Source organism: Niabella sp. (genome assembly GCF_030150205.1).
In the GTDB taxonomy this organism is placed as follows: Bacteria; Bacteroidota; Bacteroidia; order Chitinophagales; family Chitinophagaceae; genus Niabella.
The window spans coordinates 1-57671 of record NZ_JASLGT010000004.1 but is presented as its reverse complement, the minus strand read 5'-3'; the positions used below and the strand labels follow the sequence as shown (position 1 = coordinate 57671).

Here is a 57671-nt window from a genome sequence, read left to right as displayed (position 1 = left end):
AAAGAACAACCCATTACCGGTAGCGTTTGCCGTATTGATCGCCTTATTGGCAAAAACACCCGTCAGCAACATACCAACCATTCCACCCACACCATGACAGGGGAATACATCCAATGTATCGTCGATTCCGGTTTTTGTTCTCCATTCCACCATCATATTGCTGATAATGGCGGCCACCACTCCTATTACCAGTGCATGGGGTAAACTTACAAAGCCCGCAGCAGGGGTAATGGCAACCAATCCTACAACGGCACCGATGCTGGTACCCATTGCGGAAGGCTTTTTGCCCCGCAGTGCATCAAAAATGACCCAGGCAAACGCCGCAGCACCGGAGGCCACTGCTGTAGTCGCCAATGCAGAGGCGGCCAGCGCGTTGGCGGCCATTGCAGATCCACCGTTGAATCCAAACCAGCCGAACCAAAGTAAACCAGTACCTAATAATACATACGTGATCCGGGCGGGTTTGTTCTCACCGGTATCCGTCCGTTTTTTTAAATAAATGGCGCCTGCCAATGCAGCCAGACCTGCGCTCATATGCACCACAGTGCCCCCGGCAAAATCAAGTACGCCCAGCTTAGCCAGGAATCCGTCCGGGTGCCAGGTGGCATGCGCCAGCGGGCAATAAATAAAAATAATAAACAGGCAGATAAAGAAAATATAGGAAGTAAACCGGATGCGCTCCGAGAATGCGCCGGTTACCAATGCCGGTGTAATGATGGCAAATTTCAACTGGAAAAACGCAAACACCACCAGCGGTACCGTGGGAGCCAGTGCCCAGGGCTTATGTTCCAGCACCCCGTTCATCAGGAAAAAAGTACCCGGGTTGCCAATAAAACCACCGATAGAATCGCCAAAGGCCAGGCTAAATCCGAAAACCACCCAGATAATGGAAACAATCGCCATGCAGATAAAACTCTGCAACATGGTTGAAATCACATTTTTCTTTTTCACCATTCCGCCGTAGAAAAAAGCCAGGCCGGGCGTCATGATCAGTACCAGGGCTGCCGAGGTCAGCATCCACGCCGTATCGCCGGAATTGATTTCAGCGAATTGCTTTATTTCGGTCGGATTATGACCAAACGCTAAACTGAGGATTACAATCAGGATCAACAATGCAAAAGGGATAATAGCTAGTTTTCGAGTCATTGACATGTTATATATATTTAATATTTCAAATTATCAAGTAAAAAATACGAATAAAATAATAAACAGACTGTTTGTTCACCAAAAATATGAACGAAAAATCAAAATAATTACAAAAACTAAATATTTTATTTATATAATTTATTTTATAATATAAATAATCGGCGTTTTTCTGCCTTTTATGAGACATTTATCACGAAAGCAAATACATTATATTTTTTACAAATACCTATAACCGACGCGCGCTTTGACGCTGTACTATATAAAAAAAGCCCTGTTGACCAGGGCTTGAAATTTTTTATTTGGGAGATGCCATCTTAGCGTTTACCAGGATATTCTTTTAAAGCCTGTTCCAGGCAATCCATTGCAGCATCGATGGCATCCGTATTTAATACGTACGCCAGTCTTACTTCATTGCCCCCCAATCCCGGAGTTGCATAAAAGCCGGTTGCAGGCGCCAGCATCAGCGTTTGATTGTTATGGCTAAACGACTCGAGCAGCCATTGGCAGAACCGGTCACAATCATCAATCGGTAAACGGGCCATTGCATAAAAGGCACCGCCCGGGTTGGGACAAAACACGCCCTCCATGGCATTTAGCCGGCGCACGAGCAAATCGCGGCGGCGTTCATATTCTTCTTTGGTAGCGTCAAAATAGTTTTCGGGAAGATCCACGGCGGCTTCCCCCATTACCTGCGCCAATCCGGGAGGGCTCAGTCGTGCCTGTGCAAACTTCAGTGCAGTATTATACACGGCTGCATTTCGGGTTACCAGTGCGCCAATCCGTGCCCCACAGGCACTATAACGCTTGCTGATGGTATCCATCAGGACCACATTTTCATCCAGTCCTTCCAGCTGCAATGCGCTGATATATTCCGTATCGGCATAACGAAATTCTCTGTAAGCTTCGTCTGAAAAAAGGTATAACTGGTATTTTTGACAAATGGCACCCAATGCTTCCACTTCCTGCCGGCTATAAAGATAGCCCGTAGGATTATTGGGATTACAGATCAGGATCGCCCGGGTTCTGTCCGTAATCACCTGCTCAAATGCCGCAGCCGGGGGCAGCGCAAACCCCGTATCAATCGAAGAAGGAATGGGCACCACCTTAATACCCGCCGTGCAGGCAAATCCATTGTAATTGGCATAAAAAGGTTCGGGAATAATGACTTCGTCTCCCGGGTTCAGGCAACCGAAAAAAGCAAACAATATCGCCTCACTTCCCCCGGTGGTTACCATGATCTGCTCATGGGTAACCTGGATGCCGATCCGCTTGTAATATTCAACCAGCTTGCGACGGTAACTTTCGTTCCCGGCGCTGTGGCTATATTCCAGTACCGGCATTTTTACATCCCTCACCGCCTGCATGATGGCCGGAGGTGTTTCGATATCGGGCTGGCCGATATTCAGATGGTAAACCGTCATCCCCCTTCGTTTTGCCGCTTCGGCATACGGAACCAGCTTCCGGATGGGTGAAGCCGGCATATCTACTCCTCTTTGAGAAATTCTAAGCATACTGAAAAATAAGAGGGCAAAAATAAAAAAATTCCATCTTTGCAGATGGAATAAGTTGAAACTGTTCAATAAAACTAAAAAAAACTAAACTCTTTAGATGATCTCACCGGTAAAATACACCGTTTTTGGCTGAGCTCCCTTTATTTTAATGGTTACATCTTTTTTAAACGAACTACCAGCAGCAGCGGTGGCATCATACCCCACCTTAATTTTTCCAACCTTTCCCGGCATAATGGGCGCCGATGGCTTTTCTGCTACGGTACAGCCGCAACCTACCACTACATTTTCTACAATCACCGGCTTCTTGCTGATATTGGTAAACTCCATAAAAAAAGTAGTACCCTCTTTAAATTTCAATTTACCCAACTGATATTCTTCTTTTGCCATTTTAATCACCTGATCCGCAGGTACCGCTTCCTGCGCCTGGGACACTACTGCAAAACCCGCTAAAAACAAAATCGCCAAAAGGTAAAATTTCTTCATAATGCTATTTTTTGTGATGACTGATGTAAAAACAACAAAATTACGATATAGATGTTCAACAGTTTCCAAAAGTTGCATGCTTCTTTGAAAAATTATTCAGCAATGAGTATATTGTGATATCCCTATTTTTGCCAATATGGAGAATCAAACTTCCAACCTTACTACCCCGGGTGAAATGCTTTCTTTTGATCGGTTCAAAGATGGCGTTCTTCATGACTATTATATTGCCTGCCTGAGTCGTGAAACCAGCTTGCTTGGACGGAGAGAAGTGCTGACCGGCAAAGCGAAATTTGGAATTTTTGGAGATGGAAAGGAAGTGGCCCAGGTGGCAATGGCTAAATTTTTTAAGCCGGGCGACTGGCGCAGCGGGTATTACCGCGACCAGACGTTTATGTTTGCCATTGGAGTAGGAACCCCACAGCAATATTTTGCCCAGCTGTATGCAGACCCTGATCCGCATAATGAACCGTTCAGCATGGGGCGGCAGATGAACAGCCATTACACCAGCCGGAATGTGGATGCAGAAGGCAACTGGCTGAACCTTACCGAGATCAAAAACACGGCTACAGATATGGCGCCCACGGCAGCACAGATGCCGCGGTCTTTTGGCCTGGCGTATGCCTCTAAAAGTTTCCGGGAAATTCCGGAACTGCAGCAATTTAAAAATTTATCCAATAACGGGAACGAGGTTTGCTTTTGTACCATTGGCGATGCATCTACCAGCGAAGGGCATTTTTGGGAAACCGTAAATGCAGCCGGGGTGGCCCAGGTGCCGCTTGTTATTTTTGTGTGGGATGACGGATATGGAATTTCGGTGCCAAGGGAAATGCAAACGACAAAGGGATCCATTTCGGCCGCACTGAAAGGATTTGAAAAAGAAGAAGGCACCAACGGTTTTTATATCTCTAAAGTGCAGGGCTGGGATTATATGGGAATGATCGAAGCCTTTGATGAGGGGATCGCTCTTGCACGGGAAACCCATACGCCGGTACTGTTTCATGTAGATGAGCTTACACAGCCGCAGGGGCATAGTACTTCCGGGAGCCATGAACGGTACAAGTCTACCGAACGCCTGGAATGGGAACGGGAACGGGATTGCCTGAAAAAGCTGAAAGAATGGATCCTGAAAAACGGCCTGGCGGACGAAGCAACACTTGAAAAAATAGAGACCGATGCCCGGAAGAATGTAAAAGAAGGCCGTGACAATGCCTGGAGAGCTTATCTGAAACCCATTAAGGAACAGGTAGACCAAACCAAAAACCTGTTGAACCAGCTGATCCTTGACGTTCCGGAAAAAGCTGCTGAGTTAAAAAAACTGATCCCGGACCTGGTTACCAACCGGGAACCGCTCCGGAAAAATGTATTACAAACCTTATACAGGGCCATCCTGATCTGCGGCGATAAGGCCGGCAGCGTACAGGCGTATTATGATACACTGTGCAGGGAAAATGCCATTATTTATAATTCGAACCTCTACAATGAGGGCGCCAAAAGTGCCTTAAAAGTACCTCCCATAGCCCCGGTGATCACCGAAAGTTCGCCCGTAATGAATGGGTATGAGATCCTGAACCATTATTTTGATCAGCTCTTTGCCAACAACCCGAAGGTGCTGGCCTTTGGAGAAGACCTGGGGCAGATCGGCGATGTAAACCAGGGATTTGCCGGCCTGCAAAAAAAACACGGTGTCGAACGGATTTCAGACACCGGTATTCATGAGCTCAGCATTATGGGGCGGGGTATCGGGCTTGCATTACGGGGCCTGAGGCCGATTGCCGAAATCCAGTACCTCGATTACCTGGTATATGGATTACAGCCATTAACCGACGACGTGGCCTCGCTGCAATACCGCACCGGCGGACAGCAGTTTTGCCCGATCATTATCCGCAGCAGGGGACACCGCCTGGAAGGTATCTGGCACAGCGGATCGCCCATGGGTATGATCATCAACTCCCTGAGAGGCATACATATTTGTGTGCCCCGCAATATGGTGCAGGCTGCAGGCATGTATAATACCTTGCTGCAAAGCAACGACCCCGGACTGATCGTTGAAAGTTTGAACGGCTACCGGCTGAAAGAACGGCTTCCGGAAAACCTGGACACGATGACCGTAGCGCTGGGCGTACCGGAGATCTTGCAGGAGGGTAAAGATATTACCATTGTAAGCTATGGCTCTACCCTGCGCATCATACAGGATGCCCTTCAGAAAATTGCATCACGGGGCATCAGCTGCGAACTGATTGACGTACAGACCCTGTTGCCATTTGACATTCATCATCGTATTTTAGACTCGCTGAAAAAAACCAACCGCATTATTTTTATTGACGAGGATGTACCGGGAGGCGCGGCGGCCTATATGTTTAATAAAGTAATGGAAGAGCAAGGTGGCTACCGTTACCTGGATGTGGCTCCACGCACCATCACGGCTAAGGAGCACCGCCCCGGTTATGGAAGCGACGGTGATTATTTCAGTAAGCCCAATGCAGAAGAGATTGCTGCAGTGCTGATTGATATGATGCGGGAGTAATTTTTCGTTTCAGGTTTAACGTTCCAGGTTCGGCCATTAACGGGCTTTCGTATTTTAGTAAGTTTGTCAGAAATCAGAAAATGGAAACATTAAATAGATATTGCCTTGCCCTGGATTTAAAGAACGATCCGGTACTCATTGCTGAATATGAAGCGTATCATCAGGCCGTATGGCCTGAAATCCTGCAAAGCATCCGGGATTCGGGCATCCGTCATATGGAAATTTTCAGGGTGGAGAACCGCTTATTTATGATTATTGAAGCCGGGCCGGAATTTTCATTTGAAAAAAAGCAGGCCGCCGATGCGCAAAATGCAAAGGTTCAGGAATGGGAGGAACTGATGTGGAACTATCAGCAGGCCCTGCCCTCTGCGAACCCCGGTGAAAAATGGATCCTTACGCAATCTGTTTTTAAGATCTGATTGATCCTGATTAACTAATACAGCTTTATTTCCCCTTTGCTGCCCTTTTTAACAGCTTGCACCGAACCTTTCTTTGAAGTGTACCGTCTATCCCTCAAAATTTGGCATTTCAATTGCATAAAGCATAAAAACATTGATTATGAAAAGAATTTCACAAATCGTCCTGCTTCTGATTACCGTTTCTGTTATAGGCACTGCCTGCTCCAATAGTAAAAAAAGCGCTTCCACAACCGTTCCGCGCCAGGATTTTAAAGGTACCTGGGTGGTAACCGGCACCAGTGTTGAAGGTACAGATACAAAGAATCTTAAAGTTGAAGCCTTTGATGATGTAGCGCTTAAATGTTTTGAAGGCAGCGTTTGGACCTTTCCCAACAACGGCTACGGAAGCTATACGATCAACGGACAGGATTGTTCCGCAGGCCCCCGCCAGATCTTATGGTCGACCCGCAACAGCAATGGCGTTACAAACCTCAATTTCAAACGAGTAGATGGATTGAAAAAGAACCAATCCAAGAACGTTGCAGAAGGATACTCAATGGAAGTTACTTCTTCCGGAAAAGATCACTTTATTGCGCAGTCCCCTATTTCCTTTGAGGGAAAAACCATTTACATTGTTTACAATTTCCAAAGACAATAGACCACAACCATTAACCTTCCAAATAAAAAAACCGTTTCTGCTTGGAAACGGTTTTTTTATGTTTCTTTTTCTCTTTCTTACGGCTCGTTTCGTAAAAAGAATGATATAAATCTGGTACGGGCGGTTACTGGCATATGACTTGCAATACTAAAAACATGCTCAAAAAAAACAAACTCCGTGAATGGGTGCCCTGGGAGCAGCGAAGGATCAATCCCGATATTTTTTATTTCAGGGAAGACCGTTTGATCCCTAATAGTCCGCATCCGCTACTGGTGTACAGAAACTTTTTCGATAAAGAATATGAGGCCTGCGAAAGCTGGCTAAAAAAAAAGTTCGTCACCAACAAATGGTTCCCGTTTTCTGGTTTACAATTCTTTGATGTGGCCTACTATTATATTAACACCCATATTGTGCTGGGTGTTTGTTCCGGAGAAGCCAAATGGCAATTGGGTGGAACATTAGGTCTTACGATGATTATTGAAAAAGGCGATGTGTTGGTCATTCCAGCGGGCGTAGCCCTCCGGCATCTTGAGTCAAGCACCGATTTTAAGATTACCGGTGCATCCTCACTCGATGTAACGCCCAGGATCCGAAAAGAAACCTCCGGTAATTCAAAAGATGCTGAGCAGATCGCAGGCATTGCGCTTCCGGATACAGATCCGGTGCTTGGTACAGACGACGGATTGCTGGCCATTTGGTTGCAGGCCGATGCACATTCCCGGTAGCCCTGTTCCCCTAAACCGAAAGCCATACTTTAAACCATCGCCGCCCGTTTTGTTCCCGTATTTTCTGATACGCCCTTGTTACAGGTATGTACCCATTTCTTCCTGGTATTGTGTTGCGATGGTTGCAGCTGCGCTGGCAAAATCTTCCTGCGCCGAAGCATAAATCACTGCCCGGCTTGCGTTTACCAAAAGTCCGCAGTCTTTATTCATGGCTTTTTCGGAGATCTGCTCCAAACTTCCTCCCTGGGCTCCTACTCCCGGCACCAGGAGAAAGTGATCGGGAATCAATTCCCGGATCCGGGTAAAGGCTTCCGCCTGCGTGGCTCCTACTACAAACATCAGGTTTTGATCTGTGCCCCAGGAAGAAACAGTTTTTAATACTTTCTCATACAGCAATTCGCTACCGCTTGCCTGCAACTCAAAGTCCTGTGCACCTTTATTCGAGGTAAGTCCCAATACGATTGCCCATTTACCTTCGTATTCCAGGAAGGGCCTTACGCTGTCTTCGCCCATATAAGGGGCTACCGTTACGGCGTCAAAGGGAAGTGTTTCAAAAAAGGCTTTGGCATACTGATCACTGGTATTGCCGATATCTCCCCGCTTGGCATCGGCGATCTTAAAATGATCCGCGCCAATATAATGCACCGTCCGTTCCATGGCATCCCATCCCTTTGTACCCAATGCTTCATAAAAAGCGGTATTGATCTTATAGGCAACACAGGTTTCGCGCGTAGCATCAATGATGGCTTTATTAAAAAGGAACAGCGCATCGGGGTTCCCTGCAAAATGTGCAGGAATCTTTGCCAGATCGGTATCTAATCCTACACACAAATAAGACTTTTTATTATAGATCTGTGCAACTAATTGTTCGCGGGTCATGTTTATATCCGTTTATTAAATCTTCTAAAATTATAAAGGCACTGTAGCCCTGAATATGCGGGTAGGAGCACCGGCCAGCATTTTTATAACCGCTCCCGGAAAGGCTGCTGCAGCGATGGTCCCTGCCTTTAAAACAATGCGGGTATCATCGGCCGACAGTTCTGCCTCGCCATCCGTTAACAGGAAAAGTTCAGCGGTGGCCGGCTCCAGCACCAGTTCATCGCCCGTCTTCAGGTCATACGAATGCAATTCAAAATCCGGCACCGGTGCCGGGTATACTTTCTCTTTTTTATCGGCCCGCGCCGGAATGATCTGCGGGTGGGTTGCTTCACATTTGGTATGTTTCAGCAGTTCGGCCGTATCAATATGCTTGGAAGTAAGTCCGCCCCGCAGCACATTATCAGAGCTGGCCATGATCTCTACATTGTATCCTTCCAGGTAGGCATGCGGTACGCCCGCATCCTGAAAGATAGCCTCCCCTGTTTTCAGGTGCAGGATATTAAAAAAATAGATCGAAAAAATACCCCGGTCGATGGAACCTGGCTGTAAAAAGGTTTGCGCCGCACGGGCCGCCCAAAAATCTTCGGAGGACTTGTCTAGCTTTTCCTGGAGGTACAATGGAATGGTGCGGTTGATCAGCGGCTGCAGCAGCTCATTCACCTCCTCTTGCGGCAACTCCATCGCCATTTTATACAGTCCTTTGTAACCTTCGGTTTTAAATACCGGTATAAAAACATGCAGCTCCGGCACAGCTTCCAGCGTTTGCAGTAATAGCGCTTCCGGTTTAAAACCATGTAACAGGTAAAAACCGCTTAACGCTACCATCAGCTCCGGCTTATGATTGGCATCTTTATAATTGCGGTTGGGTGCATTTAACGGAGTTCCTTTACGGTTCTCTGCTTCAAAATCCTGTGCGGCCTGTTTTTTAGACGGATGCACCTGGATGGAAAGCATATCTTTTACATCCAGTACCTTTAACAGATAGGGCATCTGGCCAAAGGCGGCTTTTACAGCGTGCCCCAGCAATTCCTCCGGGTTGATCCGGATATAATCCCGCAGCAATACTTCCTTTCCGTCGTTCAGCACCAGCGTGCAATTTGCTCCGGGATGCACCCCCATCCAGTATTCCGCAAAGGGTTTCATCTGCGGGTTTTCTACCTGGAGCAGGGCGGGAATAAACGACACGCCTCCCCAGTCGTAATGCTTTACATCTCCTTTGAGTAATGCCAGCTTTTGCATATTAAAAATTGGATTAACTTGGGGGTAAAGATAACTGAATGGCAACACATAATCAATTAGGAAAACACGGGGAAAACCTTGCTGCTGCCTACCTCGTGCAAAGGGATTATACCATCCTGTTTCAAAACTGGCGCTATTCGCACTATGAAATTGACATTATTGCAACCAAAAATAACAAGTTGCACTTTGTAGAGGTAAAAACCCGCAGCGGTAACCACTTCGGTTATCCCGAAGAAAGCGTCACCAAAAAGAAATTCCGTTATTTACAACAGGCGGCAGATGAGTTCCTTTATCAGCATCCGGGGCACTACCGCATTCAGTATGATATTTTATCCATTACCATTGGAGCAGGCCAGCCTCCGGAATATTTCCTGATTGAGGATGTGTTTTTGTAAATGCCGACCGCCTGTCCCAGGGCTGCTTTCGTTTTATCCCTGCCGATCGACTGAAGAACACTGACAACTGAAGACTGATAACTAAAAACTAATGACTGATAACTGGTGGCTGAAGGCCGACCACGGAAATCTGGCCAGTAAATAGCTGCCAACTCATGGTTAATTTGTAAATTAGCGATCTGCATTTATTTTATAACGATCTAAACAACAAGGAATGAAATTAAAATCCCTTTCACTAAGTGCCGTTGCGCTGGCTACACTGCTTGCCTCCTGTGGTGGTGGCGCTGAAGGAACAACCGAAACAACGTCTTCTTCTTTCTGCACCGACTCTGCCTGTATTAAAGATCCGCTGCGGCTGGGCAGCGCTACACCGGACAAGCCTTCCGTAACCGTAAGTTTTAAAGACTGTCAGATCGACTCGATTCTTTTTGACAACGGAAAGGCGGGAAATGCCAAGATCGGCTTTGCGGAGTTTTTTGCGGGACGTACCGTAAAACCCAGCAAATCGCTTTTTGGATATGAAGTTGGCGAAGGACAGGGCGCCTGGTTAAAATTCAACGATTGTGCCACAGGGCGCGGTTACCTGATTAAAGTGCCGGTAGCAAAGGGCGGAAGTCCGATGAAATATTTCAGCGCGGTGAACAGTTTTGATCCCAAATTCAGGGTTTCAGACGGCCTGGTGTCTTATTATGACAATACCTTCCTGTATGTGGAAGATGTGCAAACCGGTAAGGTTGCCAAAACCCTGCTGACCGATTCGGGTGTAAAAGGCGTGGATCATGACAATGTGCATTCATTCCTGGATTCTGTAAATATCAGTAAAGACCATCTGTATGCTAAGATCAAATATGAGGGCAAAGACATTGTTCATGATGTGCCCCTTTCTTTTAAGTAACTAAACAAAACCGTAAAGGGGGCTGTATCAAAAATCGTTATGGTCATGCAGCATCAGGTTCAGTATGATCCGGTATTCTGAACGCGTTTTTGATACAGCTTCCTTTTATTTTTATGTGGGAATCGTATAAAAAAAGTTTCCAGGCCTATTTAAAACTGGAGAAATCGCTTTCCGGCAACTCCACAGAGGCCTATATGAGAGACGTAGATAAACTGGCGGAGTACCTGCAGTTACAGTCACTGGCACTGGCTCCTGCAGACATTACGTTAAAACACCTGCAGGCCTTTCTGGCCTGGATTGCCGCACTGGGCATGCAACCAACCAGCCAGGCAAGGGTTATTTCAGGAATCCGTGCCTTTTACCGGTTCTGCCTGCTGGAAAACATTGTACAGCAGGATCCCACCCTGTTGGTAGAAGCCCCCAAAACCCGGCGCACACTTCCGGATGTACTAAGCTTTGAAGAAATTGAACAAATTCTTTTAGCCATTGATCTCAGTAAACCTGAGGGCACCCGTAACAAAGCCATTATAGAAACCATGTATAGCTGCGGTTTGCGTGTAAGCGAAGTGGTACAGTTACGGATCTCGCAGCTTTACCCCGATGTGGGCTATATCCGGGTAATCGGAAAGGGCGATAAAGAACGGCTGGTACCGATCGGTGATACAGCCATCAAACATCTGAAAATATACCTGCAGGAGATCCGCCCGCAACTGACCGTTAAACCGGGTAATGAAGATATTGTTTTTTTAAACAAGCGGGGAACGCTGCTTAGCCGCGTAATGATCTTCCTGGTTATAAAAGACCTGGCAGCAAAAGCCGGCATTCAGAAAACCATTTCGCCGCATACCTTCCGGCATTCCTTTGCCACACACCTGATTGAAGGCGGTGCCAACCTGCGCGCCGTACAGGAAATGCTGGGACATGAAAGCATCACCACTACCGAAATCTACACCCATCTGGACCGGGAGTTCCTACGCAAAACGCTCGATCAGTTTCACCCGCTGTTCAACAAAGCATCCTGAGTTTTACACAACAGGACGCTCTTAAACGATCCCTGGGAAATAAGCGGCAGGGAATTATAATATTGTTCTATTTTCGCGGGTACCAAAAACAATCATCAATGAAACGTATCTTTTTATCAGTTCTTTTAGCAGGAGCCCTGTTTTCAATCCAGGCCCAGGTAAAGGTTCCCGCGGCCAGTCCGGCACAAACCATTAAACAGGATTTTGGCCTTGGTACCCTTGAATGGTCGTATAGCCGTCCCAGCCTAAAGGGCCGTCAGTTGTACACGGACCTTGCCCCGGAAGGTAAACTCTGGCGTACTGGAGCCAACGGGGCTACTACACTAACCATCAGCGACGAAATCATCATCGGAGGAAAAACCATCGGCGCCGGTAAATATGGATTGCTCACCATTCCCGGCCGGAAATCCTGGACCGTGATCCTTACAAAGCAAACCGATGTAACCAGCGATCCTACGGCCTATAAAGCATCGGATGATGTTGTACGGATACAGGTAACCCCGGTAACTACAAAAACGAATACGGAGACCTTTACCATTCAGCTGGCGAATATTACGCCTACCACTGCCGAACTGCAGCTCGCCTGGGGTAATATATTGGTTCCGGTTCCTGTTAAAACGGAAGTTGATGCCCGGATCATGGCATCTATTGACGCTTCTATACAGTCTGACAAACCAGCGTATTTCCAGGCAGCAACCTACTACCTGGAAAATAATAAGGACCTGAATAAGGCGATCGACTGGTTTTCTAAAGCCGCAGCGGCCCAGCCAAAGGCCTACTGGATCCAGTATCAGTATGCAAAGGCCCTGGCAAAAGCCGGACGGAAGAAAGAAGCCCGGAGTGCAGCAGAAGCATCCATGCAGCTGGCTAAAGAAAACCACAACGATGATTACGTGCGTAACAATCAAAAGCTGATCGCTACCCTGTAATAATAACAAAACATCATGATGAAAACAATCGCCCTGGGATTGGTCTGTATGGTCACCTCAGCAATTTCCATACTGCATGCACAAACGGTTACCCTGAAGTTCAACCCGGCCAATGGCAGCCGGTATGATGTAAGCAGTACCAATAACTTCAGTATTAAGCAAACAGTGATGGGCCAGCAGATCGACATGAAGTTTGCGAATACGGTGAATATGCGGTATGACATTACAGATGCCGGTGCCAACAAGAACCTGAACCTGTCCTATGACTCTGCTAAAATGAGCTTTCAGTTCATGGGCCAGGAAACAGTCATCAACAGCGAAAGTGCTGATACGGCTAATGCAGCCAACAAAATGTTCCGGTCGATCCACGGTAAAAAAGTAAACGTGCTGATTGCTCCGGATGGAACAGTGAAACAAGCTGAGGGTTTTGATGCATTGACAAAGGGCATGGCCACCGCCGGTGGGGAAACGCAGAAAATGGCCGACGAACTATTTTCAGAAGCAACCGTTAAAAGCCTGCTGGAACAAAGTTTTAAAATGTATCCCGAAGGCCCGGTATCACCGGGAAGTACCTGGGCGTCCGATATCCAGATCGAAAAGCCTTACAAACTGATCCTGCGGAATAACTATACGTTAAAAAAGATCGCTGGCGGTAAAAGCCTGATAAGTGTAGCCGGTAAAATAGACACTCAGGGCTTTACGAAGATGCAACAGCAGGGCATGGAAATGGAAATAAACATGACCGGAACGGTAACGGGTACTATAACAATGGATAATGCATCCGGCATAACAGACGTTTCCGAACTGCGTCAGCAAGTTAACGGAACCGTAAAAATACAGGGAATGGAAGTGCCCATGGAAGCAACGGTAGAAACCATTACCGATATGAGGAAACGGTAAAAAGCTGTGCGTTTTATCTAAAACCCCATATATAAAACGGTCCGCATTTACCCGGACCGTTTTTTTATTTTTCCTTACTGCATATTAATCTTATAGTCTTTGGGAGGCTGCGCACCCAGCAGGTATTCTACAAAATAATCCCATCTCCGGCGCATCATATAATAGGAATCGGCCCCATATCCATGGCGCGCGTTCGGAATCACCACCAGGTCGAAGGACTTATTGGCTTTAATAAGCGCATCGGCTACCAGGTAGGTGTTATAAGGCGGTACATTGTCATCCATTCCTCCGGTTACCAGCATTAATTTTCCCTGCAGGTTTTTTGCATAAAGCTGGTTAGCCTGCTGTTCATAATTATCGCCCTTTAATAAACCGATATACCGCTCGCCCCAATCATCCTCATAATTCCGGTTGTCATGATTGCCGGATTCTGCGATACCTACTTTAAAGATCTCCGGGTATTTAAACATCGCTGATGCCGTTGCAAAACCACCACCGGAATGTCCCCAGATCCCTACACGATCCAGGTCCATAAAATTGTTTTTTGCCGCCAGTTGCCGCAGACCGGCGATCTGGTCGGGTAATGTATTTTCGCCCATATGTCCATAACAGGCATCATGAAATGCTTTGGAACGGTTGGGGTTGCAACTGCCTTCTAACCGCACTACAATAAATCCCAGTTCTGCCAATGCCTGAAAATCGCCACTGGTGGCAGTAAACGACCAGTTACCAACACTGCCCCCCTGTGGTCCGGGATAGATATACACCACTACCGGGTATTTCTTTAATGGATCCAGGTTACCGGGTTTATATAACAACCCATAAAGATCGAATTGTTGATTGGCCGATTTTACGCTAAACATTTCCGGAGCCAGCCAGCCGGCCTCTTTCAGTTTTGCCATATCCACCGCGCCTAATTCCCGGACGGTCTTGCCAGACAGGTCTTTCAGTGTTGTTACGGGTGCCGCAACAGGCGTAGAATATTTATCGATGAAATATTGTTTGTCCGGCGAGAGGGTCATTGAATGATTTCCCCGCTCCGGCGTAAGCGCCACAACCGTTTTGCCGTCAAAACCGGTTTTGTAGAAATGACTGAAATAAGGGTTTTCGCCCGGCTCTCTTCCTTTCGCTTCAAACAGGATCTGCCGTTTTTTAGCATCAACCATCAGCATCCGGGTTACCACAAAATCCCCCCTGGTTATTTGCTGTTTTACGCTGCCGGTTGCCAGGTCATAGAGGTACAGATGCCCCCATCCGCTCCGTTCCGAATACCAGATGGCTTCATTGGTTTCCGGCAGGAATTTCCAGTTGGCCATGCCCTGCCCGGATTCGTATTGTGTGGGAACATTTTCTTCAAACACGGTACGTATCGCTCCGGAAGCGATATCCGCAATGCGGAATTGTGTTATTTTATGATCCCTGCTTACCGATACAAAGGCCAGTTGTTTGCCATCGGCGCTCCACTCATTGTCGCCAAAACTGCCATCGCAGGCAATATCATCGCAAAGCGTTCCCCTGCGGTCATCCGGCTGCATTTTAAAGCGGGTGATGGTGACTGTTTCTACATCAATCACCAGCCGGTGTATTTTTATAATGGCGCTATCACCCGGCAGGGGGTACTTCCACTGCTCCAGCTCCGGCGCCCCAACCTTTGTGCGTACCAGGTACATATCCTTTACATGACGCTGATCCTGCTGAAACGTGGCTATTTTCTTACTATCCGGCGACCATAAAACAATCGCCCGGTCCGAATGCGTCCAACCCGCATTATCCGTGGCATAGCCAAAATCTTTTACACCATCCGTTGTTAAGGGTTGTTCTTTCCCGGATGCAAGATCTTTAACCCAAAGATTCCAGTTTTTTATATACACTTCTTTTTTCCCATCGGGCGACACAACGCCTGCAACGCCGGACCTTCTGCCTGCTGCCGGTTTACCTGTTTCCGGTGCCCGGTCGGCAACTACCTGTCCGCCTTTCTTTACAGCAGGATCGATGATGATATATTGTTTGGTCGATGGATCCTGGTACCAGCATTTACCATTATTCAGCCACTGGGGATTTACCGCCAGGCTATTGTACGCCCGGGCAGCGCTGCCGCCGCTCATTACACTTACCGCCCGGTCATAATCAGTAACGGTAACTACTTTTTTTTCCTGGGCTATTAATCCCATTCCCATATACAGCAACCCTACCAGTAATAAACATTTCTTCATAAACAACGCCATTAAATATGCTTCGAAAATTTCCGGCCAAATTAGTTCAATTTTTTGGAAATTTGTACCAGGCAGCAGGTTATCCGGTTTCAGGCATCCGGACGCTGCCCGGCGACTAAAAAAGTTCTTTATTTTTTTAAGCCCTTTCCATTAAATGTCCTGGATTCCGATGGGACACTGTTTTTTCTCCGGCGGCCGTTAGGGGGCTTTTAACAAAACATTGGAGGTCCCGAATAAAAAGCCTGCTTAATTTTAATATACATGCAGCTTAGAATCTTTATACTATCACTCGCACTGCTTACCCTTCCCACGATGGGATTTTGCCAGACTTACCTGCGGGGAAATATTTTCATGTATACCAATGACACACCGGTTCCGGGAGCATCGGTTACCAACCTTACTACCGGTAAAACCATACTCGCTACCCCTGCCGGTACTTATGTAATTGAGGCCCGGAATAAAGATGTGGTGGTGTTTTCTTTTACAGGTCTTACGAGTGATACGGTGAAAGTAGAAGAACAACTTTTAAAGACGGGCTATGATGTTGGACTTAAAGAAGATCCGCACACCCTGAAGAATGTAACCATCACCAGCAATTACCAGCTGGATTCGTTAAGACGCAGAGAGCAATACAGCCGGTATTTTGAAAAAGGGCCGGGCATTACCGGGGGGAATCGTCCTCCGGACGGGTTTGGGATCTCTGTAAGCCCCATCACTCATTTTTCTAAAAAGTCCCGCGAACAGCGAAAGTTCAGAAAGCAGCTCCTCAAAAACGAGGAAGAGGCTTATATTGATTATGTATTTTCCCCGGTTTGGGTAAGCAAGCTGACCGGTTTAAAAAATGATTCGCTACGTCAGTTTATGTACCGGTACCGTCCATCTTATACACTTGCCCGGACACTGGACCATGCCGATATGATTGCCTATATCAACGACCATTATAAGGAGTTTATACGCCCTAAACGGTAACTGCATTCCAAAAAAACGTTTAAATGTAAAAAGCGATTCGTCGCAGTTTGCACTATTGCACGATCCGGACCTCACCTTTCAAACCCGCTGGCAGTAAGGTTTTCTCCTGTAAACGAATGGGCGCCGTGGTCCAGGTCTCCCGCTTTTCTTCCGGTAATTGCTGATCACCTGCCAGCCGGTTTGCCCAGGTATTCGTTACGGCTATTTCCAGTGTGTTCATTCCTTTTTTAACTGCTTTTGAAATATCCAGCCGGTAAGGAGGTGTCCAGATCGTACCACAATCGATTCCATTGACCGTTACAGACGCCAGGTTGTACAGGCTATCCAGTTCCAGCCATACCGGTCTGCCTGGAGAAGTGTTTTCCCATTCAAATTGATTTTTGTATACGGCGGTGCCGGAATAATATTTAACAGCCGGCTCATCAAAAGTATCCCAGCTTTTTAATACACGCATGGGCACTGCTGTTTGCAAACCACCAAACGCCGGATCAAATGTAAGGTTCCAGCTTCCGGTTATCGCCATCCGTTTTTTTATCATGGCGTTTTTTTGTACGGATACCTGGTGCCTGGGTTGTTGAAAATACACAAACACCGATGCATTCGGTTCCAGCGTAATGGTTACAACCGTACGTGCAGCTTCTCTTCGCCATTCAGTAGCAGCTGTAATGGTACCGGTTACCGCATCCAGCAGTTGCGGTTCCAGGTCTTTTACACGGAATGCGATCTCAAGCCTGCGCTTACGTTCAAAGGGATTTGACAGAAAATAAAGTTCTCCGCTGGTAAGACGCCGATGCGTCCAGGCGATGGTATCGCCCCCTTGCAATACATCCACGTCCTTTGCTACACCCAGCGTTTTAAGATCCGGTTGCAGGAAGGGTGCGGTGATCAATGTCCCCTTAAAAGTGCTTTTACTGTATAAGTCCGTCAATATGTCTTTTAAAGCAGCCGTATTTTCTTTAAATCCAGGGGGCGCATAAAATCCTTTGTCCATGATCACGGTTGCCCCTTCCTGTACCAGTGCTTTTATCTTCTTTGCAGCAGCAACGGAAAGCAAATGGCCATTAGGATTCATTGCCTGCTTACCCGGAATGACCAGTACAGCGTAGGAAGCACCGCCCGGAGTTATAACCCGCCCGTTCTCTACACGCATCTGTAACAATACATCCGGGTTAAAGCAATCGTATTTATAACCATGCAGCGCATTCACATAATCAGCGGGGTTTGCGATATTGGCAGCATGCAATACACCAGAAGGCTGGGTAGTCATCGGCTGCCCCTCGTTTTCCATGCGTTTTTTTTCAAAAGCAACGGCAGCCGCTCCAAAAAGACCGGGAAGCGTTGTGGCCAGCCGGTCGGGCAATACCGATCGCCGGGGCAACTCTTCGCCCGTAAATACAGCAATATCCGTTACAGGTTCCCCTAACTGCAGCAACGCGGAAGTTCTTGCCAGGTAATCGATCCAGGCCTTACCGGGCTTCATCCATGTCTGGTCTCTTTGAAAATATAAACCAACCCTGTCCAGCGTTACACCCGGTTTTTTATCCAGGAACGGATTATGGGCAAACACATGTAATACCATTTTATTGATGCCCATGGCAAAATTGCGGTCGCCCAATACTTTGATATTACCCGGATGCTCACTCCAGTCCATCCGCAGTGTGGTAAAGGCCTCCGCCTGTATAATATTTTTGCCATAAATATGCGCACCACTGATGGCATCCAGCATATCATTGGGTTTATCATGTGTAGGACTGTTCAACCAAAATTCCCCCATCGGGATATCGACAGACTGATAATGCAACAACCCATCACTAACCATGGTGGGGGCTACACTTTCTGCACTAAAAGCCGTACCTTTTTCATGTGCCCGCTTTTTTAGCGTTGCATAAAATACCTCCTGAATCATTCCCGCTATCGTAGCACGTACATCATGCAGAACCCGTTCCGAAGTGGCCGCGTTTTCCAGGGGCACACCGGTCATCACCAGCAGCCAGGGCCGCAGGTCATAACCACATCGTTTTCGAAATTCCGAAAGAAAGTTACGGCTCCAGTTTTGGCTGCCGCATTCCCAACTGTCCACATGAAAAATTTTCAACACTTCCGCTGCCAGTCCGGGATCCGTTTTTTCAAAAGCCTTTGCAAACCAGTTATCAAATTGCAGCGTTATCGCTTCCGGATCAAATTTATCGCACTCCAATCCTTTTCCCGCTCCGCCGGTAGCGTTTACATGCCCGGTACTGGTATGGCCGATGCGAACGATCACCCAATTACCCGCGGGAGGTATCCAGCGCAACGTTCCGTCCTGTTCCATTTTCCCGGTAAGATCAATAACCCGCTTTAGCGGCACGGCGTCCCTGTCCGGTACCTGCGCTGCTGTTGTATTTGCGGCCACCCGCCATATGCTGCCATTCTTCGCTTCATATTGATGAATGACCGGTTCTTCACCCAGATAAATACCCATTACCTTCAATGAAGGTTTCCACTTTGCCGCATCCAGGTCTTCTGCCCCAGGTTCAGTGCCTTTTTTATCATAAACGAACCGGAAATATTTGGCTGTAGTGGCTGGTATTGAAAAGGTATAATCTTCATCCGTATCCTGCCAGCCGTTCCGGGGCGGTGCCAACCGGGTAACCGTTTTAAAGTGTGCCCCATCATTGCTGCTTTGCAGGATCAGGCGAAGGGCCTGGTAGTTGTTGCCACCAATATGAATGCGTACAGATCTAGCTGTAAAAGACCCGGGATATTGATACCGGATCCATGCAGCCGAATCGGTTTTAAAACTTTGTTTATTACCAGGATCCGGTAAGGCCAAAAAAGCTGCAGCAATGCCCGTGCTGGTTGTAACGATTGGCCTGATTTTTTTGCCTGTAAACGCAGTAACGTTTTTTGCAGGATAGGCAAATACCGCCACATCCTGATAGTAGCCTTCATTTGATTGCGGCTGATCCAGCTTTATGGCCCCCTTCATTCCTGGTTTCACATACCGTTTACTCCAGGTTAATTTTTGCATGGATTGTTCCGGTCTGATCCAGGGTCCGCCTCCCAGTGCAAAGCCATCGCTAAAGTGCATGGCCAGTTTTAAATGAAGCCGTTTTGCCTCCTTCATAGCATGATTGACCATCGCCCACCATTCGGGTGTCAATTGCCGCACCGGACGATCAAACGGCAGCTTCACGGATGTATCGCCAATGGGCATCAGGTAGGCGCCGCCAATCCCGGCATTTTTCATCGACTCAAGATCCGCGGTGATACCCTCTTTGGAAACTGCGGCATGCATCCAGTACCAGAACACCCAGGGACGTGCCTGTTCCGGAGGCGTTGTAAAAACAGCCTTTACATCCGCATCGGTATGTTGGGCCCATAACACCTGACCGCAGCTCAAAAGTACCCACCCTAAAATCAATTGCCGCATCATCCATATTTTCAATTGCGTTTTTTTCATTCCAGATATGCTTCTTAAAACCGGTTAAAGATGCTCAGCGCACCAAAGGCAACCACACACGCATGTCAGACAATCCCCGGTTTGCCCAGGCGTAATAAGGAATCAGTTTTACCGTTACAGCCCGCTGTTCTTTTTTTACCTCCTGGTAAAGTATATGATTCCAGTTTTCCTGAGCTGCTGCTTTTGCCGTTCCCGTTAACGCCATAAATGCCGCACGACCCAGGGTGGCCGGTACAGGGTTTAGCTTTATATCCGCAGGGATCATTACGTCTGTTATTTTGTTTCCTTTATAGTCGGGAGATTCCAAACAATATACCACGGGGCCTCTTTTCACCGCTACCTGGTTACGGGTTTCTTCAACCAGGGGATTGCTTTCCATCAGCTGCACCGGCATTTCCATGATCAGTTCTATTTTATCGCCCGGCCGCCAGCTCTTATCCAGCCGTATATATTGTCCGCCTTTTACATGTTGCGTGGTTCCTTTACATGTTATCGTAGCCGTTTTACACCATCCGGGAATACGCAGATGCACAGGCATTGCTGCCGGTGCTTTTTGAATCGTGATCAGCACCTGCCCCTGCCAGGGATAATTACTTTGTTGTGTTAACTGTACATCATTACCATCCGGCCATTTTGTTTTCAGCTGGTTGCTGCTGTAGGTGTTAATATATAATCCATCCTTTCCCACGCCATACATATAATCGCCTACTTCTGCAAGGGTACGTACCAGGTTTGGCGGACAGCAATTAGACAAGCTGATATAGGGTTTTCGTCCGCCGTTCCAGCGCAACTGGTAGGGATAGTTTTTTGTTGCCGCAAGCGGATTGGTATAAAAATAATTCCTCCCATCCAGGCTTACCCCGCTTAGCACACTGTTATACAATGCCAGTTCCACAATGTTCATATAACGTTCATCCCCGGTTAATAAAAACATACGCCAGTTCCAGAGCACATTACCGATATTGGCACAGGTTTCATTATGCGCACTAAAGTTCGGCAACTGGTAATCCCGGCCATAGGACTGATGCACTTTCTGAACGGTGTCTGGATTGTAAGAGGTTCCGTCTACCGAAACGCCATCATACAAGGCGCCGCAGCCGCCGGTAATATACATTTTTGTATTGATCACATTGTTCCACAACTGATCTAAGGTATGCATTAACGTCTGGTCGCCATTTTCTGCATACAGGTCGGCAACACCCGCCATCAGGTAGTTGGCTCTTACGGCATGGCCAACAATTTTTTTCATTTCGCGAACGGGTGCCCGGTCGCTGTTATCATCCGTACCTTCCGTTGCGCCCCGGATATCAATCAATTTTACCAGCAGGTCAAGATATTTTTGCTGGTGGGTGGTGCGGTACAACTCCGCCAGTCCCATGTAGTGCGAAGGGCAGATCGCATTGCGTGCCTGTTCCGGCGTTGCGGTATGGTAGAATCCAATCAGGAAATCCGCAGCCCTGGAGGCAATCTCCAGCAGGTTATTTTTGCCGGTCGCCCGGTAATGTACGCATGCTGCGGTCATCAGGTGCCCAAAGTTATAAGCCTCAAAGCTGAGCTTATCATCGAACATTTTTTGTGCCCCGGTATGTTGCTGACCAATAATATTCTTTGTATAAAGATACCCATCTGCCCGCTGCGCTTTGGCGATTACTTCAATTGCCGTTTCCATCCATCGATTCAGCTGCGGATCTTTTGTAACGGCATACATTGCCGCCAGCGCCTCCAGGGTTTTATAAAAATCACCATCATGAAAAGAAGGCCCCCGGAAACTTCCGGTATCCAGCCCGGCCGCGATCCTGAAATTCTGAAATGCATAACAGACTGTATCGCTCGTATAGGTCTTCCAAAGCGTGGGCACCATTTCATCCCTGCAAACCGCGAAACGCTCCGCCCAGAATCCATTGGTAAAATGTACATCTCCTAAACCTACGGTTGATAGGGCCGCGTAGGGGCTTTTAGCCGTGTTGACCAGGCCCTGCTGACCATAAACAGCCATGTTTGTAATGCTCAGTATAAGAAGCGCAATTAAAAAAGAGCTTTTCATTTTGAATGGTGCGTGCAGACACCCACCATGGCGGTGGATCCCGGAACAAGCCCGGGATGACATTTTCAGGGTAACGTCTTTAAACGGTGTCATCGCTTCATTGATTTTGTGCTTAGAAATGGCACACCCAGCATAACAAAAGGAACTGCCACACTGGGTCTACACGGCCTGGTACCGGACATTGTATTTTTTATCCTTTTCGATTGTTAATTCATATACATTATTCCCTTTGCTCATTACTTCACCCTCTTTACATACCGGCTTAGTTTTACTGGTAATGGTCAGCTTCCCCGTACCCACCGGAGAAGTGAGCCTTATTTCTTTATCACTGCAATACAGTTCAATGTTCCCCGCCGGAGTGGGCACTTTTCCTTCCATCCATTTCAAACCACCCAATGCTGGTTTTATTTCATACTGTGTGTAGCCCGGAGCCGTTGGACTTACGCCCAGGTAATACCTGCCCAATAAATACAGGGGGCTGGCACCCCAGGCATGACAAAGACTTTTGCCGTACTTTCGTCCATACATAGCATAGTGCTCCGCTCCATTTTTAGATGGATCATATTCCTCCCAGAAAGAAGTGGCTCCCAGTTTTAACATGCCGCCCCAGTAATTTTTCATTTCCTGTAAAACATATTTTTGTTCGCCCAGGGCACAAAGCGCCTCCAGTTCATAAAAACGCATATACGGCGTTGTGATCTCCGGTACTTTGTTATTCAGCAATACGGAGGTTTTTACCACCTGTTTTTGTTCTTCGTTAAAGTAATTGAAGAAGATCGCAAACATATTCGCATAACGGGTTACATGATCGGTAGGCTGCCCGTTCACCCTGCTGTGCACCAGCGCCTTTGCTTTATCACTCCAGTATATGGAAAATAATTTTTGTTTTAGTTCGGCTGCTGCGGCCTTGTATTGTGCAGCATCCTGCCGTCGACCAGCCAGCTCTGCACAAAGCGCCATTGTTTCCAGTCCGCGCGCAAAAAGCAATTGCTCAAAACTCACTTCTCCGTCCTTGCTGAGTCCGGTTGCCCAGTCGATAAAAATCCAGTCGCCCGGCAGCCCTTCCAGCAATCCATTCTTATTCCGCCGGTTCCAAACGAAGTCCATCAGCGATTTCATCCGCCCGTAATTCTGTACCAGGAAGTCCTTGTCACCGCTATACAGGTAATAATCATAAACCCCCATAAACCAATAGAAGGTATAATCCATGATGGTATTCACATGACCGGTTACCGGTTCCTTCCCACGTAGTGCATAGGTGGTTCGCTTTACCGTTTCATTGTCATTCATCAGGTAATAGTTCATCAGGTAGCTTTGATACGCATCCCCGCTCCAGATCCAGCGGTCGCGCTTAATGCCATCGATAAAAAATTCACGGGTACTCAGGTGTAACGTGTATTTCGATACATCATAGATCTGGTTGAGTTCCGCATCATTGCAACGAAACGCGCCTTTATCTTCTAATGGAGCATATTCATACAACAGGGACGCCCGATCGAGTTGTATATTTCCATCCGTAACAATATATACATACCGCAGCGCTTTTGAGTTGGGGTTGATGGTATCGGCAGCATTTAATTGATCTACATTCATGCGATCAAAGGTTTCTGAAGCCGCGGTATCCAGCGCCTCTTCCCTGCTTTCACCATAGTAGAGCGAGACGGTTCCCCTGCCCTTTACCCCATGCAGCTTTACAAAGCCAAAAGTCTCTTTGCCGAAATCGACCAAAAGTCCCTTGCTTACTTTTTCTGCAGATATAGCTGCTACCGGCGTTACCGGCAATTTATAGGCCGATGGAACAGTGGCTGCATCATTGAAATTCCAGCTGCCGGCATGTTTAAAAACGGTGGCCGACAGATCCGATGCTTTCCCTGTTTCATCAATCCATTCCTTGTCTTCAAAGGTCACCTGCCAGCTGCTATCAGACACAATTGTTCTTCCCTTTACAAACACCACAGGTGGCGTAGCCTGGTTAAATACTTTAATATTGATTTTGTGCTTACCGGCCGGCACCTCAATAGCCTGCGGCGTGCCGGGAAATGCCCGGCCATCGAGTTTTACGCTGTACCTTCCTTCCGCATGGATCGTTACGGTTTCCGGTTGGACCAGATCAAATTCCTTATGAAAATCCACCAACGGATAATGACTGTCTGTCTTCCAGAACACCGGGTAAAAAGTTCCCCGCTCTGTGCGACGGTTCTGCATTTCGTTGGACAACCATATTTCATAGTCGCCGGGATACCAGATCCAGGTCTGTGCGGATGCGGTGCACCACAAAGAAATGAAGGCACAAAGAAACACTAAGGGTTTGAAAAGCCGGTACCTGCACTGCTGTACAAATGTGCGACGCAAGTAAAGCACCATAGAAGCACCGCCGCCGGGCTCATTATTTTTTTTCATCATATGCTAACCAAATATTAAATACAAAACAATCATTACCGTACACAAAGCGCCCCAAACGAGCTTCACCTTCCGGGAAGGTTTTGCCAGTTCCTGTGTTGCAACAGCAGTCCGTACCGGGTGTGGGTCTGTAACAGAAATCAGCACCGCAATAACAACGAGCAACAGGAAGATAAAAAAAGACAGCAATAAATAGTGCGGCCAGAACGAATATTCTTTCGCCGGCAACACCCATAAATAAACAATTCCAATACCCAGGCTGATGGCGGATCCCCAGGAAAGTGTAAAGCTTACCGCCCGGCGCGTGGTCCTTTTCCAGAAAACCGCCAGCAGGAATACAGCCGATAAAGGTGGGGCAATAAAACCCAGCACCGCCTGGAACACGTCGAACAAATTAAGGCCTTTGATACTGTCAATGGCAATGGCCATTAATATCGCAAACCCGCAACCGGCCAGTACAGTCAGCCGTCCTGTTTTTATGATCTGCCGGTTTGTTGCGCCGGGATTTATTTTCTTTACATAAATATCCGTTGTAAATACTGTGCTTAGGGCATTTAAAGAAGAGCCGATCGTCCCCACCAGCACGGCGATCAATACCACAATCACCAGGCCATTCAGTCCGGCCGGAAACAGGTTGGTGACCATCGTCATGTAGGCTTCATCCGGGCTTGCCAGTTGCGGATACAGTACGGAACAGGCAATGCCCGGAATAATGAATAACGGGATCGATAGAATTTTTAACCAGCCAATAAAGCTAACCCCCAGTTGTCCCTGTTCCAGGTTGCGCGCGCCAAGCACCGATTGCACCATGGCCTGATCGGTACAAAAGAATGCAACAGCCGATACGGGGTAGCCTAATAAAATGGCCGGCCAGGGATAACCGGGATCAGACGCGGGTTTAATAAGACTCCAGTAAGATGCCGGTGTTTTTGTAAACAAAGCAGCAAGGCCACCCACTTTCTGAACACCCAGCACACAAAGGATGCAGGACACGATGATCAGAAGGATCATCTGGAATACATTCACACGAGCGATCGCTTTTAAACCGCCTGCCATTGCGAACAATGCGGCAAATAACACCAGCACGATCACCGATTGCCACATCGGGATTCCAAGGATTTGCCGTACCAGGAAGCCGCCTGCAAACAAGCCAAGCGATAACCAGGAGATCAGCATCTTTATGAGTGCATACCAGGCCAATATATTCCGCGTACCTTCACCATAACGCTGCCCCATGAACTCCGGCATCGTTGTTACATTACTGGCCAGGTACCGCGGGGCAAACACCATGGCCAGCAACATGAGGAAAACAAAAGCATACCATTCAAAATTGCCGGCCACAATACCTGTGGCATAACCGATACTGGCAAAGGCCAGCAGCATCGACGGGCCCACATTGGTGCCCCACATATTAAATCCGATACTATACCAGTTCAACGATTTACCGGCCAGGAACAGCGTTTCATCCTTTTTCTTCTTTTTGCCAAAGCTGGCGCGGTAACCAATCATCAACAAGATGACCAGGTATACCACCACAATGGCATAATCGATTGGTTGTAATTTTGAAATCAGATGATTCATCAATTCGTTATTCTTTATTTTTTTTTACCGGCTGTTGTGCTTCTATCGTCTTCCTTGCCACGCTCGCTTGTGCGGTTGGGCTATTACCGGCTACAAATGTTGCGTTCCTACGGAACTGCACCAGCTGTGGACCCAACGTTCTCTATTTATTCCTCGCTATTGACCATTGACTATTCACTTCTCACCATTCACAACAATTTTCCTAACCCATACTCCTTCAGCAAGGTCTTTACCCCAACAGGCTGCCGCGTTTTTAAACTTCGATCCATGGCCTGCAGGAGTGCCACGGTTCCAATTCCCTCCCGCATATCCGGATAAGCCGTTGTATCGTTATTGATACTATCTGCGAAATATTCCAGGTAATTCTGGTACTCACCGGCATGATGGCTCTGGCCTTCAAAGCGAAAATAATGATTCAATTGCGGATCGCCCCATGTAATCAGCTGCTGCTCCCCTTTTTTATTGGTAACGGCGTAGCGCAACTCATGATAATCGGCCTGGCTGGCGCCTTCTGTACCGCGCAGGATACAACTCATCTCGCTTTCGCGGTACGTAGGCTGCACCGGCCCGGTATAGGCACCGCTCACCCGGGCCACGCGCCCGTCTTTGTTCCGGAAAATAAAATGCATGGTATCCTCATTTTTCAAACCGGCTTTTTTGCCATTGGCACTGATCATGCCATAGCCCATTACTTCTTCAATGTCTGGCAGGTACCAGCGGATAAAATCAACGGGATGGCTCAAGCCACCATACAGCCATTTAAACGATCTTTCCAGGGCCCATTTCTTGTTTAAAAACCAGCGATGGTCTGCATTATAATGGCTCTCTACTGTAATGAGTTCACCGATCAATCCTTTTTCAAAATCAGCCCGCTGCCGCTTATAGGGTTCAAAAAAACGGGAGCTCTGTCCCACAAACACTTTTTTGCCGGTCTTCTGCTGGAGTTTCAATAATTCCTTTGCGTCTGCCAGATCATCGATAAAGGGTTTGGTACATACCACATGTTTGCCATGCTGCAATGCCAGCTTTACATGCTGCGCATGTAAATGATCCGGTGTATAAATGGCTACAATATCGATATCCGGGTTATTTAACAATTCCTCATAACGCGTGGTATATGGTTCAAACCGGAATTCGGTACTACGTTGTTTACATAACGCTTCGTTTGCATCGCAGATCATTTTCAATTGCAATTTTTTGCTCTGCAATGCGGCCGACATGGTACTGCGGCCTTCGCCCAATCCGACAATTCCTATATTCAACATTCGTTTATTTTTTATTTCTACAAATGGGCAGCTCCTACGGAGCTGGAATATTAATTTATCCCGTCTACCAACAGATCGCTCCTACGGAGCGCATTGCTATTGTGGCGATCCGTTTACAAACGGGCAGCTCCTACGGAGCCGGAATATTAATTTATTCTGTCTATCAACAGATCGCTCCTACGGAGCACATTGCTATTGTGGCGATCCGTTTACAAACGGGCAGCTCCTACGGAGCCGGAATATTAATTTATTCTGTCTATCAACAGATCGCTCCTACGGAGCGGGGGTTATCAATATAGCCGTTGCATATTCCACTAGCTGCTTACTGTTTCCCATTCACCATTGACTATTCACTTTTTCCCTAACTCTACCCAGGTCACTCCCTTCCCTGTTCCTTCTATCCCCTCCTGGTAGCCACTCATTATTTTATTCCAGTCATTCACACGCGGATTATTCTCTGTTGTTTTTGGGTTTAATTCGTCCAGCGTTTTTCCTTTGGGAATGCTGATCACCAGCATGAGCTGTCTCCCGTTTTTGAATACCCGCAATTGCTGAAAGCCGGCTTTACAAAATCCGTTGGCGACCTCCGGCCATTTTTCAAATTGAGTAGCATGATAATCGAGATACGCCTGCTGTTTCTTTGGATCATTCACCAAATTGGTGGTCATAATGATATCCGTCCATTCTTTTGCAACATCCGCAGCGGTACAGCGGGAGGCCCGGTCAAATTCGTATACCATATCGTGGTATACCTTAATGATTATACCCGGGAATGCTTTTTGCAATTGTCCGCGCAATACGTTCACATCGGTTACCAGACCGTAAAGCACGGTATGCTTGTGCCATTGCCCGATGGTTTCCTGCTGTACTCCTTTTTCATGAAGCAAGGTCTTTAGCTTCTTTATATCGATGGGATGTCCTTCATTGCTGATCAGTTCAATCAGTTCCTTCCGCTGGCGGTTAATCTCCTGGTGTACGGTCCCGGATGTCTTCTCCTTCAGTAATGCATGGTACCTGGTTTCCAAACCAGCATTCGCTTTTATGGCGACCGGAACTTCCGGACCGTTGTTACTCCATTGGTTACCCGGGCCATTGTTGTTCTGCAAATATTTCTGTGCGGGCGTCCAGTTATTCCGCACAGTGATCCCCGAAGAGCCCTCGTCCGTATACAGGTAAAACCAATGCGTGGGCAGATGTGCATAGGGCGCTTTAAAAATACTGTCGATATAATTCGCTTCAATAACCGTCCCCGGCTGTGCGCTCAGCGTATAGATACCGGCACAATCATAATTGGTACGACCATAATGATGGATTTTGTTCAGCCGGATACGGTTGCCCTCCATAACATTTTTAACAGGCGTCCAACCCCATCCCATACTGATACCGGAATAGGGTATATTTTCAATCTCATTCCGTTCGATGGTATTGTATCTTGAAAACCCGATCCCGATACCCACACAACCCCAGTCTTCGTTTCCCACATCCGTAATCAAATTATTAGCGATGGTGGTACGTTCACAGATCACCCGTGGATCTGCCGGGTTATAGGGTTTATGTATCTCCTGCCCGTCATCTCCAAAATAGCCGCCCAGGATACCCGTTCCTCCAATGTCTTTAAAAAGGCTTCCTCTAACAATCAAAGACTTTACGCCGATCTTAAAATCCAACCCCGTTGCGGCCAGGTGTTCAAAGCGATTGTTTTCAAAACGGATATTGTTTGCATAAGACAGGGTCACTGCTGCTTCCGGCCGGCCTACCCAGGCCTGGTTATCCAGCGATGGCTTTTGTGAAGTACCTGCAGGCCTGAGTTTATAGGCATCTGTCATGTAAAGTCCCGCCTGGTGCGGCACATGCCCCTGTAATGAAGGACGATGCCAGGCACTGTATTGAAACCGAAGTCCTCTTATCACTATGTTTTCGACCGGCTGATCAGGCGTTCCATTAACCACAAAAATATTTTCTAAAACGGGAAGCACTGTTTCTGCAACGGCCATATCTTCTCCCGGCTGCGGATAGTAATAGACCTTTCTCAATGCCGCATCATAATACCATTCTCCTGGTTCATCCAAAAATGACCGTGCATTGCCCAGGTAAAAAGCGGAGTTGCCGGTTTCTGACGAAAGCCAGGGCGCCGGCCAGGGATGCTCATTCTGAATACGGCTTTCCGGCTCATAAAAATAAACCCGGCAGCTATCGCCGGCCTTCTCCAGCTTGCGGATACGCAGGCTGGCCACTTCCCACCATTGATGTATAAAAAATTCCAAGCCCGGTGTCACTTCAAGATTTTCAAAGGGGTGCAACGGGATGATTGCCGTAGCTGTTTTTTTATCCCAGTTCAGGATGCGCTGCATGCCGTTAGCAGACGTACTTTTAGCCCTGACCGCTTTTTTATCATTCACCCAAAGCTGGCGGAATGGTATATTACCCGCTTCTGCGGGCACATCGGCGATCCAGACATGACCTTGTGCCGCCTCCGGTAATCCCTCCACGCGCTCCGCTGGTTTTTTCCAGTCTTTGATCCATATGCCACCGCTCAACACCGGCTTGGTTCCCGGTGCAGCGGCTATCACCAGCGGAACAGCAGGTATGCCGCTGTCTTCAGGCCGTATAAAAACCGGTTCAGTTAAATGATAACTACCTCCTTTCAGCAGGATGCTGCTTTCGCCTCCCTGTTTCAGGCGCCGCTGTTCCCGTACCTGGCGGATGGCCGCGTTCAGCGTAGCTTTGGGCGCATCCACCGTCCCCGGATTCACATCGTTCCCATCAGGCGCAACATATACCTGTGCGCCGCTGGCCAACGAAGTAAAAACCCCTGTAATTAAAGCAATGCAGAACCGTTTCACAATGGCATTATTTTACCGTTTTTTATATACCAATACAAGAAGATAAATGTACTGGAAACCCTGGCAAAGCAGATGCGTGTAATCACTAATGTACTGGAAAATTTTACTAAAGGGCGCCGCCCGCTTGTTTACCGGCAGGTTTTCCGGCTTTACCGATGCGTACTGGCCTTCGGGTTACAAAATGACCATCTTTGTATCTGTAATTAAAAACAAACATGATGAAAATAATCTGTGTTTTATTTGCCCTTATAGCGAGCATACTGGCTGTTGTGGCCTTTATCCCCTTGCTGGGCTGGCTGTACTGGGTTGTTATTCCCATCGGTATTCTTTCATTGATCTTTTCTGTTATCGGCGGCTCCTCCACCGGTAAAACACTTAGCATCATTGTGATCCTGGTGGGCATTTTCCGGCTGATGCTCGGTGGTGGTGTTTTATAAAAATGAGCCGGCCGATCACGTTTCCGTCGTTTATCATGCGCGGCGAACTGCGTTCGCCACAGATCATTGATCAAGATGATGCAGCCTGCATTTGACCAGGAAAAGCCCCCGGCCTAATGTTGCTGTTATTCCGGCATTGATCCCTGAGAAAAAACATCCTGTTGAAATACCACATTGAAGCAACAATCATTTATGCGGCTGTATGTACTGCAGCACAAGTGAGTGATCCCACCTTCAGCGGAACAGGCTCAAGGAAGCCGATAGCAGCAATGCAGCCGGTAACAAAATCACCACCCATCATCTTATTGGTCCGTTTATGCAGCGCTCAAAAAACATTAACTAACAATTGTTAGTTAATGTGTGGTATTTTCCGTTACTTCGCATAACTTTAAAAGAAAAAGAGCCTGTGTACCGGATTCAATCTGCAGCAGATACGCACACTGCCGCGTTCAACGAGAACAAGCATGCCTATAGGCAATTGCTGGAGGAGTATTACCAACGAATGAAAATGGTGCTGCACGATGAGACCCAGCCCGCTGTACAAAAGCATAAAAATAGAGGAAAGCTATTGGCACGCGAACGGATCGATAACCTGCTGGACCCGAATACACCATTCCTGGAATTGTCGCCACTTGCAGCCTTTGATATGTATGACAATCAATTTCCTTCAGCAGGGATCATCACCGGCATTGGTACCGTGCACGGACGCATGGTTGTGCTCATTGCCAATGACGCCACTGTAAAAGGCGGCACGTATATGGAACTGACCATAAAGAAACACGTGCGGGCACAAGAGATTGCACTGGAGAACCAGCTTCCCTGTATTTATATGGTGGACTCCGGCGGGGCCTTTCTGCCAGAGCAGGATAAGGTGTTTCCAGACCGTCATGACTTTGGCCGTTTTTTTTATAACCAGGCCCGGATGTCGGCTGCCGGCATACCACAGATCGCTATTGTGATGGGTTCCTGCACCGCAGGCGGAGCCTATGTGCCGGCTATGAGTGATGAAACCATCATTGTACGGAACCAGGGTACTATTTTCATCGGCGGACCGCCGTTGGTAAAAGCCGCTACAGGGGAAGAGGTAACCGCAGAAGAACTGGGTGGTGCGGTGGTGCACACCTCTATTTCGGGGGTAGCGGATCATATTGCGGAGAATGATCAGCACGCATTGGTCATTTGCAGAAATATCATCCAAACCTTTCAGCAACCGGAACCACAGCGCCTGGAGCGGATATCGGCCGAAGAGCCGTTTTATGACCCGCAGGAATTGTACGGGTTAATACAAACGGACCTGAAAAAATCCGTAGATGCCAAGGAGATCATTGCGCGACTGGTGGATGGCAGCCGCTTCCATGAATTTAAGGCAGCCTATGCCCCTACGCTGGTCACTGGCTTTGCACATATCATGGGCTACCCGGTGGGCATTATCGCCAATAATGGGGTATTATTTGGCGAGTCTGCTTTAAAAGGCGCGCACTTTGTAGAACTATGTACTGCCCGGAATACGCCCATTTTATTTTTGCAGAATATCACCGGCTTTATTGTGGGTAAAGAATATGAGCACAAAGGCATCGCGCGCGATGGCGCCAAAATGGTGCATGCCGTGGCCAATGCCAATGTGCCCAAATTCACGGTGGTGTTTGGCGGCTCTTTTGGGGCAGGTAACTATGCCATGTGCGGCAGGGCTTATGATCCCCGTTTTTTATTTATGTGGCCGCATTCTAAAATATCTGTGATGGGCGGCGAGCAGGCCGCAGGTGTACTCACTACGGTAAAAGAAGAACAGCTAAAGGCCGCGGGTAAGGAATTTCCGGAAGCAGAAAAAGAAGCCTTACGCCAGTCGATCTTAAAAAAATATGAAACAGAAGGGTCCGCGTATTACAGTACGGCCCGGTTATGGGATGATGGCATTATCGACCCGGTCGAAACCCGTAAGATCATTGCCTTAGGCATCGCCGTTTCTTTAAATAAGAAATGGGAGGAGACGAAGAATGGAGTGTTCAGGATGTAAGAACGGTTGACAGGCAATACGTGCGGGTAGCCATTTTTTTATAAACCGGGCTGTAGTGCAGCTGGCAGCCTCGTTGCGTCGCACTCTTATGCTGAGGAATATAAATCAGCCCGCAGATGCCAGGGATTAAAGGCAGATCAACGAAGAAATCTGCGAAAGTCGGCGGGATCTGCGGGAACCTGAATAGAGGTTTGCGGACAACTAAAAAGATATAGGGTCTATCCCGTAGGGATCAACTCCGGGTAGACCAAATATAGATTTTAACATCCAGCCCCGTAGGGGCGGCATATAAAATAATATATGGCCAACACATACACACAAATACATTTACAATTGGTATTTGCAGTCAAATACAGGATGGCCCTTATTGCCCCGGCATGGAAAGAGGAATTGTACCGGTACATTACCGCTATTATCCAAAATAAAACGCACAAATTACTCGCCATAAACGGGATGCCTGATCACCTGCATATTTTCATAGGCATGCGTCCGGTACAATCGTTATCCGAATTGATGCAACATATAAAAGGGGACTCTTCCAAATGGATCAACGAGCAAGGATTTACAAAACAAAAATTTGCATGGCAGGAAGGATATGGTGCCTTTTCCTATAGCCGGTCGCAGGTGCCGGATGTCATCGCGTACATCCGCAACCAGGAGCAACACCACAGCAGAAAAACATTCGCAGAAGAATATATTGACTTTTTAAAAAAATTTGAAATTGAATATGATGAGCAATTTATTTTTAAAGAGCCCGTTTAACAGGTCGCCCTTACAGGGCTTGGGCCATCATTGATTCCCTGGCTACTACTACCGATAGCAAGGCCCCTACCGGGTCAAAAAAGGTAGGCCAAAGACGCAGACAACCCCGGGATTGGAACCGGCATTTTATCTTAAATATCAAACAACAATTATAAATTTTAAGAAATGGAACGAACGCTCTTTTACAACAGATCCCTACGGGATCAACTCCCGGTAGACCAACAATAAATTTTGAACCCAGCCCCTTAGGGGCGGCATATAAAATAAGAATCGTGTACACAACCATCGAAACAGAACAGCATTACCACATCGCCACCATCTGGCTCAACCGGCCGGAAGTGCGGAACGCATTCAACGATATCATGATTGCGGAATTGATCCATGCGTTTGAAACCCTGACTAGTGATGAAGCCGTGCGCGTGATCACCCTACGGGGACGGGGAAAAGTATTTTGTGCAGGCGCCGACCTGAAATGGATGAAGGCCAACGCCACATCCGGATACGAGGAAAGCCTGGGAGAGAACCGGCAACTGGCGCAGTGTTTTCAAACCGTCTATCATACGCCAAAGCCCACCATCGCCGTGGTACATGGAGCGGCAATGGGGGGCGCCAATGGTCTAATTGCCGCCTGTGACTTTGCCTATGCCGGTAATGATACCCTGTTTGCATTCTCGGAGGTACGCCTGGGCCTGGTTCCCGCCACGATCGCTCCCTATATCTTAAAAAAAATGGGCGAGGCAAAAGCTAAAGAGCTTATTCTTACAGGCCGGCAATTTCATGCAAAAGAAGCGGCTCATGCAGGGCTCATTAACCAGGTATTGCAGGAGATAGAACTGGAAAGCAAGGTAGCAGAACTGATACAGGAACTGTTGCAGGCCGGACCGGGATCCCTTGCAGCATCTAAGCAACTCTTACATCATATAGCAGCAAAGGAACTGGAGACAGCCATTCCATACACCGTTGAAGCCATCGCCCGGGCCCGCAGCTCCGCCGAGGGACAGGAAGGCATGCAGGCCTTTTTTGAAAAACGAAAACCCAATTGGAGACTATAACATCCTCCTGCACACTGCACACTCCTCACTATAAAACATCTTACCTGTTACTCAATGAACAAGATCCTTATAGCAAACCGTGGCGAAATTGCCTTACGTATTATCCGGACAGCCAAAAAAATGCGGATCAGCACCGTATTGGTCTATGCCCCCCAGGATGCCGGTGCCGCTTATCTTCGTGAAGCAGACGAAACTGTATTGCTGAAAGGACAATCGCTTGGAGAAACCTACCTGAGCAGCAGTAATATCATCGCCGCAGCTAAAGCTGTGCATGCGGATGCCATCCACCCAGGATATGGCTTTCTTTCCGAAAATGCAGCATTTGCGGATGCCTGCAGAAAGGCCGGTATTCTATTTATTGGCCCCACACCGGAAGCCATGGAGGCCATGGGGAATAAAATAGCTGCACGCAAAACCGCCCTGGCCGCGGGTGTGCCAGTCACGCCGGGCATCACCGGCACCGTACCGGAGTTATTGACTCAGTATGCTTCCGTTGGTTTTCCGTTGCTGATAAAAGCTGCTGCCGGCGGAGGGGGCAAGGGCATGCGCGTGGTACTGCGGGAAAGCGAATTAAAAGATGCGCTTGAGGCAACCGCACGGGAAGCAAAAAACTATTTTGGCGACGATACGGTTTATATTGAAAAATATATTGAGGCTCCAAGGCATGTGGAAGTACAGGTACTGGGCGATCAGCAGGGGCATATCATTCACCTGTTTGAGCGGGAATGCTCCCTGCAGCGGCGTCATCAGAAGATCATTGAAGAAGCCCCATCTCCTACGTTGACGCCGGCGGTACGGGAGCAGATCTGCAGTGCGGCGGTACAGCTGGCTGCAGCGATCGGTTATCAAAGTGCAGGAACCCTTGAATTTTTAGTGGGCCCTGACCTTAGTTTCTACTTTCTTGAAATGAATACCCGTATACAGGTGGAACACCCGGTTACAGAACTCACTACTGGTGTAGACATTGTAGAACAGCAGATCCGTATTGCCCGGGGAGAAGTACTGGAACTTCAACAAAAGGACATCCGGCAAAAGGGCCATGCCATTGAATGCCGCATTTATGCAGAAGATCCGGAACAACAATTTTTACCAGCCCCCGGAACGATATACTTTTACAAAGAACCTTATGGCGAACACATCCGCATCGATGGCATGCACCTGCAACACGGTGCTTCCGTAACGGGGGATTTTGACCCAATGATTGCCAAACTCATTACCTGGGGAGCAGATCGCGAGGCCGCGCGCAAAAAGATGATTGAAGCGCTGCAACAGTATTTCATCTATGGCATTAAAAACAATATCGCCTTCCTGCTGGGCCTACTCCATCATCCGGATTTTATAGGAAACAGGGTCTCAACAAAATATATCGACATTCATCTGGCCAACCTGTTACAACAGTTTGAAGACCGTAAAAAAAGGGAGGATATACGGGTTCCATTGGCCGCCGCACTGGTATTCAGCCTGCTTCATAAAGAGAGCAATGCCTCATCCATCTGGAAAGCCATCGGTTACTGGCGGCTGGTTCGGCAGCTCACACTGAATGTGGATGGTCAGGAAATTGTGATAATGATCCACCGGCAAACTCTTGCTTCAATCGATTTTGAATGCCAGACGATACTCAGCAATGCTACGCTTACAAAAGTGGGAGCACAACAGTTCAATCTTGTACTGGATCAGCAATCCTATCCTGTACACATTTTTGAAATAGCACCAGGTATATTTATCATACGTTACAACGGATTTGACTATACCATAAAACGCAATGACATACTGCATATAGCAAAAAATACCCAACCTCCACCATCCGCCACCGCGGCTGCAGCCGGAAACATTTGTGCACCCATGCCAGGTAAGGTGATCAAGGTTGCAGTAAAGGAAGGCTCAGCTGTTAAAAAAGGAGACCTGCTGTTAATTGTAGAGGCCATGAAAATGGAAAATAATATCCTGAGTCCGAAAGATGGAATGGTAACAGCAATAGATGTAGCCGAAGGCGATAAGGTAGACACAACAACGCCATTGATCCACATAGAAGCGGGATTGGATCAGGCATCTGGTTCGTGAGGACACGAACCTGGACAACAGATGATCAGTAGATAAGGGAGAGGCCGGGTTCGAACCGTAATAAAAATAATTCAACATGGAAGATCAGCAAATAAAACCACAGCGAAAAAGCCACATAGAAGCCAGTGAAATCCCCGGCCCCGGTTCGTGTCCTCACGAACCGCAACAAGAAGATTCTGTCCGGAACAGCAAGGTTTTAAAACTACAGCGCAAAAGCTATATGAAAGTCGGTGAAATCTTCTTCTGGACAGCAACTATTAATAACTGGCAGCGGTTACTGGAACAGGACAGTTATAAAAATATTATCATCGACTCTTTGCGGCACTTGTCAGACACCAGAAAAATCGATGTATTTGCCTTTGTAATCATGCCTACGCATATTCATTTAATCTGGAGAACCAACGCATTGAATGGCAAAGAAACAGCACAAGGCTCCCTATTAAAATTTACGGCGCACGAATTTAAAAAGTGGATCCGGACAGACCAGGGAATCCCTCTTTCTTCTTATAAGGTATCGGCAATCAATAAACAATATGAATTCTGGCAACGGGATCCTTTGGCCATTCATTTATATACAAAAAAAGTAGCGTATCAAAAGCTGGATTATATCCATTATAATCCATGTCAGGCACACTGGAAACTTGTAACAGATCCCTGTGATTACGTGTACTCCTCTGCTGGTTTTTATGAAAAGAATGAGAACCGGTTCCCATTTTTAAAGGATCTGCGTGAAGAATTTGGATGAACAAGATCAAGCAGGTTCGTGAGGACACGAACCAGAACGTGGAAAGCCAGGATTCACGTCCTCTCGAATCCGAATAATAACAACAAAAGATCATTTCAATATGGACTATACATTAAGCGAGGAGCACCAGGCGATCCGGAATATGGTGCGGGCATTTGCGGAAAAGAGCATTCAACCAAAGGCACAGGAACTGGACGAAAATGAGCAGTTCTCACCGGAGCTCACCCGTCAAATGGGCGAACTGGGCCTGATGGGCATTTATCTTCCGGAAAAATATGGCGGTGCCGGTATGGACTACCTGGCCTATATCATCGCCATAGAAGAAATAGCACGGGTAGACGGATCGCAGGCCGCTACGCTGGCGGCCCATAACTCCCTGGGGATTGGTCCTATTTATAATTATGGAACAGAAGAGCAAAAGCTGCAATACCTGCCACAGCTTTGCACCGGCACGGCCCTGTGGTCGTTTGGATTAACCGAACCTGGTGCAGGCAGTGATTCAAGGGCCTCAAAAACCACTGCAAAAGCAGAAGGTGACCAATGGGTGATTAACGGTAGTAAGATCTTTATCACCAATGGTTCCGTTGCATTGAACCGCGGTACTACCGTACAGGCCGTAACCAATGAAGCAAACGGCAAAAAAGAGTTTACAACCATTATTGTAGACCGCGATACACCGGGTTTTACGCAGCAGGCCATGCACGGCAAAATGATGTGGCGCGCCAGCGACACGGCCCAGTTGTTTTTTGATGATTGCCGCGTACCAAAGTCGCATACCCTGGGACCGGTTGGCGAAGGATCAAAGATCATGTTACGCACGCTGGATGCCGGCCGGTTAAGCATTGCCGCTATGGGACTGGGCTGCGCGCAGGGCGCTTTTGAAATGGCATTAAATTATACACAGGAGCGGCAGCAATTTGGACAGGCTATTTCCTCCTTCCAGGTCAACCAGTTCAAGCTGGCCGATATGGCCCTGAAGATAGAACTGGCGCGTACCTTTTTATATAAGGCCTGCTGGCTGAAGGATACCCATCAGCCGTTTACAAAAGAAGCCGCCATGGCAAAGCTTTATTGCTCGGAGATCGCCAAAGAGGTTGCTGACGCAGCAGTACAGCTACACGGCGGCTATGGGTTAATGAAGGAATACAATATAGAGCGCTTCTACCGCGATCAGCGCTTGCTGCAGATCGGCGAAGGAACATCAGAGATACAGCGGATCGTGATCGCGAAGCAGTTAGGGTTATAGTTCATAGTTGATGGGCAATGGTTCATCGCTCATAGTATGCAACACATGATCGTTAACGATGCTCTACGAACACTAAAATATCAAATGCAATAATATTAATTGATATGGCTTTTCGTTTTGAAGAATTAAATGTTTGGCATAAGGCGGTTGATGCTTCGAATGAGATTGATCTTATAACAGAGAACTTTCCGGTTGAAGAAAGATATAGCCGCTCTTCCCAGCTCAAAAAGGCAGCAGATTCCGTTGTACTGAACATCGCCGAGGGTTCCACAGGACAAACTATTCCGGTATTTAAGCAATTCTTAAATATAGCCTTGCATTCAGCTATTGAGGTAGTGGCAGGGTTATTCCTGGCAAAAAAGAGAAACTATATTACAGAGCATCTGTTCAGGAAATTATACGAAGACTATGAGTTGCTAAGCAAAATGATTACCAAACTTCGTAATTCTTTATAAAAAGGTAAACCATGAGCCATGATCTATTAGCTATTAACTATATACCATGAACAATGAACTAAAAATAACCGAGTGCCCGCGCGATGCACAGCAGGGCCTCCCCTATACCATCCCTCCGGAAAAACGGGCGGCCTATATCAATGAGCTGATACAGGTGGGATTTGAAGTGATCGATTTCGGAAGCTTTGTGTCGCCAAAAGCGGTACCGCAAATGGCGGAATCCGCAAAAGTGCTGGAGAAGATCAATAAAGAAGGATCGGCCACCAAACTGCTGGCTATTATTGGCAACGCGCGGGGCGCGATGGAAGCAGCCGCACAACAAAAAGTGGACATTTTAGGATTCCCCTATTCGATCTCCAATACCTTCCTGGAACGGAATATTCATTCCGATTCGTCTAAAGTATTGCATGCCTTAAGCGAAATTGCTGATATCAGTCAAAGCACCGGAAAGGCACTCCGGGTATATATCAGCATGGCCTTTGGGAATCCCTATGGTGATGAATGGTCGGAATTTATTTTACAGGACGCCGTTTATTTACTGGCAGGCAAAGGTGTTCAAACCATCACCCTATCCGATACCACCGGGCTGGGCACTCCCGAAATCATTTACAAACTTTTTAAAACGCTGATCCCCCGTTTTCCAAATATAGAGCTGGGCCTGCATTTGCACACGCTCCCGGAGCAGGCATTGGAGAAAATCGACGCGGCCTGGAAAGCAGGCTGCCGCAGTTTTGATGGCGTCATCAACGGGTTTGGCGGCTGTCCGCTTACCGGTTATGAACTGTTGGGTAATGTAAATACCCTTTCATTGCTGCAATATTGTAGTAACAACCATATTATAACCGGACTGAACGAAGGCCTTATTGAAAAGATTGCCGCCGCATACCCGGACTTTAATGGTTTGAAATCATAACCCGGATGTTGTAACTTACATAAAACCCCGGCCATGAAGCTTTTATTTATACTGCTCTTTTGTTGCCTGTACTGCTTTTTGAACGCGCAACAAAATGATCCCCGGAATATTACCGGCCTGCATCAACAACGGATCGAAACCAACCGGAAAGGCATGTGGTTATTATCCGGATGGGGCGTGGTAAATATGGGCAGCGGTATTATTGGGGCACTAAGCACTAACAATACAGAAGTAAAGGCCTTTCACACCATGAATGTACTATGGGGGGCGGTAAATACCGGCATTGGGGTACTGGGGTTGATCCGTGCTAAAAAAGAAAAAACATTGTCGGTTTCAGATGCCGGTAAATACAAGGCATACAAAAACACGAAGCAGTTATACGCGATCAACGGGGGGCTCGACCTGTTGTATATAGGGGCCGGGGCTTTCTTAAATGCCCGGGCAGATCATGCGAAAAACCCGGCCCGGAACAGGGGTTATGGGAATTCCCTGATCGTTCAGGGTGCAGGGTTGCTGTTGTTTGACGCCACCATGTACCTAAGTCATCAGAAACAAAACCGGTATTGGAAGAAAGCGGCTCCGGAACTGGCGTTTACTGAAAACGGGATTGGTATGGTATATCATTTTTAGCATCCTGAGCCACAAAGGCCCGAAGACAGAAAGAAACACAAAGTAGAAAGCTGCGATACAGGCAAGACGGGTGTCTTCGCAATAAAAAAGAACACGACCATTAATGGATAAAGAAATGAAGCATCACAACGAACTACAATCTTAGTGTTACTTTGAGACTTAGTGACTTTGTGACTGCCAGCAAAAAAACAAAAAACATGAACAAAGTTGTACAAAATGCACAGGAAGCCATCGCCGGTATCCAAAGCGGCATGACGTTGATGGTGGGCGGTTTCGGCTTATGCGGTATTCCGGAAAACTGCATCAAGGCGCTTACAGAAACAGATCTGAAGGCGCTTACCTGTATTTCCAATAACGCCGGTGTAGATGATTTTGGGCTTGGCCTCCTGCTGCAAAAAAAACAGATCCGGAAAATGATCTCCTCTTATGTAGGAGAAAACGCTGAGTTTGAGCGGCAGTTGTTACACGGCGAACTGGAAGTGGAACTGATCCCCCAGGGTACCCTGGCCGAGCGCTGCCGTGCGGGCGGAGCAGGCATCCCGGCTTTTTATGTGCCGGCCGGGTATGGTACTGAAGTAGCTATCGGTAAGGAAGTACGGGAATTTAACGGCAAGCCCCATTTGCTGGAACACGCGCTTACCGCAGACTTTGCCATCATCAAAGCCTGGAAGGGTGACACCCATGGCAACCTGATCTATAAAGAAACCGCAGGCAACTTCAATCATCCTATGGCTACTGCCGGAAAGATCACCATTGCGGAAGTAGAAGAACTGGTACCGGCAGGGCAATTACATCCCATGCAGATCCACACCCCCGGTGTTTATATACAACGGATCTTCCAGGGAGTGGATTATGAAAAAAGGATTGAGCAACTAACAGAGCGGGAATAGCGAAAGTGAAAAGTATAAAGTGAACAGATTGTACAAAAAGGTGACTTCTGTAAGCTTTTACACCAAGTCTTCGATGTATACATATCGCTATTCAACGCACTCCTTTCCATCTCACGCTCAAACCATTCACTTCTCACTAAAAGACAAAAAAATGAGCCTCACAAAACAACAAATCGCACAACGCATCGCACAGGAATTAAAAGACGGCTACTATGTAAATCTGGGCATCGGCATTCCTACATTGGTAGCTAATTATATTCCGGAAGGCATTGAAGTAGTGCTGCAATCGGAGAATGGTATGCTGGGCATGGGCCCCTTCCCCAAAAAAGGCATGGCCGATCCGGACCTGATCAATGCCGGCAAACAAACCGTTACCCTGCTGTCCGGTGGCGTTTATTTTGATTCAGCTACCAGTTTTGCCATGATCCGCGGAGGGCATATCGATCTCACCGTATTGGGAGCCTTTGAAGTAAGCGACACCGGTGATATCGCCAGCTGGAAGATCCCTGGTAAAATGGTAAAGGGCATGGGCGGGGCGATGGACCTGGTAGCCGCAGCCAAAAACATTATTGTAGCCATGCAGCATACCAGCAAGGACGGACAATCCAAATTATTAAAACAGTGTACCCTTCCGCTTACTGGTGTAAAATGTATTAAAAAAATTGTCACCGACCTTGCGGTTCTTGATGTTACGGATGAGGGATTTGTATTGCTGGAACGCGCACCTGGTGTATCTGTTGAAGATATACAAAAGGCAACCGAAGGCCGGCTTGTCGTAAAGGGCGATATACCTGAGATCAGGCTGGCATAGAGATGGGTGCTTATGGTAACTGTACAACTTTTAAAAACAAGCAGGAAGCCGGAACCTGTTTATACTTCCTGCCATGTGCCCTTCGTTTTGGCAATTTCGATCAGCCGCATGCCTTCCTTAGTCATTTTTCCTTCGGAGATCATCCGTTGAGCCCGTTCGATATTGGGTGCGCTCCAATTACTTTTCCGGGGATTGCGTGGTGAAAACGTAAGGTAATAACTTTCGGCATCCCGTTTTTTACAAAGACTGTCGATCCATCCAAAACAAAGCGCTTCTTCCGTTGCCTCAATGCGGTCTACCGAAGGTGTTTTGCAGCCTTTGTGAAACAAGATCAGCCATACCGGCTCCTGCAAGGTGGCATGCTTTTGCAGCCAGTTGCGCCATTGGCGGCGGGTTTTGGCATATACGGCCATTTTACCGTCTTTTATTTCCATCGTTAACGGGTTTTATTTTTTTCTGTAAAAGCATTCAATGCCTGTTTACCGGTCATCATGCTGAATAATGCGCCAAGGGGATCTATGATCAACGCTGTTTCAAAATGTCCTTTCCTTTCACTATAGTCGGTAACCGGTTCCGGGGACGCCTCTTTATGTACCAACAGCCGGTACAGGACTTTTTGCAGATGATCTGCAGGCCGTTGAGCGATTGTTCTCATTTCTTTTGCATTTAAGTGATTCAATGATACAAAGCTATTCAGACTGTATGACAGCCTTATGTCAGCAGGAGAAACGAGTATTTAAATTTCTTTCGAACATTTCATTTCTGGTCAGCTTCCCGGAAAAACATCCGGTTTCTTTCTGCAGGATCGATACCAGCCCATAGCGGTTTTGCGGCTTCCTGTTTTTTACCCGGTAGTGTTTTGCTACCGGAAGATGGACCGGGTATCGGTTTCACTACAACGCTTGCACTATCGGATACTTTTACCCGGGGGCGCACGGCATGTTTTAAAAACCCACGTAACCGGGTACTATCCCTGGTCAGTTTAGTCCACTCCTCCGCCCTTATAGAATCGGTTTTATATTGCAACCGTTCAAAATACCAGGGCACCAGGTTGGCCTGCGCAATCCGTTCCAGGTCGGCCTTACTCCTATTGGTTAAACTATCCAGCAGGTATTGTTCCATTAGAATACGGGCAATGGGTCCTGCCCAGGTACCGCCAAAGCCGGCATTTTCCACCACTACAGCAATCGCGATTTTGGGATTGTCCTTTGGCGCAAAGCAAATGAACATGGAATTGTCCTCCAGCTGTATGCGCCTGCCATCCAGCACTGTTGAGTTTTCCGCCGTTCCGGTTTTGGCGCATACATCAATACCCGGGATCGCCGCTATTTTTGCGGTACCCTGGGTTACCACGTCATTCATTCCATCAATGATGGCATCATAGGCCGTTGCAGAAATATGCGTTAAAGCCTCCTGCCGTTGCCGGTACTTTTGCAGCAATGAAGCATCTGCCGGTGTTTCGCGTTCGATGCTGTCTACAAAATGCGGAATATAATAATACCCCCGGTTTGCAATAATGCAGGTGGCATTGGCCAGTTGCAGCGGGGTTAACAGCATCTTATCCTGCCCCATTCCCAGGGTAAGGTTCGTACAGGAGGTCCAATTGCCCTTATAGTCTTCATCATAAACCGATACGGTGGGTATCTTGCCCCTGTCTTCACTGGGCAGGTCTACCCCCAGCCGCACGCCCAAGCCCAGTTTGTGCATATACTCCTCCCATTTTTCATATCCCCGTTTTACATTCCCATACTTCGGGTTATCTACCGTAAGCCGGTAGGTATTGATGAAAAAAGCATTACAGGAATGGGCAATAGCCAGGTGCAGGTTATCCGCATGCCCGGCCCAGGCTTCCAGGCAGCCCACCCTTCTGCCACAGGCATAATAGCCACCCCGGCAGGGATAACCGGAGGCAGGGGTGATTACGCCCTCCGCCAGGGCCACCAGTCCGCCCAGCGGTTTAAAGGTAGAGCCGGGCGGATACCGCCCTTTGATGCCCCTGTTTAATAACGGCGCCCTTACATTCAATGCCATTTTTGCATAATTGGCATTCTTTTGCGGACCACTAAGGTCATTGGGGTTAAATACCGGGCCGGATGTCATGGCCAGAATGCCCCCTGTTTTGGGATCCAGGGCTACTACAGCCCCCACCTTATTCGTCATCAGCTTTTCTGCCAGCGCCTGCAGTTCCACATCCAGGTAGGTTTTTAACCCCCTGCCCGCAACCGCGGTGGTATCAAAACTGCCGTTTTCATAATGCCCTACCAGGCGGTTCCGGTTGTCTTTGATCATGTACTGCACACCACGCCGGCCCATCAGCACACCTTCATAGTTATACTCCAGCCCGTTCTTACCAATATAGTCGCCCTGGCGGTAAAAAGCACCGGAGCGCTCAATATCCCGGGCATCCACTTCCCCGATGTAACCCAGGAAATGTGCTCCCACATTATACGGATAGGTGCGCACCGGGCGCTGTTGTAGGGCAAAACCGGCAAAGCGCCAGCTGCTTTCCTCAAAACGCGCCTGCACTTCCGGCGTTAGCAGCGATTGAAATACCGAAGGCCGTACACGGGAATTTTTTACAATGGCATTTACAATGCGGGCTCTGAATTCAGCCGTGTCAATTCCCACCAGGTTGCAAAGCGCCGCTGTGTCCAGGTTCTTTACCTCTGCGGGGGTTACCACCAGGTCAAACATGATGGTATTATTTAAAACGGCTTTCCCTTTCCGGTCGTAAATAATACCCCGCTCCGGGTAAATGATCTTTTGAAAAACGGCATTATCCTTTGCCAGCTCCAGATATTTCCGGTTTACCAGCTGCAGGTTGGCCAGCTGGGCAACAAGAAAGGCGAATACACATAAAATAATCAACTTCACGATATAGCCTCTCGACTTATTGAATACGGGCATAAACCTGTTTTAATGCTTTTATTGTTACACGCTTGTGTTGTTTCATAGATCCTGCTGCTCTTAAAACAGAGCTATCCGTTCAATGCTTTTATCCCGCCCCGGCAAAACCGGCGGCATCCGCAATCATGCTGTGCTTGAGCAATTCTACCGCTTTCCCGGCAGCGGTTCTTTTGTTTTCTAACCGTCCCGGGTGTACCCATTTGCTGAACATGCTGCCGGTTTTAAAAATGATTGTTTTTTGCGAACTGCAAAATTACGGACCGGTTGTTATTGACCACCAATGAAGATACGTATTAAGCAGATTTTTTTTGGGGAGTATATGTTTTTGTCTCCGGAAGCACCGGGTCATTTTGGATGCAAAACTTAGCGCCTATAAAAAAGCCACCCGTAAACAGGTGGCCCTATTAAATAATAACAACTAAAAACCTAATTCTGTGCAGCCAGGCTCCGGAAGTCTACACTTACCAGTTTGCTTACACCGGGCTCCTGCATGGTTACCCCATAAATCACATCCACCGTGCTCATGGTGGTTTTATTGTGCGTTACAATAATGAACTGGGAGTTTTCGCTAAACTGGCGGATCATATTGGTAAACTTACCCACGTTGGCATCATCCAGCGGTGCGTCTACCTCATCCAGGATACAGAACGGCGCCGGCTTGATCAGGTAGATGGCAAACAGCAACGCGGTGGCTGTTAAGGTACGTTCTCCCCCGCTTAGCTGGGTAAGGGAGGTGGGCCGTTTTCCCTTGGGGCGGGCCACTACATCAATACCGGTATCGGCCAGGTTCTCGGGATCTTCCAGTACCAGGTCGCACTGGTCATCTTCGGTAAACAGCGATTTAAATACTTTTTGAAAGTTTTCCCGCACCTGGTTAAAGGTATCCAGGAATTTCTGGTTGGCCGTCGTCTCTACTTCCTCAATGGTCTTCAGCAAACTTTCCTTGGCGTTTACCAGGTCATTCTTCTGCTCCACAATAAACTCGTAGCGCTTTTTCATTTCGGTAAAGGCTTCAATGGCGGTGGGGTTTACCTCGCCCAGGTTCTCCAGGCGCTTCTTCATCCGGTCTGCCTTTTCCTGCAATTCTTCCACCGCCGTTTCGCTGCTGCGCGGATCATCCAGGATGTCTTCAATCTGGATCTTAAACTCTACGTTCAAACGCTCCCTTGTACCGGCCAGCTGCAGCTTCAGCTCATTCAGTTTATCCTTTATAGCTGCCAGCAGGTGCTCTACCTGTTCTTTTTCGCGGATCTTATGGCGCAGTTCGCTTTCCTTTTCATTCAGCAGGTTCCGCATATTGTAGTAGGACTGATCCGCCTCGTTGAGGATCTGCTGGTCCTGTTCGCGGCTGCGTACCAGGTTCAATAAGGTTTCTTCAATTTCTTTCAATGCGGCTTCAGAGCTGATGATTTCCCCGCCGGTATCGGATAACTGCACGGTGCTTTGTTCAATCTGGCGTTTTAGTTCACCCAGCTGGTTGGTTTTAAAATTCAGTTCCTGTTTTAGGGCCGTTACCTTGCTTTGCTGCCGGGTTACGTTCAGGTTAAATTCATTAAACTGTGCGGTAGCCTCCTGGTAGCTGCCTTCGGCCTGCTTAAAGGTATCTTCGGCTTCAGCCAGTTTGTTGGCATTCTGCTGCAGTATTTCTGTAAACTCCTCCAGCGACTGGCGTACACCGGATATGGAGTTTTGCGTATGTTGTAACTGTTCCGTCAGTTCCTCCAGCCGGTTTCTTGCCGCGCTTTGCTGGCTTTGCAGGTTCTCTGAGCGGTTCTGCAAGGCAAATACGGCATTGGTCAGTTCCTGTATTTCTTTTTGTGTTTCCTTAATGGCGCTTTCCCGCAGGTCTTCATTAAAAGCAATCACTTCGTTATGCCGGGCCTGTATCTGCGCCCGCAGGTTTTGCACTACTTCATCCTGCGCGGCAATATCTTCCTGCAATTTTTCCAGGTTCTTTACCCGGCCAATTTTCTTTCCTTCAATTAATCCTACACTACCACCGGTAAGCGTAAACTTTCCTTTTACAAACTTACCCTGCTTTTCAATCACCACGGAGCCGTTGCTGTTTTCCAGCGCGGCTTCCCCTTCGGCAATAAATACATTGCCCAGCAGATGTTCCGCCAGCTTGCGGTATTTGGCTTCTACTTCTATTACTTCCAGTGCCGGCAGGGCGCCCGCCAGGCTATGGCCGCCGCTTTGCGCTGCTTCTTCAATCTTATTTAATAAAAAGAAATTGGCCTTTCCTTTTTTCTGGTCGCTCAGCAAATGCACCGCCTTTAAACCTTGCTGCAGGTCTTCTACCACATAGTAGTTCAGGTAGGGCTCCAGCACGTTTTCCAGCGCGGTACGGTATTCTTCTTTTACATACAGGATATCCGACAGGATGGGTGCCTGCGTATTCCATTCTTTATTATTATGCAGGAACTTTACGCTTTCAGGATAGCCTTCCATAGAGTCGATCATGCTCTTCAGCAGGTCGTGCTCGTTACGCTTGGCATCCAGCACCCGGTTTTCATCCGCCAGGCGGTTGCGCAGCTCTTCTACAATACCCTGCGTTTGCAGGATCTGCTCTTTGGTATGATCATGGTGCGCCTGCAACTGCTCTAAAGACGCATTTCTTTCTTCCAGTTCGCGCTCCTTCAATTGATGATCGGCCTGTACTTTTTGCAGGTGCTCTTCCCGCTGAGCCGATTCATCTTCGATCTGCTGTACGGCGCGCTGCAGGTTTTGTACGGATGTATCGGCTACGGCTACTTTCTTTTCGGCTTCAAACTGCTCCCGCTGTACCTGCTGGTATTCCATCCGCAGAGTATCTACGCCATGGCGCTGCTCATCCAGGATATTCCGCCGGCGGGTTACTTCATCCCTGAAGTTCTCCAGCTGTTCGCTCAGTCCTTCATGCGCTTTTTCCTCATCGCCCACCTGCTGTTGGGTAAAGGCAATGCTTTCTTCAATGCCTTTTAGCTGGGCATCGGATTTGGATAAGAATTCCTGCAGACCGGTTTCGCGCTCTTTCAGGTATTGCAGGCGCTGTACGGCCAGGTTTTTATCACCCTCTTTGGTGCGTACCTGCTGTACCAGCTCGTTATAGGCTGCCTGCTTGCTTTGCAGGATGCGTTCTTTTTCAATAAACACCAGCTTTTCCTGCTCAATATGCGCTTCGGCCGTTGCAATTTCCGCTTCCAGTTTTATGGATTTATCGGTTTCGGCCTGCTGCTGTTCATTCAGTTGTTTATAGGTAAGGTTAAACCCTTCCAGTGCCGCTTTGGCCAGCTCAATGCTTACCTCGCGGTATTCTTTCTTTATCTCGTGGTATTTTTCCGCCTTTTTGGCCTGGCTTTCCAGGGCCTTTAACTGGTTGTTGATCTCGAACAGCAGGTCTTCGATCCGGTTCAGGTCCTGCTCCGTAGCATCCAGCTTTTGTTTGGCTTCTTTTTTACGGGTTTTATAAATGGAAATACCGGCGGCCTGCTCCAGCATCCGGCGGCGGCTGTTGTCCTTATCCTTGATGAGGTCATCCACCATGTCCAGCGCAATGATGGCATAGGAATCGGTGCTGATCCCCGTATCCATAAACAGGTTCTGGATATCCTTCAGGCGGCACTGCACATCGTTAAGGCGGTATTCGCTTTCCCCGCTTTTATAAAACTTACGGGTAATGCGTACGGTGCTGAACTCGGTGGGCAAAAGGTTCTTGGTGTTCTCAAAGGTGAGGCTTACCTCTGCCAGTCCGCTGGCGGAACGGGTTTTTGACCCGTTAAACACCAGCGCATCCAGGTTCTCGCTCCGGAGGGCGCTGATCTTTTGCTCCCCAATTACCCAGCGGATGCTGTCCACAATATTGGATTTTCCACACCCGTTCGGCCCTACAATGCCGGTAATATTGTCGTCAAAATTAACGACCGTTTTATCGGCAAAACTTTTAAATCCCTTTATTTCAAGACTTTTTAAACGCACAGTATTTTCCTGTTTTATTGTATAGGCGAAAATAACGGTTCCGGCCCCAATGCTAAAGCCTGTTTTTGCACACCAATGGGTGGAAAACAGGGCAAAAACGTGGAAAAACTGTGGATAACCTCCGAATCCGGAGGCCCCTCTCCCGCCCGGCCTGCATTGCCGTGCTCTACCTGTAATGGGGGATAAATCCTTCCCCAAGGGCCCTAAACCGCCGGTTTACAGGGATATAACAACCCGTTTTGCGGATTGTTGGCGCCTGGAAAGGTGGGTTATTTTATTGTTATGGGGCGCAAACGCCTAACAACGGCCAAGTTGAGATAATGAAAGTTATTTACCGTTGCCGGGTATACCAAATTGCTGGAAAACGGTATGGTCATCTACCGGGTAATGGGTAGTGCCGAGTATGGTGTTTATGATCACCGCATTGCGGTACGGACCCAATCCTAATTCAGGAGCTGTAAAACCATGCGTATGCATTTCGGCATTCTGAACAAATAAAGTATGCTTTTCGTCAATGGCATACTTGCGGGTAATATCGAAATTGCCCTGTACATCATAACGGACCAAATGCCGGATTGATTTCAGGAATGGTGGTATCATCGGTCTATACCCGGTTGCCAATATAATATGTTCTGCGTCCAACTCAAAGAATTGTCCCTGTTCTTCATGATGAAACCGAAGCATCCAGTCTTTCGTTTTCGAAGGGCGTATGTTCTTCAAGGTCACATTGGTCATTAAGGTTACCGGAACAGGCATGCCTTCCGTCATCAGCTCATATAACCGGTCATAAATGGCATTGATCAATTGATAATTGATCCCCTTGTATAAAGTATCCTGCTGCTGTATCGTCGCAGGCTTTTGGGTTTTAGATAACTGGAAGAAATGATCAATATAGGCCGGAGTGGCCATTTCAAAGCTCAGCTTTGTATGTTCCATGGCATAAAACCGCGGCGACCGTGTCATCCAGGACAAATGCTGACCCGTTACCGGGCCGGCCTGTAAGAGGTCATAAAAAATTTCTGCAGCGCTTTGTCCCGATCCGACCACCACTATTTTTTTTGAACGCAATAAGGCGGTCTGATGTTTCAGATATTGGGAAGAATGCAGGACCTGATCACCTAACAAAGATCTTGCAAAATCCGGAATACACGGCTGTGTACCTACCCCCATAACTACATGCCGTGCGATAATGCTTTTCAATGCCCCGGTAAGCGGATTTACACCGGTTATGCGGTAATATTGCTGATCCTGCTGATAGCTGATATCCATAACCCGCCAGTTAAAAGACAGGTTAGACAACTGGCTGCATACCCACCGGCAATACCGGTTGTATTCCCGGCGGGTGATCACATTGTTTTCATGAATGCCAAACTGTAACAGGCGCCCCTGCTTTCTTAAAAAATTGAGGTAGGTAAAGGCACTGCGGGGATCGGCCAGTGTTACCAGGTCAGCCAGGTAAGACACCTGCAGCGTACTGCCGGGTAATAGCATTCCTTCATGCCAGTTAAACTCCGGCTGGGCTTCCAGGAAAATGGTTCGTAAGGACTTTATGGGTGCACATAACGCTGCCAGACCCAGGTTAAACGGACCAATGCCGATGCCGGCAATATCATAAATACTATTGTCCTTCATGGCTGATCTTTTTTATTTTTTTAATACCCGCCAATGCGGTTGCCAATATCAGGTAGCTTCCACCGGTAGTAAGACATAATACCAGCAGCGATGGAACCGTTCCCAAACGATTATAACCAAACAGCGGAAAACACCAGAAAATAACGATCCATTGCAGTATATACGCCAGCATAATATGATCGCTTAGCCATTGCAATAACCGAAACAGGTAATTACCTTTAACGTTCTTTGCCAACCATACAAACAGCAATATCCATCCCAAAGCCAACCCGATATGAAACAACGTTCCTCCCCTTCCCAGCCGGTAAAACTCCGCCTGCCATTCAACCGGTTCCGTTAAGGATAACAGGTACCCGGTTAGCACAAGACCCAGTGTCAATATCAGTAGTAGCCTGTTAAAATGATTTCCATTTAACCTTAAGAGCAGCGCTCCTGTTAATAAGCCTGCCAGCGGGTATAGCAGCCAGGGAAATAAGGGGAAGAAAGTATAGGGCGGTTTACCGTTTAATAAGGCCAACGGTATTGTAAACAGGCCCGTATCCTGCAGCGACCAGGTAAGCGGCATCATTAGCAAGACCACCAGGGATACGGCCGCATACCCCATAACATTTGATGTAAGCTTTTTCAAAAATGCACAGCAGGCGTAGGCAATGGCCGCAAACTGAAGAATATCGCCGGTTAGCAACAAGTGCATGGCCACCTGTTCCGTTACTCCATTATCTTCCAGAAACTGTTGCGGGATCCATCCCCAGTAATACGGCAACAGTAGTTTAAATACATTGAGCAGGTACCCTGCCAGCAACAGGATAAGCATGCGCTTTAAAATATACCCGGTCGTTTTTGCACGCCCCAGTGCAATAAACAGCCCCATCAAAAGCATGAACAAAGGAGCCCCGGAAGTTTCTGCCAGAAACCCCAGTACAAAGCCCACCGGTCCTTGTTTTACAGCAGGCAGGCTATACAGTAATACGGTATGGATCGCCGGCATTGCCAGCACTACAAAACCGCGGGCCAGCGAAAAACCTTGTCGTTGGTATGGCGTTAGCATATAAGATCGATTTAAAGGATTAAGAATAAAAGAAAATGATTTTTAAATTTCATGCCGGGCAATGGTATACAATCGCGCCATTTTGCCTTCTAGCGGTAAGGTTTTGATATAATGAAAGCCAGCTTTTTCCGCCAAACGGCAGGCGTGTATATTTTGAGCGTCCGGCTCAGCCACAATGCGTTTCACCGCAGAAAAGTCGAACAACATCCGTTGCACGGCCTTTAATACCCACACCGACAGGCCATCGATGTTTACCGGAACCGCCGCTTTTACCTCCCGGTAAGGAGCCATCAATAAATGAACTCCATAATCCCCATCGGTAAAATCAAGGACGTCGGCCAGTTCTGATCGTAACACCGGGTACACTTCAATAAGAGCGACCGGTGTTGCACCGATGCATACAAAAAACAACTGCAGATGCCCTTCTTCAAGCTTTGGATTATAAAATGTATAGAGCGCTTTAAGTGTGCCCTGCATACCCCAAAAGCGGTATGCGTAAGGTTGATTTACCCACCGGTACATGAGCGCCAGGTCCTTACGCAAATCGAGCTTGCGGATACCCAGCTCCAGCTGATCTCCACTGAGCCGCTCGCGATAAAGGAACCATTCCTCCGGCCTTACCGCAAAACCGGAGGCTGCTGATTTTTTATTGGTTTTATTCATATTTATTTTTATATTTATATAAGTTTTATAATATGCATTTCCGGATACCCATTTCCGGGATATGATCTTTAAACCAAATACTTGATTTTATGAGTAACCTGTTCGAAATCTCCTCCCCTGACAATGATGCATTCTTTTGGTCTGCCCCCGTACCACACCTGCATCAATCCCTTATTATTCCTTCTATGAGCAGCAGCGCCCTATCCGGAGGTTGGGGGCATATGCTGTTCCAGCACAAGCAAATGAAAGAATGCGGAATCTGGTTCAGCAGCTACCATGTAAAAGATCGACGGCGGTTTAGGGTTAGAGCCGATACACCCGTTATTGAATTCAGCTTCCTCATACGCAACAGCATTGTGCAGCGGATACACACGCCGTACGATAATTGGGTAGAAGAAACACAGTTCAATATTTTTTATCTGCCGCATGTGGAAGACCAGGTACAATTTGAGCCTGGACGGCAGTATACCACGTTGGATATACACTGTACAACCGGCTTCCTGCAACGGCTGGTGCCTTATTACCCCGAAATCCTGCAGCCCTTCCTGGATGCCATCGCTGTAAAACACAGACCGGCGCAAATATTTCCGCATCATATGTTTGCTACCCAGGAAATGGTAAACCTCGCAAACAGGATGCTGTGGCTGCTGCGAAACCCGGCGGCAGATGACCTGGCGCTGGAGCTCGCCGTAAAGCAATTGCTTTGTACAGCATTGGAATGCAAAACAGCGTTTCATCTTGGCGGACGTATTGTATCATTGAGCAGGATCAGTCAGATCAACCATATTAGCACCCTCCTACTCAAAGACCTTACCGTTGAGCCTAATTTCCGGTTATTGTCTCAACAGGCCGGCATGAATGAAACCTATCTGAAAAAACTCTTCGCCAAACGGTTTAATCTGCCTCCATACCGCTACTGGCAGGAACACCGGATGAATGAGGCTTTTACCCGAGTGGTTCATACCAGCGAGCCGCTTACGGATATAGCGCTGGATATGGGATTCTCGGCTGTTTCCAATTTCTCCAAGGCCTTTAAAAAAATCTATCATTTTAATCCCAGCCATTTCCGCAAATAAAAAAAACACGATTGGATAACAACACCGGCCCTTCCGCATCGCATCTTTGAAACAGAAACATCAAAGAACTAAGATCTGCGGCCCTTAACCGCATCCGCACAGTTCAACAGGCGATGCCGAACACCTGTAGAAAATAGTAGGCAACATTCCCGTAAACCGGTTTACTGCATAAACCTGAATGCAGCAAGCCTACAGCTTTTACCTACTGCGCAGTAAAACAAGCTCGAACTACCATTTATTTTTTAACTACTTTATTAAACTAAAATTTATGTCTACTTTAAAAAGTCCACGGACTCTAAAATTCGTTTTGCCGTTGCTGGCGCTGGTATTTACCATTAGCATTGCGTTTGCTTTTACCAATACGAAGAAACAGCCTGCTACGAAACCGGTTACCATGACCACCCTGTATTTCCAATACCAGTTAGCAACCTATGGTAAATCTCAGGTTGAAACTCAAAACAACTGGAATCTCATTGCACCGGGAGAAGCCTGCGAATCAGACGGCAATGATGTAACCTGCTCGTTTTCAATCAGGGTTCCTGAAGAGGATCAAGCGCTGTACCTCAATAGTACACACCCATCTTCACTGGTGTCGATTGAATCATCTATTTCCGGTACTGACTACCGTGTTACAGACGTAAAAGAGGCATCTTCAACCATTCTTTCCTCCATCGAAAACATCAAGCGTTAAAGCATGGCCTATCAGGAAGCCGGTAATACATTAATATTTCCGGCTTTCTTTTACCCCTGCTATTCATTCTGTGGCATACCGGTTATTGTAATAATATCTGTTGGTAACGGCAGGGCGTAATAGTTGGCATTAGGTTCCAGCTGGTAACGCTGCCCATCGACCACTCTGTTCAATACGATATTCCGGCCTTCTTTATTCAGTCGCTTAATATCTGCCCAACGGATTCCTCTCCAAATCAGCTCCTTCCTACGTTCCTCCAATACCCGGTTTAGTATTTCACTGGCAGAAGATGTAATAATTTTATTGAAACCACCACTCGTATATCGCTTTGCCAGCAGCGTGTTAAGATCCGATAGCGCATCCGGTACCCCCGTTGCACCTTTACGGGCACTGCATTCAGCTCGTATCAAATACATTTCATCGGTGGCCAATCCTGTAAACGGTCCAATGGCTTTGGAATAGCTGCCCCTAAAACGATAATACCCCCCAGACTCCAGGAAATACGCCTTCTTTCGCAGATCGGCCGCCTCATAAGTTGCATACAGAACGGAATCTACTTTGCTCCGCGTTGGAAGCATCACACCCCACGCATCTGCCTTTGTCATTTCGGTGTAAAAAATAGTTTCTTTGTTAAATCGTTTAAACGGATAGGTGGTGCTCAATGCTGCCAGATCAGGATCGCCATTAAAATCGATCAGGTCATTTTTCATGTTCAGACAAAGATCTGCATACCGGTGTGCGCTATCATATTGACGCATTGATAAAAAGCTACGGGCTAACAGGGCATATGCAGCCATCTTTGAGGGGCGGTATACATGTTCCGGGTAGTCTGGCAGATAATCAGCCGCTTCACGGGTGTCATTTATTATTTGCCGGTAACAATCTGCCACGCTGGCCCGCCGGGAAGGATCGTTAAAATCATACGTAAGTCTTAATACGATGCCAAGATCAGTAGCCGCCGTGGCCTCGTCATAAGCCTTCGCATATATCCAGGAAAGCTGTAGAAAATAATACGACCGGAAGAAAAGGGCGCTTCCGTACACATTGTTCCATCTTGCAGCATTTACTGCGTTCCGCTCCTGTTTTCGTAGCAACTCCAGGCAATAATTGGCATTGTAAATTGGAGCATAGGATTTTGACCAGTCGTTGTCCCACTTATAATCATACGGCTGCCATCTGTAAATGGCCTGTTCCCTTGAGCTACAGGTTTTGTAATAATCAGACAATATAAAATAATCATCGGCCCCGGCCTCTCCGGAAGCCGGTGTGCCCAGATTCATCACTATCTCTGCATCGTCGAGCAGGGCCTGCATATCTGCAATCGTTTGTGGCATAACAACCTCATTGGTTGTTTTCCGATCCAGGAACTTTGCGCAGCCCGTCAGCCAAAAGCACAACACAAAACTGGTCAGCACTATTGTAAACACATAAAATTGGTTTCTCATAAAAAATTATTTTACAGTTAAAAACTTGCATTGATACCGATGGTATATTGACGGGCTGCAGGAGCACCATCAGGTGCCTCCGGATCCAGCTTATACCTGTTGGCGCGCCATAGGATCCAAAGATTAGCAGCATTTGCATTGATCCGCACAACTGTGCCTGCTTTATTTTTTAATCTTGCTTCATAGGCCAGGTTTGTATAGTACAGGCGTACATGATCTCCACGTACGACATTTGGCTGAGCATTTATGTAGAACATATCACGCTCGCTAAACTGGGGATAATCCGTATATACCAATGCCGGAACGGTGGTCCGTGCCTCATCGCCGGCTTGCTGCCATCGCAGGTTATAATCTGCATGTCCTCCCCTGCCGGCAATTGCATCCATGGAGGAAAACGTTCTTTTCTTAAAAAAATAGCCTGCTTTATACATCAGGTTAAAAGAAAGCTGCAAGCGCCGCCACTCAAGGAAGTTGATCACTGATCCAAAATGCAAGGGCACAGTAGACCCAATATATTTTAAACTGCCGCTTTGAAGCCCTTTTGACACAATTGAATTATTAATTGCATTGTAGTCTGTGCTCAGGTGACCATCCAGGTAGCCCTGTGGGTCTCCTTTGGCATCCAGCCCTCCCCAGGTATAGGCCGTAAGGCTATAAAGCGGCCAGCCCACTACCGGCTTTATCCGATTGCCGTCCTCGCCGGCCGTATAAAAGTCTTTCGAGTCATTCGAATAATACCGCGTGGTTTTGCTGGTGTTATAATTATAGATCCACATTGTTCGCCACGTTACAGCACGGTTCAGGTTATTGGTGGTAATAGAAATATCCACTCCCTGCCCTTTCATGTCGGCCACATTCTTTACAATATCCAGTGAACGCCCCCAGGTAGTGTAGTCCAGCGGCGCCGGGCCATACAGTTTGGTTCCCTTTTTCAGGTAGTATTCGATCGAACCACTTGCTATATCCCGAACCAGCCTAAAATCAACGCCAAAATTCACTTGTCTCGATTTTTCCCATCGCAGTGAAGGATTGTTCAAGCTATTAACCCGCTGTACCGGGAAACCTGTAACCGGATCCGATAGTGCTGAAGAAATAGGAAGCGGCGTTTTTCGAGGGTCCAGGTTACCACTATACCCGTAGGTAACCCGTAGCTTTAGGTAAGGAAATGCTGTGGCCTTATAAAACCGCTCGTTCGACAACAGCCAGCCAATACCGGAAGACCATAAGGGGTTCCATTTATCATTGGTTTTGAGCCCAAAAATATTTGCCGCATCCTTTCTGAAACTTCCGCTCAGGGTATACTTTTTTGCAAGCGTATAAAAGCCATTGGCATAGGTACTTACAAAGCGGGTAAGGCTATACCCCGAAACGCCCTGGGTGGTTGGTATGCGCTCAGGAGTACCGGAAATATAAGTTGGATAAATTGCTACAGGATTTATTCGAACTTGCGACAGGGGATCCTCCTGGTAACCAAATACGGTAAGTGATTGCCTGGGCTGATTTAGCGCCTCGCGCACTTCTCCGCCCAATATTGCAGTAATGCCGTGTGCGCCCCATTGCTGCGAAAAATTCAACTGCCCCCGCAGGTTTTTTGCTACCAACGACCGGTCTGCCATTGAAAGTATGGCCCCGCGGGGTACATTAGACCTCTTTCATAATTCGAAATTCACATTGGTGTAAAAGTTTTTGATATGAAGTTGGGGTAAATTGGTTTTACCTTTGTGATGCGCTATAAACAAATCGGGAATCTTTCGGCTGCTCAGTTTCAAAGGGCT

47 protein-coding genes (1 of these 47 running past the window's edge) are annotated in these 57671 nt (G+C 47.6%); 25 read left to right on the top strand and 22 right to left on the bottom strand.

The genetic code is table 11. The annotated features are described in order from the left end of the window. The 3 genes from Q1V85_RS02810 to Q1V85_RS02800 form a co-directional block, all read right to left on the bottom strand. Window positions 1-1146: the 5' portion of an ammonium transporter gene (locus Q1V85_RS02810; RefSeq protein ID WP_300597238.1), read on the bottom strand. Its footprint begins 174 nt before the window's first position; 1146 of the gene's 1320 nt are visible here — the first part of the coding sequence; it begins with the start codon at window positions 1144-1146; the stop codon falls past the left edge of the window. Window positions 1147-1460: 314 nt separating this feature from the next. Continuing rightward, entirely contained in the window at window positions 1461-2657 is a 1197-nt protein-coding gene (locus Q1V85_RS02805; protein ID WP_300597237.1) for a pyridoxal phosphate-dependent aminotransferase, read from the bottom strand. Window positions 2658-2750: 93 nt separating this feature from the next. After that, window positions 2751-3140, bottom strand: coding sequence for a DUF1573 domain-containing protein (locus Q1V85_RS02800; protein WP_300597235.1), 390 nt, complete (start codon window positions 3138-3140; stop codon window positions 2751-2753). 136 nt (window positions 3141-3276) lie between these two features. On the opposite strand from Q1V85_RS02800, the gene Q1V85_RS02795 reads away from it, so the two are divergent. The 4 genes from Q1V85_RS02795 to Q1V85_RS02780 all read left to right on the top strand — a co-directional run bounded on the left by Q1V85_RS02795 (window position 3277) and on the right by Q1V85_RS02780 (window position 7445). Beyond that, the gene (locus Q1V85_RS02795; protein ID WP_300597233.1) at window positions 3277-5664 is read left to right on the top strand and encodes a thiamine pyrophosphate-dependent enzyme; all 2388 of its coding nucleotides are present in this window, start codon (window positions 3277-3279) and stop codon (window positions 5662-5664) included. An 80-nt stretch (window positions 5665-5744) separates the two neighbouring features. Continuing rightward, complete coding sequence (locus Q1V85_RS02790) at window positions 5745-6083, top strand: L-rhamnose mutarotase (protein WP_300597231.1); 339 nt, start codon at window positions 5745-5747, stop codon at window positions 6081-6083. A 139-nt stretch (window positions 6084-6222) separates the two neighbouring features. After that, window positions 6223-6720 carry a lipocalin family protein gene (locus Q1V85_RS02785; protein ID WP_300597229.1) on the top strand — a complete coding sequence of 166 codons (498 nt, stop codon included), beginning with the start codon at window positions 6223-6225 and terminating at the stop codon, window positions 6718-6720. Window positions 6721-6875: 155 nt separating this feature from the next. Continuing rightward, window positions 6876-7445 (top strand): hypothetical protein, encoded by a 570-nt coding sequence (locus Q1V85_RS02780; protein WP_300597227.1) that lies wholly within the window; start codon window positions 6876-6878, stop codon window positions 7443-7445. A 78-nt stretch (window positions 7446-7523) separates the two neighbouring features. On the opposite strand, the gene pyrF is transcribed toward Q1V85_RS02780, so the two are convergent. Together pyrF and manA are read right to left on the bottom strand one after the other, a co-directional pair. Further along, window positions 7524-8324: an orotidine-5'-phosphate decarboxylase gene (pyrF, locus tag Q1V85_RS02775; RefSeq protein ID WP_300597225.1), complete on the bottom strand. Its 801-nt coding sequence runs from the start codon at window positions 8322-8324 to the stop codon at window positions 7524-7526. 30 nt (window positions 8325-8354) lie between these two features. Next, the gene (manA, locus tag Q1V85_RS02770; protein WP_300597223.1) at window positions 8355-9563 is read right to left on the bottom strand and encodes a mannose-6-phosphate isomerase, class I; all 1209 of its coding nucleotides are present in this window, start codon (window positions 9561-9563) and stop codon (window positions 8355-8357) included. A gap of 38 nt (window positions 9564-9601) precedes the next feature. On the opposite strand from manA, the gene Q1V85_RS02765 reads away from it, so the two are divergent. From Q1V85_RS02765 to Q1V85_RS02745, 5 genes are all read left to right on the top strand, one after another. Continuing rightward, complete coding sequence (locus Q1V85_RS02765; RefSeq protein ID WP_300597221.1) at window positions 9602-9958, top strand: YraN family protein; 357 nt, start codon at window positions 9602-9604, stop codon at window positions 9956-9958. A 214-nt stretch (window positions 9959-10172) separates the two neighbouring features. Further along, window positions 10173-10853 carry a hypothetical protein gene (locus tag Q1V85_RS02760; RefSeq protein WP_300597218.1) on the top strand — a complete coding sequence of 227 codons (681 nt, stop codon included), beginning with the start codon at window positions 10173-10175 and terminating at the stop codon, window positions 10851-10853. A gap of 113 nt (window positions 10854-10966) precedes the next feature. Beyond that, the gene (xerD, locus tag Q1V85_RS02755) at window positions 10967-11875 is read left to right on the top strand and encodes a site-specific tyrosine recombinase XerD (RefSeq protein WP_300597215.1); all 909 of its coding nucleotides are present in this window, start codon (window positions 10967-10969) and stop codon (window positions 11873-11875) included. A gap of 98 nt (window positions 11876-11973) precedes the next feature. Then, on the top strand, window positions 11974-12804 hold the full coding sequence (locus Q1V85_RS02750) for a DUF2911 domain-containing protein (protein WP_300597213.1): 831 nt from the start codon (window positions 11974-11976) through the stop codon (window positions 12802-12804). A 15-nt stretch (window positions 12805-12819) separates the two neighbouring features. Further along, window positions 12820-13704, top strand: coding sequence for a DUF6263 family protein (locus Q1V85_RS02745; RefSeq protein ID WP_300597211.1), 885 nt, complete (start codon window positions 12820-12822; stop codon window positions 13702-13704). 74 nt (window positions 13705-13778) lie between these two features. On the opposite strand, the gene Q1V85_RS02740 is transcribed toward Q1V85_RS02745, so the two are convergent. Beyond that, window positions 13779-15917 carry a S9 family peptidase gene (locus Q1V85_RS02740; RefSeq protein WP_300597209.1) on the bottom strand — a complete coding sequence of 713 codons (2139 nt, stop codon included), beginning with the start codon at window positions 15915-15917 and terminating at the stop codon, window positions 13779-13781. A gap of 261 nt (window positions 15918-16178) precedes the next feature. On the opposite strand from Q1V85_RS02740, the gene Q1V85_RS02735 reads away from it, so the two are divergent. Next, on the top strand, window positions 16179-16886 hold the full coding sequence (locus Q1V85_RS02735) for a hypothetical protein (protein ID WP_300597207.1): 708 nt from the start codon (window positions 16179-16181) through the stop codon (window positions 16884-16886). A gap of 52 nt (window positions 16887-16938) precedes the next feature. Here Q1V85_RS02735 and Q1V85_RS02730 read toward each other — a convergent pair whose 3' ends face one another. The 5 genes from Q1V85_RS02730 to Q1V85_RS02710 form a co-directional block, all read right to left on the bottom strand. Beyond that, window positions 16939-20328, bottom strand: a complete 3390-nt coding sequence (locus tag Q1V85_RS02730; protein WP_300597204.1) for a glycosyl hydrolase — start codon at window positions 20326-20328, stop codon at window positions 16939-16941. A 34-nt stretch (window positions 20329-20362) separates the two neighbouring features. Next, on the bottom strand, window positions 20363-22372 hold the full coding sequence (locus tag Q1V85_RS02725) for a glycoside hydrolase family 127 protein (protein ID WP_300597202.1): 2010 nt from the start codon (window positions 22370-22372) through the stop codon (window positions 20363-20365). Window positions 22373-22531: 159 nt separating this feature from the next. Next, window positions 22532-24775 carry an alpha-rhamnosidase gene (locus Q1V85_RS02720; RefSeq protein WP_300597200.1) on the bottom strand — a complete coding sequence of 748 codons (2244 nt, stop codon included), beginning with the start codon at window positions 24773-24775 and terminating at the stop codon, window positions 22532-22534. A 3-nt stretch (window positions 24776-24778) separates the two neighbouring features. Then, on the bottom strand, window positions 24779-26353 hold the full coding sequence (locus Q1V85_RS02715) for a sodium/solute symporter (protein ID WP_300597198.1): 1575 nt from the start codon (window positions 26351-26353) through the stop codon (window positions 24779-24781). Between the two features lie 188 nt (window positions 26354-26541). Then, complete coding sequence (locus tag Q1V85_RS02710; RefSeq protein WP_300597196.1) at window positions 26542-27618, bottom strand: Gfo/Idh/MocA family oxidoreductase; 1077 nt, start codon at window positions 27616-27618, stop codon at window positions 26542-26544. 23 nt (window positions 27619-27641) lie between these two features. Here Q1V85_RS02710 and Q1V85_RS02705 point away from each other — a divergent pair, with 23 nt between their 5' ends. Then, the gene (locus Q1V85_RS02705) at window positions 27642-27917 is read left to right on the top strand and encodes a hypothetical protein (RefSeq protein ID WP_300597193.1); all 276 of its coding nucleotides are present in this window, start codon (window positions 27642-27644) and stop codon (window positions 27915-27917) included. Between the two features lie 51 nt (window positions 27918-27968). Here Q1V85_RS02705 and Q1V85_RS02700 read toward each other — a convergent pair whose 3' ends face one another. After that, window positions 27969-30461: an L-rhamnose mutarotase gene (locus Q1V85_RS02700; RefSeq protein WP_300597190.1), complete on the bottom strand. Its 2493-nt coding sequence runs from the start codon at window positions 30459-30461 to the stop codon at window positions 27969-27971. Window positions 30462-30676: 215 nt separating this feature from the next. Here Q1V85_RS02700 and Q1V85_RS02695 point away from each other — a divergent pair, with 215 nt between their 5' ends. The 12 genes from Q1V85_RS02695 to Q1V85_RS02640 all read left to right on the top strand — a co-directional run bounded on the left by Q1V85_RS02695 (window position 30677) and on the right by Q1V85_RS02640 (window position 42477). After that, window positions 30677-30898, top strand: a complete 222-nt coding sequence (locus Q1V85_RS02695) for a hypothetical protein (protein WP_300597187.1) — start codon at window positions 30677-30679, stop codon at window positions 30896-30898. A gap of 406 nt (window positions 30899-31304) precedes the next feature. Then, window positions 31305-32912, top strand: a complete 1608-nt coding sequence (locus tag Q1V85_RS02690; RefSeq protein ID WP_300597185.1) for a carboxyl transferase domain-containing protein — start codon at window positions 31305-31307, stop codon at window positions 32910-32912. Window positions 32913-33212: 300 nt separating this feature from the next. Further along, entirely contained in the window at window positions 33213-33674 is a 462-nt protein-coding gene (gene tnpA / locus Q1V85_RS02685) for an IS200/IS605 family transposase (RefSeq protein ID WP_300597183.1), read from the top strand. 272 nt (window positions 33675-33946) lie between these two features. After that, window positions 33947-34726, top strand: coding sequence for an enoyl-CoA hydratase/isomerase family protein (locus tag Q1V85_RS02680; RefSeq protein WP_300597181.1), 780 nt, complete (start codon window positions 33947-33949; stop codon window positions 34724-34726). Between the two features lie 54 nt (window positions 34727-34780). Further along, a complete protein-coding gene (locus tag Q1V85_RS02675) occupies window positions 34781-36787 on the top strand; it encodes a biotin carboxylase N-terminal domain-containing protein (RefSeq protein WP_300597179.1) in 2007 nt (668 codons plus the stop codon). A 220-nt stretch (window positions 36788-37007) separates the two neighbouring features. Continuing rightward, window positions 37008-37532, top strand: a complete 525-nt coding sequence (locus Q1V85_RS02670; RefSeq protein WP_300597177.1) for a transposase — start codon at window positions 37008-37010, stop codon at window positions 37530-37532. 100 nt (window positions 37533-37632) lie between these two features. Further along, entirely contained in the window at window positions 37633-38778 is a 1146-nt protein-coding gene (locus tag Q1V85_RS02665; RefSeq protein WP_300597175.1) for an acyl-CoA dehydrogenase family protein, read from the top strand. Between the two features lie 104 nt (window positions 38779-38882). Further along, complete coding sequence (locus Q1V85_RS02660; protein ID WP_300597173.1) at window positions 38883-39233, top strand: four helix bundle protein; 351 nt, start codon at window positions 38883-38885, stop codon at window positions 39231-39233. 46 nt (window positions 39234-39279) lie between these two features. Further along, window positions 39280-40146, top strand: coding sequence for a hydroxymethylglutaryl-CoA lyase (locus Q1V85_RS02655; protein WP_300597171.1), 867 nt, complete (start codon window positions 39280-39282; stop codon window positions 40144-40146). Window positions 40147-40179: 33 nt separating this feature from the next. Next, window positions 40180-40776: a hypothetical protein gene (locus tag Q1V85_RS02650; protein WP_300597169.1), complete on the top strand. Its 597-nt coding sequence runs from the start codon at window positions 40180-40182 to the stop codon at window positions 40774-40776. 197 nt (window positions 40777-40973) lie between these two features. Continuing rightward, entirely contained in the window at window positions 40974-41666 is a 693-nt protein-coding gene (locus tag Q1V85_RS02645; RefSeq protein WP_300597167.1) for a CoA transferase subunit A, read from the top strand. Between the two features lie 151 nt (window positions 41667-41817). Then, complete coding sequence (locus tag Q1V85_RS02640; protein WP_300597164.1) at window positions 41818-42477, top strand: CoA transferase subunit B; 660 nt, start codon at window positions 41818-41820, stop codon at window positions 42475-42477. 59 nt (window positions 42478-42536) lie between these two features. On the opposite strand, the gene Q1V85_RS02635 is transcribed toward Q1V85_RS02640, so the two are convergent. The 8 genes from Q1V85_RS02635 to Q1V85_RS02600 all read right to left on the bottom strand — a co-directional run bounded on the left by Q1V85_RS02635 (window position 42537) and on the right by Q1V85_RS02600 (window position 52684). Next, window positions 42537-42911, bottom strand: a complete 375-nt coding sequence (locus Q1V85_RS02635; protein WP_300597162.1) for a hypothetical protein — start codon at window positions 42909-42911, stop codon at window positions 42537-42539. Between the two features lie 2 nt (window positions 42912-42913). Then, window positions 42914-43132 (bottom strand): hypothetical protein, encoded by a 219-nt coding sequence (locus Q1V85_RS02630; RefSeq protein WP_300597160.1) that lies wholly within the window; start codon window positions 43130-43132, stop codon window positions 42914-42916. A 101-nt stretch (window positions 43133-43233) separates the two neighbouring features. Next, window positions 43234-45384, bottom strand: a complete 2151-nt coding sequence (gene mrdA / locus Q1V85_RS02625; protein WP_300597158.1) for a penicillin-binding protein 2 — start codon at window positions 45382-45384, stop codon at window positions 43234-43236. A gap of 88 nt (window positions 45385-45472) precedes the next feature. After that, window positions 45473-45595, bottom strand: coding sequence for a hypothetical protein (locus Q1V85_RS02620; RefSeq protein ID WP_300597156.1), 123 nt, complete (start codon window positions 45593-45595; stop codon window positions 45473-45475). A 215-nt stretch (window positions 45596-45810) separates the two neighbouring features. After that, window positions 45811-49341, bottom strand: a complete 3531-nt coding sequence (smc, locus tag Q1V85_RS02615; RefSeq protein ID WP_300597154.1) for a chromosome segregation protein SMC — start codon at window positions 49339-49341, stop codon at window positions 45811-45813. A gap of 327 nt (window positions 49342-49668) precedes the next feature. Continuing rightward, the gene (locus Q1V85_RS02610; protein ID WP_300597152.1) at window positions 49669-50973 is read right to left on the bottom strand and encodes a SidA/IucD/PvdA family monooxygenase; all 1305 of its coding nucleotides are present in this window, start codon (window positions 50971-50973) and stop codon (window positions 49669-49671) included. After that, on the bottom strand, window positions 50960-52021 hold the full coding sequence (locus Q1V85_RS02605) for a heparan-alpha-glucosaminide N-acetyltransferase domain-containing protein (protein WP_300597150.1): 1062 nt from the start codon (window positions 52019-52021) through the stop codon (window positions 50960-50962). The genes Q1V85_RS02610 and Q1V85_RS02605 overlap by 14 nt, the downstream gene beginning before the upstream one ends. A 42-nt stretch (window positions 52022-52063) precedes the next feature. Next, window positions 52064-52684, bottom strand: a complete 621-nt coding sequence (locus Q1V85_RS02600) for a GNAT family N-acetyltransferase (protein WP_300597148.1) — start codon at window positions 52682-52684, stop codon at window positions 52064-52066. 89 nt (window positions 52685-52773) lie between these two features. Here Q1V85_RS02600 and Q1V85_RS02595 point away from each other — a divergent pair, with 89 nt between their 5' ends. Both Q1V85_RS02595 and Q1V85_RS02590 read left to right on the top strand, forming a co-directional pair. Then, a complete protein-coding gene (locus Q1V85_RS02595) occupies window positions 52774-53760 on the top strand; it encodes an AraC family transcriptional regulator (RefSeq protein WP_300597146.1) in 987 nt (328 codons plus the stop codon). A 268-nt stretch (window positions 53761-54028) separates the two neighbouring features. Continuing rightward, window positions 54029-54451 (top strand): DUF6520 family protein, encoded by a 423-nt coding sequence (locus Q1V85_RS02590; RefSeq protein ID WP_300597144.1) that lies wholly within the window; start codon window positions 54029-54031, stop codon window positions 54449-54451. Between the two features lie 59 nt (window positions 54452-54510). Here the strand turns inward: Q1V85_RS02590 and Q1V85_RS02585 are convergent, their stop codons facing one another. Both Q1V85_RS02585 and Q1V85_RS02580 read right to left on the bottom strand, forming a co-directional pair. Next, the gene (locus Q1V85_RS02585; RefSeq protein ID WP_300597142.1) at window positions 54511-55896 is read right to left on the bottom strand and encodes a RagB/SusD family nutrient uptake outer membrane protein; all 1386 of its coding nucleotides are present in this window, start codon (window positions 55894-55896) and stop codon (window positions 54511-54513) included. 17 nt (window positions 55897-55913) lie between these two features. Then, complete coding sequence (locus Q1V85_RS02580; protein WP_300597140.1) at window positions 55914-57512, bottom strand: hypothetical protein; 1599 nt, start codon at window positions 57510-57512, stop codon at window positions 55914-55916. Between the last annotated feature and the right edge of the window lie 159 nt (window positions 57513-57671).

What these genes read in the sequence shown, in the direction of transcription:
- Q1V85_RS02600 (WP_300597148.1), bottom strand. Translation starts at nt 52,684, where the DNA reads ATGAATAAAACCAATAAAAAATCAGCAGCCTCCGGTTTTGCGGTAAGG.
- manA (WP_300597223.1), bottom strand. Translation starts at nt 9,563, where the DNA reads ATGCAAAAGCTGGCATTACTCAAAGGAGATGTAAAGCATTACGACTGG.
- Q1V85_RS02780 (WP_300597227.1), top strand. Translation starts at nt 6,876, where the DNA reads ATGCTCAAAAAAAACAAACTCCGTGAATGGGTGCCCTGGGAGCAGCGA.
- Q1V85_RS02590 (WP_300597144.1), top strand. Translation starts at nt 54,029, where the DNA reads ATGTCTACTTTAAAAAGTCCACGGACTCTAAAATTCGTTTTGCCGTTG.
- Q1V85_RS02605 (WP_300597150.1), bottom strand. Translation starts at nt 52,021, where the DNA reads ATGCTAACGCCATACCAACGACAAGGTTTTTCGCTGGCCCGCGGTTTT.
- Q1V85_RS02640 (WP_300597164.1), top strand. Translation starts at nt 41,818, where the DNA reads ATGAGCCTCACAAAACAACAAATCGCACAACGCATCGCACAGGAATTA.
- Q1V85_RS02620 (WP_300597156.1), bottom strand. Translation starts at nt 45,595, where the DNA reads ATGTTCAGCAAATGGGTACACCCGGGACGGTTAGAAAACAAAAGAACC.
- Q1V85_RS02580 (WP_300597140.1), bottom strand. Translation starts at nt 57,512, where the DNA reads ATGGCAGACCGGTCGTTGGTAGCAAAAAACCTGCGGGGGCAGTTGAAT.
- pyrF (WP_300597225.1), bottom strand. Translation starts at nt 8,324, where the DNA reads ATGACCCGCGAACAATTAGTTGCACAGATCTATAATAAAAAGTCTTAT.
- Q1V85_RS02740 (WP_300597209.1), bottom strand. Translation starts at nt 15,917, where the DNA reads ATGAAGAAATGTTTATTACTGGTAGGGTTGCTGTATATGGGAATGGGA.
- Q1V85_RS02665 (WP_300597175.1), top strand. Translation starts at nt 37,633, where the DNA reads ATGGACTATACATTAAGCGAGGAGCACCAGGCGATCCGGAATATGGTG.
- Q1V85_RS02785 (WP_300597229.1), top strand. Translation starts at nt 6,223, where the DNA reads ATGAAAAGAATTTCACAAATCGTCCTGCTTCTGATTACCGTTTCTGTT.
- Q1V85_RS02715 (WP_300597198.1), bottom strand. Translation starts at nt 26,353, where the DNA reads ATGAATCATCTGATTTCAAAATTACAACCAATCGATTATGCCATTGTG.
- mrdA (WP_300597158.1), bottom strand. Translation starts at nt 45,384, where the DNA reads ATGCCCGTATTCAATAAGTCGAGAGGCTATATCGTGAAGTTGATTATT.
- Q1V85_RS02710 (WP_300597196.1), bottom strand. Translation starts at nt 27,618, where the DNA reads ATGTTGAATATAGGAATTGTCGGATTGGGCGAAGGCCGCAGTACCATG.
- Q1V85_RS02750 (WP_300597213.1), top strand. Translation starts at nt 11,974, where the DNA reads ATGAAACGTATCTTTTTATCAGTTCTTTTAGCAGGAGCCCTGTTTTCA.
- Q1V85_RS02610 (WP_300597152.1), bottom strand. Translation starts at nt 50,973, where the DNA reads ATGAAGGACAATAGTATTTATGATATTGCCGGCATCGGCATTGGTCCG.
- Q1V85_RS02635 (WP_300597162.1), bottom strand. Translation starts at nt 42,911, where the DNA reads ATGGAAATAAAAGACGGTAAAATGGCCGTATATGCCAAAACCCGCCGC.
- Q1V85_RS02735 (WP_300597207.1), top strand. Translation starts at nt 16,179, where the DNA reads ATGCAGCTTAGAATCTTTATACTATCACTCGCACTGCTTACCCTTCCC.
- Q1V85_RS02595 (WP_300597146.1), top strand. Translation starts at nt 52,774, where the DNA reads ATGAGTAACCTGTTCGAAATCTCCTCCCCTGACAATGATGCATTCTTT.
- Q1V85_RS02730 (WP_300597204.1), bottom strand. Translation starts at nt 20,328, where the DNA reads ATGAAAAAAACGCAATTGAAAATATGGATGATGCGGCAATTGATTTTA.
- Q1V85_RS02765 (WP_300597221.1), top strand. Translation starts at nt 9,602, where the DNA reads ATGGCAACACATAATCAATTAGGAAAACACGGGGAAAACCTTGCTGCT.
- Q1V85_RS02805 (WP_300597237.1), bottom strand. Translation starts at nt 2,657, where the DNA reads ATGCTTAGAATTTCTCAAAGAGGAGTAGATATGCCGGCTTCACCCATC.
- Q1V85_RS02720 (WP_300597200.1), bottom strand. Translation starts at nt 24,775, where the DNA reads ATGATGAAAAAAAATAATGAGCCCGGCGGCGGTGCTTCTATGGTGCTT.
- xerD (WP_300597215.1), top strand. Translation starts at nt 10,967, where the DNA reads ATGTGGGAATCGTATAAAAAAAGTTTCCAGGCCTATTTAAAACTGGAG.
- Q1V85_RS02760 (WP_300597218.1), top strand. Translation starts at nt 10,173, where the DNA reads ATGAAATTAAAATCCCTTTCACTAAGTGCCGTTGCGCTGGCTACACTG.
- Q1V85_RS02660 (WP_300597173.1), top strand. Translation starts at nt 38,883, where the DNA reads ATGGCTTTTCGTTTTGAAGAATTAAATGTTTGGCATAAGGCGGTTGAT.
- tnpA (WP_300597183.1), top strand. Translation starts at nt 33,213, where the DNA reads ATGGCCAACACATACACACAAATACATTTACAATTGGTATTTGCAGTC.
- Q1V85_RS02790 (WP_300597231.1), top strand. Translation starts at nt 5,745, where the DNA reads ATGGAAACATTAAATAGATATTGCCTTGCCCTGGATTTAAAGAACGAT.
- Q1V85_RS02655 (WP_300597171.1), top strand. Translation starts at nt 39,280, where the DNA reads ATGAACAATGAACTAAAAATAACCGAGTGCCCGCGCGATGCACAGCAG.
- Q1V85_RS02745 (WP_300597211.1), top strand. Translation starts at nt 12,820, where the DNA reads ATGATGAAAACAATCGCCCTGGGATTGGTCTGTATGGTCACCTCAGCA.
- Q1V85_RS02650 (WP_300597169.1), top strand. Translation starts at nt 40,180, where the DNA reads ATGAAGCTTTTATTTATACTGCTCTTTTGTTGCCTGTACTGCTTTTTG.
- Q1V85_RS02670 (WP_300597177.1), top strand. Translation starts at nt 37,008, where the DNA reads ATGAAAGTCGGTGAAATCTTCTTCTGGACAGCAACTATTAATAACTGG.
- Q1V85_RS02795 (WP_300597233.1), top strand. Translation starts at nt 3,277, where the DNA reads ATGGAGAATCAAACTTCCAACCTTACTACCCCGGGTGAAATGCTTTCT.
- Q1V85_RS02705 (WP_300597193.1), top strand. Translation starts at nt 27,642, where the DNA reads ATGGGCAGCTCCTACGGAGCTGGAATATTAATTTATCCCGTCTACCAA.
- Q1V85_RS02585 (WP_300597142.1), bottom strand. Translation starts at nt 55,896, where the DNA reads ATGAGAAACCAATTTTATGTGTTTACAATAGTGCTGACCAGTTTTGTG.
- Q1V85_RS02645 (WP_300597167.1), top strand. Translation starts at nt 40,974, where the DNA reads ATGAACAAAGTTGTACAAAATGCACAGGAAGCCATCGCCGGTATCCAA.
- Q1V85_RS02695 (WP_300597187.1), top strand. Translation starts at nt 30,677, where the DNA reads ATGATGAAAATAATCTGTGTTTTATTTGCCCTTATAGCGAGCATACTG.
- Q1V85_RS02630 (WP_300597160.1), bottom strand. Translation starts at nt 43,132, where the DNA reads ATGAGAACAATCGCTCAACGGCCTGCAGATCATCTGCAAAAAGTCCTG.
- Q1V85_RS02800 (WP_300597235.1), bottom strand. Translation starts at nt 3,140, where the DNA reads ATGAAGAAATTTTACCTTTTGGCGATTTTGTTTTTAGCGGGTTTTGCA.
- Q1V85_RS02725 (WP_300597202.1), bottom strand. Translation starts at nt 22,372, where the DNA reads ATGAAAAGCTCTTTTTTAATTGCGCTTCTTATACTGAGCATTACAAAC.
- Q1V85_RS02675 (WP_300597179.1), top strand. Translation starts at nt 34,781, where the DNA reads ATGAACAAGATCCTTATAGCAAACCGTGGCGAAATTGCCTTACGTATT.